Annotated in this window: 48 protein-coding genes and 3 pseudogenes (1 of these 51 only partly in view); 21 read left to right on the top strand and 30 right to left on the bottom strand. The window is 70.4% G+C overall.

Annotation, left to right across the window (positions count from 1 at the left end; genetic code table 11):
• Window positions 1-525: tetrahydrofolate dehydrogenase/cyclohydrolase catalytic domain-containing protein (locus SSOG_RS55350; RefSeq protein ID WP_009712227.1), on the bottom strand; the 525-nt coding region annotated here is incomplete at its 3' end.
• Between the two features lie 18 nt (window positions 526-543).
• The gene (locus SSOG_RS00560) at window positions 544-2,985 is read right to left on the bottom strand and encodes a GcvT family protein (protein ID WP_039936199.1); all 2,442 of its coding nucleotides are present in this window, start codon (window positions 2,983-2,985) and stop codon (window positions 544-546) included.
• Window positions 2,986-3,183: 198 nt separating this feature from the next.
• Here SSOG_RS00560 and purU point away from each other — a divergent pair, with 198 nt between their 5' ends.
• Window positions 3,184-4,056: a formyltetrahydrofolate deformylase gene (purU, locus tag SSOG_RS00565; RefSeq protein ID WP_009712229.1), complete on the top strand. Its 873-nt coding sequence runs from the start codon at window positions 3,184-3,186 to the stop codon at window positions 4,054-4,056.
• A gap of 63 nt (window positions 4,057-4,119) precedes the next feature.
• Complete coding sequence (locus tag SSOG_RS00570; protein ID WP_009712230.1) at window positions 4,120-4,917, top strand: IclR family transcriptional regulator; 798 nt, start codon at window positions 4,120-4,122, stop codon at window positions 4,915-4,917.
• Between the two features lie 68 nt (window positions 4,918-4,985).
• Here the strand turns inward: SSOG_RS00570 and SSOG_RS00575 are convergent.
• The 4 genes and pseudogenes from SSOG_RS00575 to SSOG_RS00590 all read right to left on the bottom strand — a co-directional run.
• Window positions 4,986-5,734, bottom strand: a pseudogene (locus tag SSOG_RS00575) (SRPBCC family protein); the annotation flags it as partial.
• A 66-nt stretch (window positions 5,735-5,800) separates the two neighbouring features.
• A complete protein-coding gene (locus SSOG_RS00580) occupies window positions 5,801-6,622 on the bottom strand; it encodes a carbohydrate ABC transporter permease (RefSeq protein ID WP_009712232.1) in 822 nt (273 codons plus the stop codon).
• A gap of 3 nt (window positions 6,623-6,625) precedes the next feature.
• Entirely contained in the window at window positions 6,626-7,570 is a 945-nt protein-coding gene (locus tag SSOG_RS00585) for a carbohydrate ABC transporter permease (RefSeq protein ID WP_009712233.1), read from the bottom strand.
• 23 nt (window positions 7,571-7,593) lie between these two features.
• A complete protein-coding gene (locus SSOG_RS00590) occupies window positions 7,594-8,967 on the bottom strand; it encodes an extracellular solute-binding protein (protein WP_009712234.1) in 1,374 nt (457 codons plus the stop codon).
• 257 nt (window positions 8,968-9,224) lie between these two features.
• On the opposite strand from SSOG_RS00590, the gene SSOG_RS00600 reads away from it, so the two are divergent.
• Complete coding sequence (locus SSOG_RS00600) at window positions 9,225-10,013, top strand: DeoR/GlpR family DNA-binding transcription regulator (RefSeq protein ID WP_009712235.1); 789 nt, start codon at window positions 9,225-9,227, stop codon at window positions 10,011-10,013.
• Window positions 10,014-10,140: 127 nt separating this feature from the next.
• Window positions 10,141-11,265, top strand: coding sequence for a glycoside hydrolase family 76 protein (locus SSOG_RS00605; RefSeq protein WP_009712236.1), 1,125 nt, complete (start codon window positions 10,141-10,143; stop codon window positions 11,263-11,265).
• Window positions 11,266-11,339: 74 nt separating this feature from the next.
• Here the strand turns inward: SSOG_RS00605 and SSOG_RS00610 are convergent, their stop codons facing one another.
• A complete protein-coding gene (locus SSOG_RS00610; protein WP_009712237.1) occupies window positions 11,340-12,317 on the bottom strand; it encodes a GntR family transcriptional regulator in 978 nt (325 codons plus the stop codon).
• Between the two features lie 156 nt (window positions 12,318-12,473).
• Between SSOG_RS00610 and SSOG_RS00615 the strand changes: the two genes are divergently transcribed.
• Window positions 12,474-13,583, top strand: a complete 1,110-nt coding sequence (locus tag SSOG_RS00615; RefSeq protein ID WP_039936204.1) for an FAD-dependent monooxygenase — start codon at window positions 12,474-12,476, stop codon at window positions 13,581-13,583.
• Between the two features lie 189 nt (window positions 13,584-13,772).
• On the opposite strand, the gene SSOG_RS00620 is transcribed toward SSOG_RS00615, so the two are convergent.
• Entirely contained in the window at window positions 13,773-14,228 is a 456-nt protein-coding gene (locus tag SSOG_RS00620; RefSeq protein ID WP_154685875.1) for a hypothetical protein, read from the bottom strand.
• A 96-nt stretch (window positions 14,229-14,324) separates the two neighbouring features.
• Window positions 14,325-14,993: a hypothetical protein gene (locus tag SSOG_RS00625; protein WP_009712240.1), complete on the bottom strand. Its 669-nt coding sequence runs from the start codon at window positions 14,991-14,993 to the stop codon at window positions 14,325-14,327.
• A 263-nt stretch (window positions 14,994-15,256) separates the two neighbouring features.
• Here SSOG_RS00625 and SSOG_RS00630 point away from each other — a divergent pair, with 263 nt between their 5' ends.
• Window positions 15,257-16,102 carry a putative RNA methyltransferase gene (locus tag SSOG_RS00630; protein ID WP_009712241.1) on the top strand — a complete coding sequence of 282 codons (846 nt, stop codon included), beginning with the start codon at window positions 15,257-15,259 and terminating at the stop codon, window positions 16,100-16,102.
• Window positions 16,103-16,140: 38 nt separating this feature from the next.
• The gene (locus tag SSOG_RS00635; protein WP_009712242.1) at window positions 16,141-17,067 is read left to right on the top strand and encodes an ADP-ribosylglycohydrolase family protein; all 927 of its coding nucleotides are present in this window, start codon (window positions 16,141-16,143) and stop codon (window positions 17,065-17,067) included.
• 80 nt (window positions 17,068-17,147) lie between these two features.
• Here the strand turns inward: SSOG_RS00635 and SSOG_RS00640 are convergent, their stop codons facing one another.
• Complete coding sequence (locus SSOG_RS00640) at window positions 17,148-17,975, bottom strand: helix-turn-helix domain-containing protein (RefSeq protein ID WP_039936206.1); 828 nt, start codon at window positions 17,973-17,975, stop codon at window positions 17,148-17,150.
• A 111-nt stretch (window positions 17,976-18,086) separates the two neighbouring features.
• Here SSOG_RS00640 and SSOG_RS00645 point away from each other — a divergent pair, with 111 nt between their 5' ends.
• From SSOG_RS00645 to SSOG_RS00650, 3 genes and pseudogenes are all read left to right on the top strand, one after another.
• Window positions 18,087-18,863: an alpha/beta fold hydrolase gene (locus SSOG_RS00645; RefSeq protein WP_009712243.1), complete on the top strand. Its 777-nt coding sequence runs from the start codon at window positions 18,087-18,089 to the stop codon at window positions 18,861-18,863.
• Between the two features lie 730 nt (window positions 18,864-19,593).
• Window positions 19,594-19,770: pseudogene (locus SSOG_RS50190) on the top strand (IS5/IS1182 family transposase); the annotation flags it as partial.
• 24 nt (window positions 19,771-19,794) lie between these two features.
• Window positions 19,795-20,256 carry a GNAT family N-acetyltransferase gene (locus SSOG_RS00650; RefSeq protein WP_039940402.1) on the top strand — a complete coding sequence of 154 codons (462 nt, stop codon included), beginning with the start codon at window positions 19,795-19,797 and terminating at the stop codon, window positions 20,254-20,256.
• A gap of 61 nt (window positions 20,257-20,317) precedes the next feature.
• Here SSOG_RS00650 and SSOG_RS00655 read toward each other — a convergent pair whose 3' ends face one another.
• Window positions 20,318-21,199: a peptidoglycan-binding protein gene (locus tag SSOG_RS00655; protein WP_039936208.1), complete on the bottom strand. Its 882-nt coding sequence runs from the start codon at window positions 21,197-21,199 to the stop codon at window positions 20,318-20,320.
• Window positions 21,200-21,436: 237 nt separating this feature from the next.
• Here SSOG_RS00655 and SSOG_RS00660 point away from each other — a divergent pair, with 237 nt between their 5' ends.
• On the top strand, window positions 21,437-22,606 hold the full coding sequence (locus SSOG_RS00660; protein WP_009712248.1) for an aminotransferase: 1,170 nt from the start codon (window positions 21,437-21,439) through the stop codon (window positions 22,604-22,606).
• A gap of 14 nt (window positions 22,607-22,620) precedes the next feature.
• Here the strand turns inward: SSOG_RS00660 and SSOG_RS00665 are convergent, their stop codons facing one another.
• Window positions 22,621-23,922: an MFS transporter gene (locus SSOG_RS00665; protein WP_039936210.1), complete on the bottom strand. Its 1,302-nt coding sequence runs from the start codon at window positions 23,920-23,922 to the stop codon at window positions 22,621-22,623.
• Between the two features lie 153 nt (window positions 23,923-24,075).
• A complete protein-coding gene (locus SSOG_RS00670; protein ID WP_009712251.1) occupies window positions 24,076-25,284 on the bottom strand; it encodes a PucR family transcriptional regulator in 1,209 nt (402 codons plus the stop codon).
• Between the two features lie 167 nt (window positions 25,285-25,451).
• On the opposite strand from SSOG_RS00670, the gene SSOG_RS00675 reads away from it, so the two are divergent.
• From SSOG_RS00675 to SSOG_RS00685, 3 genes are all read left to right on the top strand, one after another.
• A complete protein-coding gene (locus SSOG_RS00675) occupies window positions 25,452-26,249 on the top strand; it encodes an SDR family NAD(P)-dependent oxidoreductase (RefSeq protein WP_039936212.1) in 798 nt (265 codons plus the stop codon).
• Between the two features lie 112 nt (window positions 26,250-26,361).
• Complete coding sequence (locus SSOG_RS00680; protein WP_167542446.1) at window positions 26,362-27,588, top strand: MFS transporter; 1,227 nt, start codon at window positions 26,362-26,364, stop codon at window positions 27,586-27,588.
• 102 nt (window positions 27,589-27,690) lie between these two features.
• Window positions 27,691-28,317, top strand: a complete 627-nt coding sequence (locus SSOG_RS00685) for a hypothetical protein (protein ID WP_009712253.1) — start codon at window positions 27,691-27,693, stop codon at window positions 28,315-28,317.
• Window positions 28,318-28,333: 16 nt separating this feature from the next.
• Here the strand turns inward: SSOG_RS00685 and SSOG_RS00690 are convergent, their stop codons facing one another.
• From SSOG_RS00690 to glyA, 8 genes are all read right to left on the bottom strand, one after another.
• Window positions 28,334-29,530, bottom strand: coding sequence for an FAD-dependent monooxygenase (locus SSOG_RS00690; protein WP_039936216.1), 1,197 nt, complete (start codon window positions 29,528-29,530; stop codon window positions 28,334-28,336).
• 127 nt (window positions 29,531-29,657) lie between these two features.
• A complete protein-coding gene (locus tag SSOG_RS00695) occupies window positions 29,658-30,350 on the bottom strand; it encodes an HAD family hydrolase (protein ID WP_009712255.1) in 693 nt (230 codons plus the stop codon).
• Between the two features lie 24 nt (window positions 30,351-30,374).
• Window positions 30,375-31,472, bottom strand: coding sequence for a winged helix DNA-binding domain-containing protein (locus SSOG_RS00700; protein ID WP_039936219.1), 1,098 nt, complete (start codon window positions 31,470-31,472; stop codon window positions 30,375-30,377).
• A gap of 146 nt (window positions 31,473-31,618) precedes the next feature.
• Entirely contained in the window at window positions 31,619-32,248 is a 630-nt protein-coding gene (locus tag SSOG_RS00705; protein ID WP_009712257.1) for a sarcosine oxidase subunit gamma, read from the bottom strand.
• Window positions 32,241-35,135, bottom strand: a complete 2,895-nt coding sequence (locus SSOG_RS00710; RefSeq protein ID WP_009712258.1) for a sarcosine oxidase subunit alpha family protein — start codon at window positions 35,133-35,135, stop codon at window positions 32,241-32,243. Before SSOG_RS00710 ends, SSOG_RS00705 begins: the two co-directional genes overlap by 8 nt.
• Window positions 35,132-35,428: a sarcosine oxidase subunit delta gene (locus tag SSOG_RS00715; RefSeq protein ID WP_009712259.1), complete on the bottom strand. Its 297-nt coding sequence runs from the start codon at window positions 35,426-35,428 to the stop codon at window positions 35,132-35,134. Before SSOG_RS00715 ends, SSOG_RS00710 begins: the two co-directional genes overlap by 4 nt.
• 10 nt (window positions 35,429-35,438) lie before the next feature.
• Window positions 35,439-36,659: a sarcosine oxidase subunit beta family protein gene (locus SSOG_RS00720; protein WP_009712260.1), complete on the bottom strand. Its 1,221-nt coding sequence runs from the start codon at window positions 36,657-36,659 to the stop codon at window positions 35,439-35,441.
• Between the two features lie 13 nt (window positions 36,660-36,672).
• Window positions 36,673-37,986, bottom strand: coding sequence for a serine hydroxymethyltransferase (gene glyA / locus SSOG_RS00725; protein WP_039936222.1), 1,314 nt, complete (start codon window positions 37,984-37,986; stop codon window positions 36,673-36,675).
• A 95-nt stretch (window positions 37,987-38,081) separates the two neighbouring features.
• Here glyA and SSOG_RS00730 point away from each other — a divergent pair, with 95 nt between their 5' ends.
• Window positions 38,082-38,747: a GntR family transcriptional regulator gene (locus tag SSOG_RS00730; protein ID WP_009712262.1), complete on the top strand. Its 666-nt coding sequence runs from the start codon at window positions 38,082-38,084 to the stop codon at window positions 38,745-38,747.
• A gap of 82 nt (window positions 38,748-38,829) precedes the next feature.
• Here the strand turns inward: SSOG_RS00730 and SSOG_RS00735 are convergent, their stop codons facing one another.
• Window positions 38,830-40,659: a helix-turn-helix domain-containing protein gene (locus SSOG_RS00735; RefSeq protein ID WP_039936224.1), complete on the bottom strand. Its 1,830-nt coding sequence runs from the start codon at window positions 40,657-40,659 to the stop codon at window positions 38,830-38,832.
• Between the two features lie 330 nt (window positions 40,660-40,989).
• On the opposite strand from SSOG_RS00735, the gene SSOG_RS00740 reads away from it, so the two are divergent.
• The 4 genes from SSOG_RS00740 to SSOG_RS00755 all read left to right on the top strand — a co-directional run bounded on the left by SSOG_RS00740 (window position 40,990) and on the right by SSOG_RS00755 (window position 46,281).
• A complete protein-coding gene (locus SSOG_RS00740) occupies window positions 40,990-42,339 on the top strand; it encodes an MFS transporter (RefSeq protein WP_009712264.1) in 1,350 nt (449 codons plus the stop codon).
• Between the two features lie 36 nt (window positions 42,340-42,375).
• Window positions 42,376-43,767, top strand: a complete 1,392-nt coding sequence (locus SSOG_RS00745; protein ID WP_009712265.1) for a protoporphyrinogen/coproporphyrinogen oxidase — start codon at window positions 42,376-42,378, stop codon at window positions 43,765-43,767.
• Window positions 43,768-43,811: 44 nt separating this feature from the next.
• Window positions 43,812-44,705: a dihydrodipicolinate synthase family protein gene (locus tag SSOG_RS00750; RefSeq protein WP_009712266.1), complete on the top strand. Its 894-nt coding sequence runs from the start codon at window positions 43,812-43,814 to the stop codon at window positions 44,703-44,705.
• 64 nt (window positions 44,706-44,769) lie between these two features.
• The gene (locus tag SSOG_RS00755; RefSeq protein ID WP_009712267.1) at window positions 44,770-46,281 is read left to right on the top strand and encodes an aldehyde dehydrogenase family protein; all 1,512 of its coding nucleotides are present in this window, start codon (window positions 44,770-44,772) and stop codon (window positions 46,279-46,281) included.
• A 7-nt stretch (window positions 46,282-46,288) separates the two neighbouring features.
• Here the strand turns inward: SSOG_RS00755 and SSOG_RS00760 are convergent, their stop codons facing one another.
• Window positions 46,289-46,681, bottom strand: coding sequence for a cupin domain-containing protein (locus tag SSOG_RS00760; RefSeq protein ID WP_009712268.1), 393 nt, complete (start codon window positions 46,679-46,681; stop codon window positions 46,289-46,291).
• Between the two features lie 61 nt (window positions 46,682-46,742).
• A complete protein-coding gene (locus SSOG_RS00765; RefSeq protein ID WP_050800228.1) occupies window positions 46,743-47,639 on the bottom strand; it encodes an alpha/beta hydrolase in 897 nt (298 codons plus the stop codon).
• A gap of 112 nt (window positions 47,640-47,751) precedes the next feature.
• On the opposite strand from SSOG_RS00765, the gene SSOG_RS00770 reads away from it, so the two are divergent.
• Window positions 47,752-48,786, top strand: a complete 1,035-nt coding sequence (locus tag SSOG_RS00770) for a PucR family transcriptional regulator (RefSeq protein ID WP_009712270.1) — start codon at window positions 47,752-47,754, stop codon at window positions 48,784-48,786.
• Between the two features lie 71 nt (window positions 48,787-48,857).
• Here SSOG_RS00770 and SSOG_RS50665 read toward each other — a convergent pair.
• Window positions 48,858-49,072, bottom strand: a pseudogene (locus SSOG_RS50665) (MBL fold metallo-hydrolase); the annotation flags it as partial.
• Window positions 49,073-49,175: 103 nt separating this feature from the next.
• Between SSOG_RS50665 and SSOG_RS50670 the strand changes: the two are divergent.
• Complete coding sequence (locus SSOG_RS50670; protein WP_009712271.1) at window positions 49,176-49,487, top strand: hypothetical protein; 312 nt, start codon at window positions 49,176-49,178, stop codon at window positions 49,485-49,487.
• Between the two features lie 57 nt (window positions 49,488-49,544).
• Here the strand turns inward: SSOG_RS50670 and SSOG_RS00780 are convergent, their stop codons facing one another.
• The 5 genes from SSOG_RS00780 to SSOG_RS47965 form a co-directional block, all read right to left on the bottom strand.
• Complete coding sequence (locus tag SSOG_RS00780) at window positions 49,545-50,051, bottom strand: inclusion body family protein (RefSeq protein WP_009712272.1); 507 nt, start codon at window positions 50,049-50,051, stop codon at window positions 49,545-49,547.
• Window positions 50,052-50,055: 4 nt separating this feature from the next.
• The gene (locus SSOG_RS00785) at window positions 50,056-51,909 is read right to left on the bottom strand and encodes an alpha-keto acid decarboxylase family protein (RefSeq protein ID WP_009712273.1); all 1,854 of its coding nucleotides are present in this window, start codon (window positions 51,907-51,909) and stop codon (window positions 50,056-50,058) included.
• Window positions 51,906-53,951, bottom strand: coding sequence for a flavin monoamine oxidase family protein (locus SSOG_RS00790; protein WP_009712274.1), 2,046 nt, complete (start codon window positions 53,949-53,951; stop codon window positions 51,906-51,908). The genes SSOG_RS00785 and SSOG_RS00790 overlap by 4 nt, the downstream gene beginning before the upstream one ends.
• Window positions 53,952-54,321: 370 nt before the next feature.
• The gene (locus tag SSOG_RS00795; protein WP_039936227.1) at window positions 54,322-57,000 is read right to left on the bottom strand and encodes an endo-beta-N-acetylglucosaminidase; all 2,679 of its coding nucleotides are present in this window, start codon (window positions 56,998-57,000) and stop codon (window positions 54,322-54,324) included.
• A gap of 49 nt (window positions 57,001-57,049) precedes the next feature.
• Window positions 57,050-57,128: the 3' portion of a glycoside hydrolase family 3 protein gene (locus tag SSOG_RS47965; RefSeq protein WP_009712276.1), read on the bottom strand. 2,084 nt of this gene lie beyond the right edge of the window; 79 of the gene's 2,163 nt are visible here — the last part of the coding sequence; the start codon falls outside the window, past its right edge — the gene reads right to left on this strand; its stop codon occupies window positions 57,050-57,052.

Here is a 57,128-nt window from a genome sequence, read left to right on the forward strand (position 1 = left end):
TCCGAGGGGGCGGCCGACGGTGACGCCGCGGCCGATGACGCAGACCCGGGCCCCGGCCAGGGGCACGTCGTGGCGGCGCAGCAGTTCGACGATGCCGCGCGGGGTGCAGGGCAGGGGGCCGTCGACGCCGAGCACGAGCCGGCCGAGGTTGGCCGGGTGCAGGCCGTCGGCGTCCTTGGCGGGGTCCATGCGGGCGAGGACGGCGCCGGTGTCGAGGCCGCGGGGCAGCGGGAGTTGCACGATGTAGCCGGTGCAGGCGGGGTCGGCGTTGAGTTCGTCGACGACGGTCTCGATCTGCGCTTGTGTGGCGTCGGCGGGGAGTTCGCGGCGGATCGAGGCGATTCCGACCTGGGCGCAGTCGCGGTGTTTTCCGGCGACGTAGGCGTGGCTGCCGGGGTCGTCGCCGACGAGCAGGGTGCCGAGGCCGGGCGCCGCGCCCCGTGCGGTGAGGGCGGCGACGCGGGCGGTGAGTTCGGTGCGGATCTCCGCGGCGGTGCGGCGTCCGTCGAGGATGTGTGCGCTCATGTTCGTGGTACCTCTTCCTCAGCCGCGCAGGCGCTGCATGGACGGGTCGAACAGGGGCTCCTGGGCGACGGCCGCGGGGATCCGCCGGCCGAAGTATCCGATGTGCAGGGTCCGGCCGGGGGTGGCGAGTTCGGCGGGGAGCCAGGCGTAGGCGATGCCCTTGCCGACGGTGTAGCCGAAGGCGGCGCTGGTGACGTAGCCGACCGGGCGGTCGCCGTCGTACACGGGCTCCTTGCCCATGACGACGGAGGCCGGGTCGTCGATGGTCAGGCAGGTGAGCCGCCGGGTCACGGATTCGGCGCGCCGCTCCAGCGCGGCCTTTCCGATGAAGTCGTCCTTGTCGCGCTTCACGGCGAAGCCGACCCCGGCTTCGTACGGGTCGTGCTCGTAGGTCATGTCATGGCCGAAGGAGCGGTAGCCCTTCTCCAGGCGGAGGCTGTTGAACGCGCCGCGCCCGGCGGCGATGATCCCGTGTTCGCGGCCCGCATCCCAGAGGGTGTCCCAGAGCTTGGCGCCCATGTCGGCGGTGGTGTACAGCTCCCAGCCCAGTTCGCCGACGTAGCTCAGCCGCATGGCGGTGACGGGGACGGCGCCGATGTGGGCCCGCTTGGCGCGGAAGAACTTCAGGCACTGGTGGGAGAAGTCCTGGTCGGCCAGGGGTTGCAGGACCTCGCGGGCCTTGGGGCCCCACAGGCCGACGCAGCAGGTGCCGGCGGTGATGTCGCGGACCTGCACCGACCCGTCCTCGGGCAGGTGGCGGGCGAACCAGTCGAGGTCGAGGTTGCCGTTGGCGCCGACCTGGAAGTGGTCGCGGCCCAGGCGGGCGACGGTCACATCGCTGCGGATGCCGCCGTCGTGGTCGAGCGTGAGGGTGTAGGTGACGGAGCCGACGGACTTGTCGACGTTGCCCGTGGTGAGGTGCTGGAGGAAGCGGGCGGCCCCGCGGCCGGTGACCTCCAGGCGTTTGAGGGCCGTCATGTCGTACATCGCGACGCCCTCCCGCGTGGCCTGGGCCTCGGCGCCGACGATCGGCGACCAGTAGCGGGCCGCCCAGTCGCCCGGCACGGGGATGTTCCGCCCCGCCACCAGGGCGTCGTTGGCCTCGTACCACTGGGGCCGCTCCCAGCCGTTCGCCTCCAGGAAGACGGCGCCCAGGTCCCGCTGGCGGGGGTGGAAGGGGCTGGTGCGCAGGGGCCTGGGCGCGCCGGGCGGCTGGAGGGGGTGGAGGATGTCGTACACCTCGGCGAAGTTCTGGCAGTCGCGGGCCAGGACGTACTCCGGGGCGAGCTGGTGGGGCTCGAAGCGGTTGACGTCGCACTCGTGCAGGTCGAACGACGAGCAGTGGCCGTCGACGAGCCATTCGGCCATGGCGCGGCCGACGCCCGCGGAGTGGGTGACCCATACGGCCTCGGCGACCCAGAAGCCCTTCACGTCCGGGGACTGGCCCAGCAGGGGCAGTCCGTCGGTGGTGAAGGAGAACAGGCCGTTGATGCCCTCCTCGACCTCGGTCTCCTTCGTCGCGGGCAGCAGGGCCTGGGTCTCGGTCCATGCCTCGGCGAAGTCGTCCTCGGTGAAGCGCAGGACGGAGGGCATGTCCTCGGCGGCGTCCACGGAGAGGATGTCGTCCGCGTCGATGGGCATGGGCCGGTGGCCGTAGGAGCCGATGCCGAGCCGGTCGAAGCGGTCGCGGTAGTACAGGTCCGCGTCCTGGTGGCGCAGGATCGGGCGGATGGCCTCCCGGTCCTGCCCGGCGAGGGCGGGCACCGGGCCGGTCCAGGCGAGTTGGTGGGCCAGCGGGGTCAGCGGGAGGTTCATGCCGGCCATGCGGGCCACCTTGGGACCCCAGATCCCGGCGCAGCACACGACGATGTCGGCGGGGATCTCGCCGTGGTCGGTGCGGACGGCCGTCACCCGGTTGTCGTCGTCGGTGCGGATGTCGAGGACCTCGTGGCGGCCGAGGGTGCGTACGCCGCGGGCGCGGGCGGCGCGCAGCTGCGCCTCGACCGCGAGGACGGCCTTGGCCAGGCCGTCGGTGGGGATGTGCAGTCCGCCGAGCACGCGCTCGCGCGCCACCAGCGGGTGCAGCTCGACGCACTCCTCGGGGCCGATCACCCGGGCCTCGATGCCCCACGAGGCGAGCCAGCCGTGCCGTCGGTGGAGTTCGTCCAGGCGCTCGGGAGTGGTGGCGACCTCCAGGCCGCCGACCTCCAGGAAGCAGGGCTGTCCTTCGAGGTCGAGGGAGCGGAACTTCTCGACCGTGTAGCGGGCCAGCTCGGTCATGGTCTTCGAAGCGTTGGTCTGGAACACCAGGCCGGGGGCGTGGGACGTCGACCCGCCGGTGGCGGGCAGCGGGCCCTGGTCCACGACCGTCACGTCGGTCCAGTCCCGGGAGGACAGTTCGTCAGCCAGCGCCGCCCCCACGACGCCCGCGCCGATGATGACCACTCGCGGTCCCGCCATCACAAACCTCCAGTTGCGATCAGCGCAACGTGCCTCGCATTGCGCAACACACAGTGCAGGGGGCCCAGGGGGCTGTCAAGGGTCGGATCAGGGAATCGACCGGCCCGCAAAAGCCCCCTTGACCGCCCGGCCACCGCACTGGAGCATGTTGCGCATCACTCACCACGTTGCGCCATACGCACCACGATGGAGGATGTCATGTCTCCTCGACCGCAGCCCGGCCGCGAGTTCGTCCTCACCCTGTCGTGCCCGGACCGGGCCGGCCTCGTCCACGCCGTGGCCACGTATCTCGTCAGCCACTCCGGCAACATCCTGGAGAGCCAACAGTTCGACGACCGGCGGCAGGACCGCTTCTTCATGCGGGTGCACTTCGACGTCCTGGACCCGGACGTCTCCCTGGCGGAGCTGCGGACGGGTTTCGGGCCGGTGGCAGAGTCCCACCGGATCACCTGGCAGCTGCACGACGCGTCGACCCCGACCCGCACGCTGATCATGGTGTCGAAGTTCGGCCACTGCCTGAACGACCTGCTCTTCCGCAGGTCCACGGGCGCCCTCAAGGTCGACATCCCGGCGATCGTCTCCAACCACCGCACCTTCGAGCCGCTGGCCCGGAACTACGGCATCCCCTTCCACCACATACCGGTGACCCCGGAGACGAAGCACGAGGCTGAGGCGCGGCTGCTGCGCCTCGTGGACGAGCTGGACGTCGACCTCGTGGTCCTCGCCCGCTACATGCAGATCCTCTCCGACGACCTGTGCAAGCAGCTCGACGGCCGGGCGATCAACATCCACCACTCGTTCCTGCCGAGCTTCAAGGGCGCGCGGCCGTACGTCCAGGCCCATGAGCGCGGCGTCAAGCTCGTCGGGGCCACCGCCCACTACGTCACGTCCGACCTCGACGAAGGCCCGATCATCGAGCAGGACGTCGTCCGCGTGGACCACTCGCGCGCCCCGGACGAGCTGGTCACCATGGGCCGCGACGTCGAGGCCCAGGTGCTCGCCCGCGCCGTGGAATGGCACAGTGAGAGCCGGGTACTGGTCAACGGCAACCGTACGGTCGTCTTCCGCTGACGGCCGCCCTCCGACAGGTCCTGGCCCACGAGCCCCCCGCTCACCTGCACGTATAGTTGCGTTATGGGCAACTACACGGCAGATGGTGGAACAACAGGTCCCCCGGGGACCGGGGTGCAGTCCGTCGACCGTGCCGTCAGCGTCATGGAGATCCTCGCCCAGCGCGGCGAGGCGGGCGTGAGCGAGGTCGCCGCCGAGATCGAGGTTCATAAGTCGACCGCGTTCCGCCTGCTCGGAGCGCTGGAGGCACGCGGTCTGGTCGAGCAGGCGGCCGAGCGGGGCAAGTACCGGCTCGGCTTCGGGATCGTGCGCCTGGCGGGCTCGGTCATGGGCCGCCTCGACATCACCCAGCAGGGCCGGCCGGTGTGCGAGCGGCTGGCCGAGGAGATCGGCGAGACCGTCAACATCGCCGTCCTGCGCGAGCACTACGCGGTCAACCTCTACCAGGTGCGCGGCCCGGGCGCCGTCGGCACCCACCGGTGGGTCGGGCAGCTCACCCCGCTGCACGCCACGTCCAGCGGCAAGATCCTGCTGGCCCACCTGTCCGCGAAGGAGCGCGCCGCGGCGCTCAAGGCGTCCGGGATGGAGAAGCTGACGCCGCGCACCCTGACCGCCAAGACCAAGCTGGAGAAGAACCTCACCGAGACGCGGAAGCGCGGGTACGCGGTGACGCTGGAGGAACTCGAGATCGGACTGCACGCCATGGCGGCCCCGATCCGGTCCGGCGACGGCGAGGTCATCGCCGCCCTCAGCGCCTCCGGCCCCGCCTACCGCTTCACCGAGGAGCGCATCCCCGAACTCGCTCCCGTGCTGGTCAACGGCGCCGAGGAGATCAGCCACCGGATGGGTTACGCGGGCTGAGCCCCGCCCGGCCCGCGTGGCCGCGGGCCGGTGGCGCCCGAGCGCCGGGGTGCCGGTGCCGCGCTCCGCTACGCGCCGAGTCGGGCCTGGAGCCAGGTGTGAAAGGCGCCGATGTGGTGCTCGATGGGCACCAGGACACCGCCTTTGGTGTACGCCCGGGACTCCATCCCCGGCTGCGTACGCTCACACGCGTCGAAGTCCTTCTGATTCACCTGGTGGAACAGTTCCACCGAACGCTCCACATCCGCGCCGCTGTCGACCACATGCGGGAGGTAGAGCCAGTCGCACTCCACGACCGTGCGGTCGGCCGCCATCGGATACATCCGGTGGATCCGGTCCAGCCCCTCCGAGCCGTCGACGTGTATCCCCGGGCCTCTTCCCCGAACTCCGCGCCATGGCCCACGTAGTACTGCGCCGCGAAGCCATCCGCGAACTCCGGTAGCACCTCCGTCAGTTCCGGATGGATCGTCGCGCAGTGATAGCACTCCATGCAGTTCTCGACGATCAGCTTCCAGTTGGCCTGTACGTCGTAGGTGATCCGCCGCCCCGGCCGCAGCCCGTCGATCCCGTAGTTCGCGATCGCCTCGGCATCTCCCAGCCGCTCGGCCACCACGCCGATCACGTCCTCCTCGAACGACGGAGGATCGTCGGCCAGGCACACCCACACATACCCCAGCCACTCCCGGACGTGGACCTTGACCAGCCCGAATTCGACCCGGTCGACATCCGGCATCGACGTCAGATTCGGTGCCGCCACCGCTTCCGGTGTGAAGTCGCACCTATCCCCTGTGAAGGATTCACCTGAGTGGCCCGCACAGGCCGCCAACGGGCCCGGGCAGGGCAGCCGCACCCCGGGCCGGCCTGAGTTTTCGCCGTCGGTCGGCTATCCCTTCACGGCCCCGGACAGCATCCCCGAGATGAAGTGACGCTGGAGGAACACATAGAGGATCACCACCGGTAGGGCCACGATCACGGACGCCGCGGCAAGCAGGGAGAACTGGGTGGTGTGCTCGCCCTGGAAGAAGGCGAGGCCGAGGGGCGCGGTGCGCTTGCTCTCGTTCGTGATCATGACGAGCGGGAGCAGGAACTCGTTCCAGGTCCACATGAAGACGAGCATGGCCATCGTGACCAGTGCCGGGCGCCCGGACGGCACCAGGATCTGCCACAGCACCCGCCAGTCCGAGGCCCCGTCGAGTCTGGCCGCCTCGATCACGCTGGACGGCACCGAACGGAAGAAGTTGCGCATCCAGAAGATGCCGAAGGCCAGGGACTGGGCGGTCTGCGGAAGGATCAGCGACCAGTACGAGTCGGTGAGACCGAGGGAGCGCAGGTTGAAGTAGAGCGGGATGACGAATGCCTCCGGCGGCACCATCAGGCCGATCAGGGTGGTGTAGAAGAGCAGCGAGCGGCAGGGATAGGTGAAGTGCGCGAAGGAGTAACCGGCCAGGATCGCCAGGACCGCGGTGAGCAGCACCACGCTCACGGTGACCAGCACGCTGGACGCGAGGTAGGTGGCGAAGTGCCCCTCGGCCCAGGCCTCGGAGAAGTTGCCCCAGTCGAGCCGGTCCGGCCAGCTGAAGGACGCGGAGGACTGGCTGCGCGGGGCGAGCGCGGAGGTCAGCACGCCGATGAGGGGCAGCGTGGCGAGGGCCGCGAAGACGATGAGGATCGCGTAGCTGAGAGCGCGTTCGCGCCGGGAGATCACCGGTCAGTCCTCCTTGGGCTGGAGCTTGGTGATCGCGTAGGTGACCAGCAGGATGATCAGCGTCAGGACCACGGCGATGGCGCAGGCCGAGCCGACCTGGCCGGTACTGAAGGCACGGTTGTACACCTCGAAGGCGGGCAGACTGGTGGAGTCGCCGGGGCCGCCGTGCGTGGTGATGTACACCAGGTCGAACGTGCGCAGCGCGGCGATGACGGTGAGGGTGAGCGCCACGGTGATCTGGCCGCGCAGTCCGGGCAGCGTGACGGCGAAGAACTCCCGGACCGCTCCGGCGCCGTCCACCTTGGCGGCCTCGTAGAGTTCGCGCGGAATCTGGCTGATCCCGGAGATGAACAGCACGAGGCACAGGCCGATTTCCAGCCAGGTGCCGATGAGGCCGACGGCCGGCAGGGCGGTGCCGAAGTCGCCGAGCCAGGCGCGGGTGACCGACTTCAGGCCGATGGCCCGCAGCAGGGTGTTGAGCACTCCGTCGGGCGCGTAGATGGCCGTCCACGCGGTGGCGGTGACGACCATGGCGACGATCTGGGGCAGGAAGATCACGGCGCGGAAGAAGGACGCGCCGCGCAGCCGTGCCGCACGGGTGGTCACCCCTGCCAGCATCAGGGCCAGCACGGTCGGGACAACCGCGTAGAAGACGATGAGCACCAGGGAGTGGACGAAGCTCGCGCGCAGCTGCGGGCTTCGTGCGATCTCGGCGTAGTTGGCGAGACCGGCCCAGGTCGAGCCGGACAGCCCGTCCCAGTGGTAGAGGGAAATCTGGACCAGTTGCCCGAGCGGGACCAGCAGGAAGGCGGCGAGGACGGTGAAGGCGGGCAGGAGGTAGAGGTATCCCTTCGCCTGGATGCGGCCGCGGCGCCCGGCCGGCCGCCGCCGTCGGGGCGCTTCGGCCGGGCGCTTGTGCGCGGGTGTGCGGGGCGTGGTGACTGCCATGGCTTCCGTTTCCGCTCGCGGGCCTACCTGCTCTGCTGGAAGGAGGAGTAGTCGGCCTGGAGCTTCTCGCCGAACTTCTCCGGGCTCAGCTGGCCTGCCGTCACCTCCTGTACCGCGGCGGTGAGGGTGTCGTAGAAGGTCGGGGTCGTGTAGTCGAGGTACGGCAGCAGTCCGTCCTTCTGGCTGACGGCCTTCCACTCCTTCAGGATGTCGGCGTGGACCGTGCCCTTGGCGGGCTTCCATGACGGGGGCGGCAGCGCGGGGAGGTTGCCCTTGTCCGCGGAGGCCTTCATGCCGCCCGCGTCGACCAGGAAGTTGATGTACGCCGCGGCCACGTCGGGGTGCCGGGACTTGGACGTGACCGCCCACGCCAACCCCTCGCCGCCCTGGGTGAGCGGGGTGGCGCCGGAGGACGGGGCCAGTGCGCTGAAGCCGACCTTTCCGGCTCCCATCTTCTGCGCGAGCGTGGCCTGCTGCCAGGTGCCGTCCACCAGGAAGGCGGACTTGCCCGCGGCGAAGGCGGACGCGGCCTGGTCGGCGCTCTGGCCGTTGAAGCCGGGCGTCAGGTAGCCCTTCTTGGCCCACTGCTGGAGGACCTGGGCGGCCTTCACCGTGCCGGAGCCGGTCCACTTCGCCTTGCCCTGGTCGAAGACCAGGTTGCGGACCTCGGCCTTGCCCGCGGTCAGGGCCTGGACCACACCGAAGAGGTGGATGCCCGGGCTCTTGTCGGAGTCGCCGTAGGAGACAGGCAGCAGGCCGGAGGCCTTCGCCTTGGCGAGCGCGCTCTGGAACTCGGCGAGGGTGGCCGGGGGTGCTATGCCGAGGGACTTCAGCTTGGCCTTGTTGTAGTAGACACCGATGATCTCGCCGGTCTGGGAGACGCCGTACAGGTTGCCGGTCTTCCAGGTCTTGCCGTCGGCGGAGAACTTGTTGAGGTCGAGCAGCTGCTGGGGGTAGGCGGTGGACCAGCCGTAAACCTTGGCGTAGCGGTCGACGGGCTGGAGCAGCTTGGCCTTCACGAAGGCGCCCATGTCGGGGTAGCCCTGGTTGGCCTGGATGGCGTCCGGGGGGTTGGCGGAGGACAGGGCGAGCTTGAGCGTCGTTTTGAGGTCGGAGAAGGACCGGGAGACGCGCTTGATGGTGACGTTCGGGTACTTCTTCATGAACGCCGCGTTGAGCGCCTTGGTCGAGGCGTCGGTGCCGGCATCGGTGTTCTGGTCCCACACGGTGAGCGTGACCTTGCCGGCCTTGGCCGGGTCGGTGGAGACCGGGCTCGCGCTGCCCGAGCCCTTCGGCGAACCGCTGTCGCCGCCCGGTGCGCAGGCCGCCGCGGCTGTCAGACACGCGGCGGTGAGGGTGGCCGCGGCGAGGCGACGATAACGTGTTTTGTCGCTCATGGGTGGTTCTCCTGTGATCTCGTCCGCGGTGGTGGGGAGCGGGGTGCGGGAAGGCGGGGTGTGGGAGGCGGGAGGCGGGGCGCCGGGAGGCGCCGCCCGCGCCGGTCGGGACATCTCCACCTCGGACACGCCGTGCGTGGCCATGAAGGTGCTCAACTATGAGCAAGTGATTCCGCTTATGACAAGAGTCGGTCAGTAAAGCACTTGTTTACTTTTTCCCGTGACCGAAGTCAGTCAGCTGGTGCTACTTTCAGCGCGTGACTTCGAGCAAACGGCACGCCAAGATCGTGAAATCCCTCCGAATGACGGGAGGTGTGGCTTCCGTGCGCGAGCTGGCCGAGCGGCTCCAGGTCAGCGAGTCGACGATCCGCCGCGACCTGGCCCTGCTCGACCGCGACGGCGAGCTCATACGCACCTACGGCGGTGCCGCCCTGTCGCTGAGCGCCAGCGCGGAGGCCGCGGCGGAGAAGGCCGATGACGAGGAGCCGTTCGACGTCTCGGCATCACACGACATGGCGATGAAGGAAGCCATGGCCACGCGCGCCGCGGAACTCGTGGTGGACGACAGCGTGGTCGTCCTGGACATCGGCACCAGCACCGCCATGATCGCCCGTCGGCTGCGCGGCCGCCCGGTCACCGTGATCACCAGCAACGTGGCCGTTTTGGACGAGCTGCGAGACGACGACGCGGTACGGCTGGTCATGCTCGGTGGCGTACTGCGCCGCAATTATCAGTCCATGGTCGGCTCGCTCACCGAGACGGCCCTGCGACAGATCAGCGCCGACCTGCTGTTTCTGAGCTGCACGGGCGTACGGCCCAGCGGGCACGTCGTGGACAACATGGCCGTCGAGGCGCCCATCAAGCAGGCCATGATCGAGGTCGCCGACAGCGTGGTGCTGGTGGCCACCGAGACGAAGTTCCCCGGTACGGGCAGCCTGCGCCTGTGCTCGCTCTCCGACGTCGACGTCCTCGTCACCACCACCGGCGCCGACCCCCAGACGCTGGAGTTGTTCCGGCAGGCGGGCGGAAAGGTGATCACCGCATGAGGCCGTCCCAGCCGCCCGGATACCGGCCACCCGGCCACAGCCCCTGACGGTGTACCCGCGCCGTCCTACGCACCCCACGCCCCACCCCCGAGGAGCAGTGCCTCTCACCACCCAAGGAGTTCCCGACATGCACAGACGGGCCCGAAGAATATGGACCACCGCGGTCGTCGCCGCCTGCGGTGTGGTCCTGTCCCTGCTCGCGGCCGCCGTGCCGGCCCAGGGCGCACCTCAGGCCGCCCCCACCGCACGCGCCAAGGCCGCCGCGGCCATCGACGCGATGATGGGCTTCTACGACCAGAAGACCGGCCGCTGGAATCCCGATGCCCCCTGGTGGCAGTCGGGGAACGCCCTCCAGGCGCTGCTGGACTACATGACGACGACCGGCTCACGGAAGTATCTGCCCGAGGTCAAGAACACGATCGCCGAACAGCGGAAGCCCCTGGAGTGGTGGCCGCAGGGCGGCGGCGAGTTCAGGGCCGACTCCACCGACGACACCGGCTGGTGGGCGCTGGCCATGACCCGCATGTACGACCTGACCCGCGACAAGCAGTACCTGAACATCGCCAAGCTGGACGAGACCTACATGCGCGACTACTGGGATGACACCTGTGGCGGCGGTATCTGGTGGGACATCCCGAGCAAGACCTACAAGAACGCGATCAGCATCGAGCTGTACATCAAGCTCGCCGCGTCCCTGCACAACCGGATCCCCGGCGACAAGGTGTACCTGAACCACGCCCTCGAAGCGTGGAACTGGTTCAAGAACAGCGGGATGATCAATAACGATCACCTCGTCAACGACGGCCTGACCACGCAGAGCGGCGGCTGTGCCAACAACGGCGGCACCACCTGGACCTACAACCAGGGCGTGGTCCTCGGCGGGCTCGTCGAGCTGTACAAGGCCACCGGCGACAAGAGCATGCTCACCACCGCGCGGCAGATCGCCGACGCCGTGATCGCCAGCCCGCAGCTGTCGCCGAAGGGCATCCTGACCGAGCCCTGCGAGGCGGTCGGGAACTGCGAATTCGACGGGACGGCCTTCAAAGGCATCTTCGCGCGCAACCTCGGCGAACTCGACAAGGCCCTCCTCGGACATCCCTACCGCAGCTATCTCCAGGCGCAGGCGAACTCCGCTTACGCCAACGACCGGAACGGCGAAAACCAGTACGGACAGAGCTGGGCAGGACCGTTCGACAAGGCGTCCATCGGCCGCCAGGAGTCGGCTGCATCGCTCCTGATCTCCGTCCTCTGACCCGCAAACCGCCCCGATACGCCCCGCGCCCCGCCCCTCCCGGGCAGGCGCGGGGCGCCCGGCTGCCGTTGCCGCTACGAACCCTCGACAAGGGGGGCCAGTCCGTCGAGGAGGGCCGAGAGGCCGGAGGCGAAGAGATCGTCGAGGCGCAGGTCATAGCCATCGGTGCCATCGGGGCCCTCGCTGAAGGATCCGACCACCTTGGCGAAGGTCGGGAAACGGCCGGACTCCACCAACTCCCGGAGGGCGGGCGCCCGGCTGTCCATCCACTGGTCTTCCGATTGCCCCGTGGAGGCTTCGGCGTGCGCCTCCCACTCCAGGTGCACCGCCAGGCCCTGGACATGGCCGTAGATCAGTAGGTGGATGTCGAACAGCGTGGTCGGATCGAGGCCATGGCCGTCGAGGGCACTGAGCATCCATTCGCCGTGGGCGATCAGGTTGGGCACCATCAACGGGCGGGTGAGGGACCCGAGCTGGGCCAGCCACGGGTGCCTGCGGTACAGAGTCCAGAGGGTACGAGCGCCCAGCTCGATGCGTGGCCGCCACCCTTCGGGCGCATCGGCGGGGTAGGTCTCCTCCCCGAATGCGGCGTCGGCCATGAGGAGGACGAGGTCGTCCTTGCTGGGTACGTATCGGTAGGGCGACATGGTGGCGACGCCGAGCCGGGCCGCGACACCGCGCATGGAGAGGGCCGGGAGTCCTTCGGCATCGGCGATGGCGATGGCCGTACGGACGATCCGGTCGAGGGTCAGCTCCTGCTCCGGGGCCGGAACGGGGGCGGGCGTCGTGGGCTTACGGGGCGGCGTGGCGGGAGCGAAGGTTCCGGCGACGACGGTGCCGGTCCGGGGACGGGTCTCGACAAGTCCCTCGAGGCGCAGGGTGGTCAGGGCCTTGGTGGCGGTGGCGAGCGCGACACCGCGCTCCCTGGCGATCTGGCGGGTCGAGGGGACCCGGTCCCCGGGGGCGAGTTCGCCGTCGATGATGCGTTGGCGGATCTCGGCGACGATGCGCAGATAGGGCGGCTGCCCGGATGCGTCCGTGGGATTCGTCACGTCGTGCCGCCTTTCGGTTCTGTACTAGTGCAGAGGCTATCAGCGAGGACGCCGAGGGAAGGGTAACTGACCTAGTACAGGCCTAAGTTTGACCTGTTGAAGCGCCTGCGCGTACGGCGTACGTTCACTGCGCGTACAGCGTATTGGAGGCTTCCCGTGAAGACTGTTCTCATCTCCGGCGGCGGCATCGCCGGGCCCGCACTCGCCCACTGGCTCCACCGCCACGGCTTCGAGACCACCATCGTCGAACGCGCCCCGAGCCCCCGCCCCGGCGGCCAGGCGGTGGACATCCGCGGCGTCGCGCTCGACGTCGTCGAGCGGATGGGTCTCCTGGAACAGGCGCGGCGCGTACGGACGCGGATGCGCGGCATGTCGATCCTCGACCCCGACGGCCACGAAGTCGATCGCTCCACCGAGGCGACCTTCAGCAGCGGCCGGCTCGACAGCGATGACATCGAGCTGCTGCGCGACGACCTCGTACGGATGGTGCACGAGCACACCCGCGGGGACGTCGAGTACCTCTTCGGCGACAGCATCACCGCGCTCGATCAGGACGCGACCGGCGTGCGCGTCGCCTTCACCCACGGGGCGTCCCGCACGTTCGATCTCGTGATCGGGGCCGACGGTCTGCACTCGACCGTTCGGCGCCTGGCCTTCGGCCCCGAGGACCGCTTCGCCCATCACCTGGGCAGCTATCTCTCCGTGTTCGGTGCGGACAACTTCCTCGCCCTGGACCACTGGCAGATCTGGCTTCGGGACGGCGACGTGGGCTTCGGCATCATGCCCGTCCGCGACAACACCGAACTCAGGATCGCCTTCGGCTTCCAGTCACCCCCTCTCCCCCACGACCGACGCGACAACGGCACCCTTCGCCGACTCATCGTCGACAAGCTCGCCTCTCTGAGATGGGAAGGTCCCCGCCTGGCCGAGGCGGCAGAGCATGCACCCGACTTCTACTGCGACGCCATGGCCCAGATCCGGATGGATCACTGGTCGCGGGGCAGGGTGGCCCTCCTCGGCGACGCCGGTTACTGCCCCTCCCCGCTCTCGGGGCAGGGCACCAGCCTCGCCCTCGTGGGCGCCTACGTGCTGGCCGACTGCCTCGCCCGGGCGAGCGGCGACCACCACGTGGCGTACTCCCGCTACGAGCAGCGGATGCGCACCTTCGTCAACGTCAACCAGGCCCTGGCCACGGAGAATCCCGGCGGGCCCGCCTCCGAGGCTTCCGTCGCGCACGCCAAGAACGCGCTCTCACTGGACGGCTGATCGCCACCGGTGTCTCGTTGCGAGCGTCCGGCCACCTCAAGGTCGAATCCGACGCGGGCCATGGCGTCGACGAGTGCGTCAGGGGTTGCTGCCTTGGCGGTCCTGGGGCCGTTCGAAATACGTCCGCAGCTCGCCGTCCTCCCGGGGCGCCGCATGTCGGGGAGTTGGACGGTCCAGGGCTCGGTCCCGTCAGAAGATCAGGTTGAAATGGATGAGGTTCGGCCGCAGCTCATTGATGACGCACTCGACGAAGTCTCCGGTGGTCGTGCAGCTGGGGTTGCCGTCTTCGTCCAGCGCGATGGTGACCTGTACAGGGCCCACTTGATAGACGGCGCTGGCAGGCAGAGCGAAGATCCGCGCACCGCTCGCCGACATGGGGTCGACCCGGGACGGGAAGAACGCCGCGTCGCCCGTCTGGGACAGCAGGATGGCCGGAGAGTTCAGCGTGTTGACGATGACCAGAGTCGTATCGACGTCTTGCGGGCCCCCGGGCGAGCCCGGCCCGCCTGGGATGGTGTCAGGGCCGGTGTGGTTGATGTAGTGGCCGGACGCCGGGGTGTAGTCATCGGCGATGGCGGTGCTCGGAGCACAGGAGATTCCGATCACCGCGGCGATCGTGGCGATGCATCTGAGGGTGCGGAGCACGTCGATCACTCTCCTCTGTTGGGGTTCCGGAGGAGAATATGGTCGGGTTATTCAGCCTATGGGGACATTACTCCCATTCGGGCATGTCACCCCGGGTCAGCCACTGACGGTACGGAGGAAGTGGTCGGCGTCATCCGATTCGCCCAGCCGTCCCACCTCCAGCCAGGAGCCATCGGTGAAGCGGAGCCGGAACGTGGCGAATCCGCGCGGCTGGCCCGCCTCGCCTTCGACGCGGGCCTGATCGTGGGGAAACTCCGCGACGGTCTGGAAGTCGTCGGCCTTGGTGGGCGAAAGCCGACGGCGAGGGGATGTGGCAATGCAGACGCGGTCGCGGGCCAGCATGATCAGACGTTTCGGGTTGGGTGAGTGCCCGTACCAGCGCAGCAGCAGCTGGCCCGCGGTCAGGTTCCAGTCGCCGTCGAAGACGCCGTTGGTCGGGTCCTGTCGGCGATCGCGGACCGGACCGCGTCCGCCATTTCGCGGCTCCCCTGCCTGCGGTCGGCGGTCGCGTCGTGGCTGGAGGAGCCGATCGAATCGGGCACCGAGCTTGTCGATCAGCATCATCGGGATGACGACGAAGAAGAACACGACGCCCCCGACATACAGCAGCCAGTGGTGGCCGGGCTTCAGCCGCCCCTTGCCCGCGGCGCGGTGAACGTCATCGGGTGGCGTGGGGATGGGCCTGCGGATCTCGCACCAGACAAGGGCCACGGGCTCCTCGCCCAGGATCTTTCGGGCCCGCCGGTGGACCGCGCGCTTCGCCATGCCGAAGATCCTAGAACAGGCCGAGGCCCACGGCCCGGGGCAGCCTCGTAGACTTGTCGCGTGGCATTCATGAGCATCCCGCACTGCTGCTTCCTGTGATCGGAAGGTCTTGAGGGCGACGCCGAACGGCGCCGCCCTCCTCGGTGTGCCCGCTGCGTGAACCACGTTTCCCCGCGCTGCCCGTAAAGGGGTGGCCGGGCATCGGGTGTTCGACGCGCGTGCGGGCACGGTCCCTTCCCTTCACCGTGTGCCAGGAGTGCCTCATGCCCGCGTTGCTTCGCCCCGCCCTCGAACCGTTCCTCGCCCTGTTGCGCTGCCCGACCTGCCATACCCGCCTCCACCCCGACCGCGGCGCACTGCGCTGCCCGGCGGGTCACACCTACGACATCGCCCGCCACGGCTACGTCAGCCTGCTGACGGGCAACCGCGCCACCAGCGGTGACGACGCACCCATGGCCCGGGCCAGGACACGGTTCCTGGCCACCGGTGGCTATGCGCCCATCCGCCGGGCCGTGGCCCGTCTGGCGTCCGGGGACATGCCCGAGGAGGCCACGATCGTGGACGTGGGATGCGGCACGGGCTACTACCTGGCGGGCGCACTTGACCAGTTGCCGGGCGCCCGTGGTCTGGGGCTGGACACCTCGGTGCGCGCGCTGCGCTCGGCAGCCCGGGCCCATGAACGAGCGGCGGCCGCGACCTGGGACGTCTTCCGGCCCTTCCCGCTGGCCGACGGGGCGGCGGACGTCGTGCTGGACGTGTTCGCCCCGCGCAACCCCGCCGAGTTCCACCGAGTGCTGCGCCCGGGCGGCCGGTTGGTCGTCGTACGCCCCACCGGCCGCCACCTGGCCGAGCTGCGCGGGCTGCCCGCGATGGTCTCGATCGACCCGGCCAAGGAACAGCGCCTCCACCAGGCGCTGAACCCCCGCTTCGAGGCCACCGTCACGGAACACGTCGAGTACGCCCTGCCCCTGACCGAGCAGAAGGCCCTCGATCTGGTGGGGATGACTCCGAGCGCACGCCACGGGGCCCCGGCGGACCTGGCCGCCAGCGGTTGCCTGCCCGGCCAGGTCACCGTCTCCGTGCTGGCCACCGCCTTCCGGGCCCGCTGACCCGCGGGCGGCGGGGGCCTGCTCGGTAGCCTGTCCGGATGGACTGGGAGGAACGGGCGGTCGGCACGGTCGTAGGCTCGGCGGTGGGTGATGCGCTGGGCGGCCCGTTCGAGTTCGGTCCCGCGGGGGCGTTCTCCGCCCGGTTTCCGGTGCCGGGGATCGGTGGCGAGATGTGCGGAGGAGGCGGCTGGGATCCGGGTGAGGCGACGGACGACACGCAGATGGCGGTCCTCGTCGCGGAGTCGTTGGTCGAGCGGGGCGGGCTGGATCTGCCGGACATCTTCGACCGCTTTCAGCGGTGGGCCGCGTCCGAGCCGAAAGACATCGGTTTGCAGACCGAGGACGTGCTCACCAACGGCATGCCGTGGGACCTGGCCGCCGCCCTCCACTTCCAGGTCAACCTGCGGGCGGCGGGCAACGGATCGCTGATGCGGGCATCCACATCAGCGGTCCACTTCGCCCGCCGCGGGCGGCAGGCCACCATGGATGCGGCACGGCGCATCGCCGCCCTCACCCATGGCGACCGCGCAGCCTGGGAAGGCACCGCCGTCTTCCACGAACTCGTACGGCTCGCGCTCCACGGCGCCGATCCTCTCGCCGCGCTCCCGGAGATCCTGGACCTGGTGCACCCCGAACACCGGGACCGGTACGCGGTCATGCTCGCCCCCGGCTGGCGCCCCGACCAGGCCACCGAGTTCAACGGCGCCGTCTGGCCCTGTCTGGGCTCCGCCGTATGGGCGCTTCGCACCACCGGCACGTTCGAGGAGGCGGTACGGGCGGCGATCGACCTCGGCGGCGACACCGATACCGTCGCCGCGGTCACCGGTGGCCTCGCCGGTGCCTGCTACGGGCGCGACGCCATACCGCCCGGCTGGACCGGGCCACTCCACGTTCCGCTGCCGGGCTTCGGCCGGGTGCTGCGGCTCCCGGACCTGCTCGACCTCGTCCATCGTCTCGTGAGGTGACCCACGGCCCCTGATCCGCCCTGACCCGTCAGGCGATGTCGCAGCGGCTTATGCCCGGTACAGGTAGAGGTACCAGATTCTCACTCGGCGGCCACCGTCGCCTGCCACGCGCCCGGGCGTTTGCCTGTGGCCTTGTGGAAGAACACCGAGAAGTTGGATGCGTCGGAGAAGCCGAGTATGTCGGCACAGCGGGCGGCGGTGAGGCGGTCGTGTGCGAGGAGCCGTTTGGCTTCCAGTGTGATCCGTTCGACGATGTACGCCTTCGCGGTGCGGCCGGTGGCCTGCTGCACCGCTCGTGAGAGGGTGCGGGGCGCGTATCCCAGCGCACGGGCGTAGTAGCCGGCGTCGTGGTGTTGCCGGAAGTGCGCTTCGACGCTGGAGCGGAACAACCGGAACACCGGATGTGTGAGCCGTGCTTCGGCGTGCGGTGGGTGCAGCCGGGTGATGAGCGCGGAGAGCAGGATTTCGGGCAGCTCCGTCGAGGAGTCACTGGGTGGGGCGGATGCTTCGAGGAGGAGATGACTGCGCGCCGTGTCGACGAAGGGCCAGTCGGCGTCGGGGATGCTCCAGTGCGCGGCCAGGTCCGGGGAGGCGACGAGTTCTCGGGTGGTGTGGGTGACCGGCGCGGTCGGCACGAACAGCACGAGGTGCCCTGCCACTTCGGCGATGTCGTCCCACCGGTGCACCGCGCCGGGTGGAATCCACACCGCGGACCGATCTTGGAGGGGGTGGAGGTGGAAATCGACCGTGACTGAGCCGGGTCCGGCGTCGATGACGGCAAGGACGTGGAAGTCGGCGCGCTGCGTGCCGCCGTCGTTCAGCTCGCGAAGGCGGCCGAACGTCATCGTCTCGACCGAGGCGGCACGGCGTCCTGCGGGCTGGTAGGTCATCTGCCGGATCACGCTCACGTGTCCAGTTTTCACCATCGGGCGACCAGTCACGCCGATGCCCCGTCCGGGTGCAGAAATTTCAATGGATACACAGGGCAATCGCCTAGAGCATCGACCGGAAGAGCCATCATGAACACGACGCAGCAGACGCTTCTGCCCGCTTACGACCATCGGCCGGGGACCGGGCCGACTCTGGTGTTCCTGCACTACTGGGGTGGTTCTGCCCGCACCTGGGACCTCGTCGTCGACCGCCTGGCGGGCCGTGACGTGCTCACGGTCGACTTCCGCGGGTGGAGCCGGTCGAGCGCTCTGCCCGGTCCCTATACGCTCGGTCAGCTCGCCGACGACACGCTCGCCGTGCTCGCGGATGCGGGGGTCACCGACTACGTCCTGGTGGGGCATTCGATGGGGGGTAAGGTCGCACAGCTGGTCGCGGCCACCCGGCCCGCCGGCCTGCGCGGCATCGTTCTCGTCGGCTCCGGCCCGGCGAAGCCCGCCGCACACGTCACTCCCGAGTACCAGGAAGCCCTGTCGCACGCCTACGACTCCGCCGAGTCCGTCGCCGGGGCACGGGATCACGTCCTCACCGCGACCGAGCTGCCCGCTTCGGTCAAGGCGCAGATCGTGACCGATTCGCGGACCGTCACCGACGCCGCCCGCACCGAGTGGCCGCAGCGCGGCATCGCGCAGGACATCACCGAGCACACGCGCATGGTCAGCGTGCCCGCTCTCGTCGTCGCCGGAGAACACGACCAGGTGGAGCCCGTCGGCGTGCTCCGCGACAACCTGGTGCCCTACCTCTCCCAAGCCGACTTCGTGGTGGTCCCCCACACCGGTCACCTGATCCCGCTGGAAGCCCCGGCCGACCTCGTCGACGCCATCACCGCATTCGCGCCGGCAACCTGACCGTCCCCGCAGCCCGACGACGGGCTGTTGCCCCGGATCACCCGCCCGCGGGGCCGGGACACCTGCCGCGTTGCACCGCACCCGACAGATCTGCTTGTACGCCGGCCGCACAGCGGCCGGCACCGCATCGTGGACGACCTGTTCCCCGAGCCGGCCGCCCGGAGCCCGGAGCAACGCGGTGAGCGGCGCCCGTCACGCACCAGCCGCCTCCCCGGACCCCCTTCTTGTGACTTCTCGCGCACCCTCGCGGAGCGGACGAAGAGGCGTCCGAACAGCCCGATCGGCAGGTACGGATCACTGACCCCGCCCGCTCGCTAGATGCTGAGATCGGCGATGTGGCCGGCGATCGGTGAGCAGGCTGAGTTCCGCGGAGGAGCCGAAGTGGTCGAGGTGAGACACGCCTGTCAGCTCTCGGTGTCGAGGCCCGCATCATGCCGACCCCGAGTCACACCGCCCCCGTGCTCGGCAAGCATTCCGTCAACGCCTACCTGCTGCTGTCCGTCTCTGCCCTCACCGACCACGGCGATCTGGTCGCCGGAGACCTCGTGGCCGCCCCGTTTCCCGGGCTTCGGCAGCGCACCCCTCAACCCCGAGCAGGTAGGTCGCTGGGCTGCCGCAGAGCAACGACGGCTCGATCGCCTCGCGGTCCGGGGGCGTCTGCGGACCAAGAGCGAACCCGCGGCATGATCACCGCCTGAGCCGCGACCAGCAATTTCACGATTCTCACCGCCGGATCGTCTTCGACAAGCTGCCGCAGCTCCTGCGCTTCGGCTGCTCCTACCAGGCGATCGCCGATACGACCTGCTCGGCCACCACGATCCGCAACCACCGCAACGAGTGGATCCGTCTCGGAGTCTTCGCTCGATTGAAGCAGATCGCGCTGGAGTCCTACGACCGAATCGTTGGTCATCGGGGTGAACAATGGCCCTTCATGGACATAGTGATCACGCGGGCCGAGACAGCCGACATCCATCTGGTTCTGGAGCAGCACTCCCGGTACTGGGGTGAGCGGGATCTCCGCAAGCTCCACCTCGTGACCCTCGTGCACGAGTTCCCGTCAACCTGCCTGGTGGCCCGGGCCGATGACGGCGTCCGCGGGTATCTCCTCGGCTTCGTCACGCCCACCGGGACGGGATATGTGCACCTGATCGCCACGCGGGACGATGCCAGGGGCACTGGACTCGGACGGCGTCTTTGGGGGGCATTCACGGATGCCGCGCGTCGACAGAGCGCACAGCGGCTGAAGGCCATCACGTCCGTTCAGAACACCGGATCGATCGCCTTCCACCGCAGCCTCGGATTCACCGCACGGATCGTCGAGGACTACGACGGTCCCGGCCGCCCCATGGTGGTCTTCGACCGGCTCCTGCCGGCGGAGGGTGCGGTCTGGTGAGGCCGGGTTCGCCGATGACGGGGGCGGGACGGCGCGCGCCGTCCCGCCGGGTGGTGCCGCTCTAGACGTTCGGGACGCGCAGCTTGTCCCAGCTCTTCTTGCCCGGGATGCCGTCGGCGTCATCGCCCGAGTAGCCGAGCTTCCGCTGCCACGCCGCGTACGACTTCTTGTCGGCGTCCGTCCACTCCGGGCCCGGGCCCTCCTCGTAGCGGTCGCAGCCCTCGGCGACGAGCCGCTTGCCCATCGCGGTGATGATCTTGCTCTCCCGGCCGCTGCGGAAGAAGTCGGCGCCCGGGAAGGGCTCGTACGACGCCGGGGGCTTCGGCTTGGTCTCGGTCGCGCCGTCGGGCTTCTTGTCGAGCCGCTTGCCGATGCGCGTACGCATGGAGCTCATCGTGAAGCCATGGGGGTCCACCTTGCCCGGCTGCCACTCCAGGTGGCCGATCACGGACTTCTCGCTCCACCCGTGAGCGCGGCAGATGGCGGCGGACACCTTCTCGATGGCGAGCTTCTGCGCCTCCGGCCACGGGTCCTTGCCGTCGCCGAGGTTGACGCATTCGAAGCCGTAGAAGCGGGCGTTACCGTCCTTGTCGGCCTCGTTGTCGGACGGCAGCTTGGTCTCGTTGATCACCGCGTTCAGGACGTCGTTGTCGCCCATCCCCGCATGGTTGGCGCGGCCGTTGCCGACGAGGTGGACCTCGCCCTTCTTGTCGATGACGCCGTGACACAGCGGTCCCGGCAGCGAGGCGTGGCCGTCGTAGCAGAGGTCGACGGAGCCGGCGGTGCCCGAGGTGACGGTGTGGTGGATCATGACGCCGTTGACCGGACCCCACGCACCCTTGGAATTGCGGTTGTGTGAGCGCCAGTTGCGGACTTCGTGGACGGTCAGACCCTCGGCGCGCAGGGCCTTCAGAAGTCTGTCGGCGCTCAGGGGTGTTGCCATATGGAGTGCTCCTTCGGTGCTGCTCGGTATTTGTCTATACGGATGCCGGGATGGCATGACTCAGTTCCGGTCGGTGTGCGGCACATCAACTGCCGTACAGGCGTGCGTTTCCGGCCTCGGAGTTCGACATCGCGTGCGTAGCGCGGCCTGTTCGGTCCGGCCGGTGCGCGGAGGATGTCGGTAGCATCGCGGTGAACCGACAGTGGCCGGCCAGCCAGCCCGTGAAGGAGTGCCGACGTGCGACTCAGCCCGCGAACCGTGCGTGAGATCGATTCGCCGATGGGTGCGACGTACGCCCTGCTGGCGGGCCGCAGCGGTGAGCGTGCGCTGCTCGATCTGGCCCAGGCGGCGCCGAGCTACCCGCCCGCGGCCGAGATGATCGAGCACGTCGCCGCGGTCGCGCACGAGCCGAACGGCGCCGCCTACGTACCGGCCCCCGGGCTGCCCCGGCTGCGGGAGGCCTTCGCCGCGGACCTCAGCCATGGGTACGGGAGCCCGGTGGGGGCCGACCAGATGGTCGTCACCGCGGGGTGCAACCAGGCGTTCTGCCTCGTCGCCCAGGCGCTCACCGAGCCGGGTGACGAGGTCATCGAGGTCCTGCCGTACTACTTCAACTACGACATGTGGCTACGCATGAACGGCGTCGTGCCGCGCTATCTGGACCCCGGACCGGATCTCGTGCCCACCCCGGAAGCGGCCGAAGCGCTCATCACGCCGCGCACCCGGGCGATCGTGCTGGTCACCCCGGGCAACCCGAGTGGGGTCACCCTTCCGCCGGAGGTGCTCGCGGGTTTCTACGACGTGGCGAAGCGGCATGACATCGCGCTGATCCTGGACGAGACCTACCGCTCGTTCCGCGACACCGCGGAGCCCGCGCACCGGCTGTTCGCCGAGCCGGACTGGGCGGGGACCCTGGTGAGCCTGCACAGCTTCTCCAAGGACCTCGCCATTCCCGGCTACCGGGTGGGCGCGGTCGTCGCTTCGCCGGAACTGGGCCGCGAGGTGATGAAGTTGCTCGACTGCGTGGCGATCTGCCCTCCGCGCGTCGGACAGGAGGCCGCCTGGGCCGGGCTGACCTCGGCCCGGGAGTGGCGGCGTGAGCGGGCGAACGAGGTCACGGAGAAGCGGCGTTGGCTGGAGACCGTGATGGCCGACCGGCCGGGCGGCTTCGAGCTGCTGAGCCGCGGAGGGTTCTTCGGCTGGGTCCGCCACCCGCTCGCCGGGCGGAGCACCGACGAGGTCGTGCGCGACCTCGTCACCCGCTACGACACGCTCGTCATCCCGGGCACCGCCTTCCTGCCCGACGACCGGCAGGTGTTCCGGGTCAGCTTCGGCAACGTCGACCGGGCCGGGCTCACCGAGTTCGCCGCGCGGCTCCGGCTGATGGCCAAGGACGTCCTCGGCTGACCCTGCTCACCCGGTCAGGTCGTCTCCAGGTCGCTGGTGTGGGTCTCCTTCAGGAACCACACGCACAGCGCGGAGACCAGGGCGACCACCACGATGTAGCCGGACACCGGCACTGAGGAGCCGGTGGAGGCGACGAGCTGGGTGGCGAGGAGGGGCGTGACGCCGCCGCCGACGATGCCGCTCGCGTTGTACGCCACGGACGCACCGGTGTAGCGGTAGCGGGTGGCGAACATCTCGGGGAGGAACGCGCCCATCGGTCCGTACAGCGCGGCGAAGGCGAGCATCCCGACGGCCATCGCGAGCCCGATGAGCAACGGCTCACCGGTGTTGATCAGGGCGAACATGGGGTACGCCCACACCGCGGCCAGTACCCCCGCGCTCAGGCAGACGTTGCGGCGGCCGACCCGGTCGGAGAGGACGGCCAGCAGCGGAGTTGCGACGCCCAGGACGAGCGCCGCGGCCATCGCGCACAGCAGCAGCATGTCCTTGTCGAGGTCCAGCACCGTGGTGCCGTAGGAGAGCGCGAAGGTCGTGATGGTGTAGAAGAGCGTGTGCGCGAGGATGAACGCGCAGGTCGCCAGGGCCAGGGTGGTGCCCTGACGGCGGACCACCTCGACAATGGGCGCCTTGGCCCGCTCATGCTGCTCCAGCGCCTTCCGGAACACCGGTGTTTCGGCGATCCGCATCCGGATGTAGAAGCCGACCACCACCAGCGCCGCACTGGCGAGGAACGGGATCCGCCACCCCCAGGACTCGAACGCCGCGTCGTCCATCACCCGGCCCAGCAGCAGGAACGAACCGCCCGCGGCGATGAAGCCGATGGCGGGGCCCATCTGCGGAAAGCTCGACCACAGCCCCCGCTTGTCCCGGGGCGCGTACTCGGTGGCCAGCAGCACCGCGCCGCCCCACTCACCGCCCAGCCCCACGCCTTGCAGGAACCGGCACAGGACCAGCAGGAGCGGTGCCGCGATGCCGACGTCCCGGTACGTGGGCAGCAGCCCGATGGCCACCGTTCCCGTGCCCATGACGAGGAGGGAGGTGACCAGCATCGTCTTGCGGCCGGTGCGGTCGCCGAAGTGCCCGAAGATGACCGCGCCGATCGGGCGGGCGACGAAACCGACACCGAAGGTGGCGAACGCGGCCAGGGTGCCCGCGAGCGCGGAGAAGGTGGGGAAGAACAGCTTGCCGAGGACGAGCGCGGCGGCGGTCCCGTAGATGTAGAAGTCGTAGAACTCGATGGCCGTTCCGACGAAACTGGCCACCGCGATCCGTGTGGTGGACACCGTACGGACGGCGGGTGGGGCGGTGGTGGACATGGCGGCGGCTCCTGGGTGACCTTGGACTGCGGTCGGAGTATGGGGCGCGGCGGCGGGGCGCGCCACCGCCCCCTGTCGGGATTCGGCCGGGTGGTTTCCTCGCTTTGTCGAAATCCGCCGAGGTGCGGGACATCGGGTGGCGGGACATGTGGCTCAGCCCATCAGCGCGTGGAGGCGGAGCCCCAGGTGGAGTGTGAGCCGGTTGTCGCCGTCGGCCAGGTCGAGCCCGGTGAGTTCGGTGATCCGCTGGAGGCGGTAGTAGAGCGAGGTGCGGTGGAGGTGGAGGGCGTGTGCGGTGCGCGGGGCCGAACCTGCGTGGTCGAGGTAGGCGGTGAGGGTTTCGGTGAGGCGGCCCGACGGGTCCTGCGCGAGGAGGGTGCGCAGCGGACCGGGCAGCAGCGCGGGGGTCAGGCGGTCCGGCGGGAGCAGCGACAGGGGCGCCAGCGCGCCGAGTTGCTCCCAGTGGACGATGTCGTCGCCGCCGGGCCGTACACCGGCTGTACGGGCGGCGCCGGTGGCCTGCTCGTACGACATCCACGCCGCTTCGGCGCCGCCGTCCGCGGTCTCGCCGATTCCCGCGACGCACTGCGCCGTTCCGGCCAGCACCGACCGGGCCTGTTCGAGGAGGGCCGAGGCGCGGGCGCCCAGGGACTCGTCCGGCAGGGGGCGGTCGGAGAAGGTCAGCAGCACGCCGTGTGGTCCGATGAGGCAGAACTCGGTCCGCCACGATCTGTCGGCCGCCACCCGCTCCAGCCCCGTACGCAGCGCCACTTCCGCCGCTCCCCCGTGGTCGGCGGGTGAGTCCGCGGCTACGGTTGCGACCGTGACGGTGGCGTAGCGGGACGACGGCAGCCATCCACCGCGGGCGAGCGCGTCCCGCCCAGTTTCGCGCACGGTGTCCGAGGAGTCCAGCAGCTGGCGCAGCGCTCCCTCGCGGGCCGTGCGTTCGGTGTCCCCGGCGGCGAAGTCCTGGTACATCAGGGGCGCGAGGGTGTGCGTGGCGGCGGTGACGGCGTCGATGCTGGAGGTGGGCAGGTCGCCGTCGGGGTCGATGACGACGAGCAGGCCCAGCAGGTGGTGCCGCCACCGGATCGGCGCGCACAGCCGGGCCCGCATGCCGAGGTCGGCGCGCGGCGGGATGACGCCGGGCGCGGTCCAGCGGTCGACGCCCTGGGCGAGGATGTGTCCGGCGGCGGCGCTCCCCGCGTCGCGCTGGAGCACGGCGCGCACCCGTACCCGGTCCTCGTCGCCGAAGTGGCGGCTGGCGCAGAGGATGTGCACGCGTGGATCATTGACCGCGACGGAGCGGCCTATGCGCTCGGCCAAGTCGTCCACGACGTCCTGGAGTCGGCCTCCGGGCATCGCGCATCACCTCCCACCACTGTCACTGCCAAGGGAAGATCATTACGCATGTGGGCTGCCAGGTGAAGGGTTTTGACCTGGTGTTTTCTACAGATCGAGGATCCGGTACGGCAGGATTGCGACGGACGTCGGTGGTCCGGGCACGTCGCGGCGCGCAGGATCGGGCCATGCGCAGGGGACGACGACTGGACGGCCGCACCGCGCTCGTCTTCGGGGCCGGTTCGAGCGGTGGCGGGGTGAGCAACGGCAAGGCGGCCGCGCTCGCGTTCGCCCGGGAGGGCGCGCGCGTCGCGGCGGTCGACATCGACGGGGACCAGGCGCGGCGTACGGCCGAGGCGATCACGGCCGAGGGCGGTGAGGCGCTGCCTCTGACGGCCGATGTGACGGTCGAGGAGCAGGTGAGCGCCGCCGTCGTGGCAGCCGAGCGCGCCTTCGGCACGCCGACGGTGCTGCACAACAACGTAGGCGTGGCCCGCCTGGGCGACGTCACCGGACTGGGCCTCGCCGAGTGGCGGTCCACCCTCGCGGTCAACGTGGACGGTGTCTTTCTGACCTGCAAGCACGTGCTGCCGCGGATGGTGGCGGCGGGCGGTGGCGCGGTCGTCAACGTGTCCTCGATCGCCGCGATACGCGACACCGGTTACCCGTACCCCGCGTACAGCGCGGCGAAGGCGGCGGTCAACCAGCTCACGGTCACCCTGGCGCTGCGCCACGCCGCCGAGGGCATCCGCGTCAACGCCGTCCTTCCCGGGCTGATCGACACCCCGCTGGTGGCCCGGCAGATCGTGGCCGGTGCCGACGACCCCGAGGCCGCAGTCGCGGCCCGCCACGCGGCGAGCCCGACCGGACGCATGGGCAGCCCCTGGGATGTCGCGGCGGCCGCCGTCTTCCTCGCCTCCGATGAGGCGGGTTACGTCAACGGCGTATGCCTGCCGGTGGACGGCGGTCTCACGGCGCGCTGCTGAACTCCGCTCCGCGATGCCCCGGTGTGCGGGTAACCGCACCGGCAGCTGTGAAGCGGTCGTGCCCTGTGCGAATATGGCCCGCCGAGTACGCCAGCTCCCCGGGAGACGGGACATGCGCGCATACTTAACCCTGCTGAGCCGACCGCAAGTGGCCCGCCTGGCCATCTCGGCGGTAGCGAGCCGTATCGCCGCGCCGATGCTCAGCCTGAGTCTGCTCCTGGCGGTGAACTCCTCGCTCGGCTCGTACGGTTCGGCCGCCGGGGTGCTCTCGGGGTACGCGGCGGCGCTGGCCGTGGCCGTTCCGGTGGCCGGGCGGCTCGTGGACCGGTTGCGGCCCCGCCGGGTCCTGGCCTGCTACCTGGTGGCGAACATGGCCGCGTACACGGTGCTGCTGTGGGCCCTCACCCAGCACGCCTCCGTGGGAGTGCTGATCGCGAGCGCGGCCGTGCTCGGCGCCACCACCCCGCCCGCGGGCCCCGTGGTGCGCTCCAGCTGGCCGGTTCTGGTGTCCGGAGAGCAGCTGAAGACGGCCTTCGCCCTCGACGCGGTGCTGAACGAGGTCATGTTCGTCACCGGCCCCCTGATCGTCTCGGGCTTGATGGCCTTCGCGTCGCCAAACGCCGCGGTGGTGTGCGCGGCGTGCGGCACGACCGCCGGAGTCCTGCTGCTGCTGACGGTCTCCCTGCCGCCGCCGACGGGGGAACGTGCCGAGCGGCATTTCCTCGGCCCGCTGTCCCACGGGCAGGTCCGGGTGCTGCTCGGCATCGTCGTCTGCGACACCGTCGCGTACGGCGGAATGGTCGTGGCGATCGCGGCGCTGGCCGGTGGGGACGGCTCCGGCGGTTCGTCCGGTGTGCTCCTGAGCGTTCTGTCGCTGGGCGGGGTGATCAGCGCGCTGATCTACGGGGCGCGAGAGCGCAAGGGGCGTCCGGGGCCGCAGCTCGCGATGTACCACGCCGCGTCCGCGGCGCTGCTCCTGATCAGCGCCCAGGTGTCCCATCTGGTGTGGGCCGGGCTGGTCCTGCTGGTGGTGGGCATGGTCGGCGGCCCCCGGGACACCCTGCACCAGGTCGTGCTGGGCGAGGCCGCGCCGGAGGGGTACCGCACCGAGGCGTTCGCCTGGATGAGCACCTTCATGTGGGGCGGTTACGCGCTCGGCTCGTCGCTCTCCGGTCAGCTGGTCAGCGCGGACGACGGCTCTCACACCTGGGCGTTCGCGGCCGCCGCGGCGGCCGCGGCACTGGCCGCGGTGGTGTCCCTGCTCGTACGCCCGGCCCCGGCCACGACCGGCGCGGCGGACCAGGCGCCCGCGGGCGAGGACCAGCGGGAAATCCTTTAGCCGCGCGGTATCTTGACACTCCGTCACCCATGCCTTCTCTTAATACCGCACAAAGTCGAACGCCCCCACACAGCACCGAACGGATGACGAGGAGTACGGGACATGACGTCACCCCACCCCAGACGCCGGGCCATGGCCGCCGCTCTGGCGGCCGTCACGTTCACGATGGCCGCCCCGGTCGTGGCGCAGGCAGCCGCCCCCGCGAAGGCACCGAGCATCAGCCAACAGCGGTCGCCACAGGCCGCGTTGGCGACCATCACCTGGACGCTGCAAAGAGCCAGTAACCCCACGCCGGACCAGCAGGACGCGTACAACCGCATCACCGCGGCCATGAACGCCGCGGTGGCCCGCTACAACAACCTCAGCGACCTCGGCAAGAACATCACCGTGCAGTACGACCCGCGTGTTCCCACCGCGGACGGCAACATCAACGGGACCATCCGCTTCGGCAACCGCGCCTATATGACCGAGCGCACCGCACTGCACGAGATCGCGCACACGATAGGCGTCGGCACGAGCGGCCGTTGGGCCTCGCTCACCAGCGGCGGCACATGGCGTGGCGCGGAGGCCCTCCGGCTCGTCCGGCAGTACGACGGCGCCAGTGCCACGCTGTCCGCCGGAGGCGGCCACTTCTGGCCGTACGGCCTGAACTACGACAACGAGTTCTCCCAGACCGCCGCCGACCGGCACGTCAACATCGTCGCCGCGATGGTACGAGACGGCCTGTAGCGAACCCGGCGGCCCGTCATCCGGCGTGGTTGTAGTCGGGCAGGACCAGGCCGGTGTAGGCCGCGCTGAACTCGGCTCCCATCAGCTCGGCGGGGTTGAGCAGGGCCGCGTTACGGGCGTCGAGCGCTTCCCGGGTGCCGGGGATCGTGACGGCGGCACCCGAGGTGGCCAGGGCCTGGTTCTGCTCGGCGAAGGGACGTGCCGTCCGCTCGTAGGCGGCGAAGGCCGCCGCGTGATCGGCGTGGGTGGCCAGCTCCCCGGCCAGGATGTACGCGCCGACGAGGGCGACGCTGGAGCCCTGCCCGGAGACGAACGAGGTGGCGTGCGCCGCGTCACCGACGAGCCCGACGCGGCCGTGTGCCCAGGTGGGCATGTGGATCTGGCTGACGATGTCGAAGTACAGGTCGTCGGCCGCGCGCATGGCGGCCACCATGCGCGGGATGTGCCAGGTGGGCTCGGGGAACATGGTGGCGACGAGTTCGCGCTGGGCCCCGGGGTTGCGAAAGGCGTCGAAGGGCGGTTCGTCCTGCCGGAAGACGAGGAATCCGTGCACACGGTCGTCGGGTTCATGGGCGTAGAGGACGGCCACCCTGCCGGGGGTGTTCCAGGCGACCCCCTCGTGTGCGAGGCCGAACTCGTTGGGGAGGGTGAAACCGGCGAAGGTGTGGCCGAGGTAGCGGTGGAACCGCTCTTCGGGGCCGAAGACCAGGCGGCGGGTGTTCGAGTGCAGCCCGTCCGCGCCGATGACCAGGTCGAAGGTGCGGTGGGCGCCGCTGTCGAACGTGACCTCGACGCGGTCGCCGCGGTCGTCCAGGGTGGCGATGGAGTCGTTGAACACGAACTCGACCCGGTCGCGTACCGGGGCGTAGAGGGCGTCGGCCAGGTCCCCGCGTCGCACTTCGAGGTCCAGGCCCTCCGCGCCACCGGTGATGGCTTCGGGGCGGACGGCGCCGATGAGGTGTCCGTCGGCGTCCACGTACGAGAGCTTGCGGGTGTCGACGTGTGCTTTCCGCAGCTGCGGGAGCAGTCCCATGCGGTCCGCGACCTCGCGGGCCGTACCGCGGATGTCGATGGGATAGCCGCCGGTGCGGATCGTGGGTGCCTTCTCGACGACGGTGACCTCGAAGCCGTAGCGATCGAGCCAGTAGGCCAGGGACGGACCGGCGATGCTCGCGCCGGAGATGAGGATCGTGCGGTGCGTGGAGTGGGCCATGACCGCGATAATATACATACCTAAGTTAGGTAATCAAATAGAGGTGTGGCGAGGCCCCTGGCCTGGCGTCGGCCAGGTCAGATCAGGTCAGATCAGGTCAGATCAGGTCAGGTCAGGTCAGGAGCGCTCAGCCGAGCAGGTCCAGGACGGGCGCGAGCCCCGCCGGGCGCTGGTCGACCGGCAGATGGTCGACGAAGTGCACCGGACAGCCCAGCGCCTCCGCGCCGCCGTCCGCGACGCGGTTGTCCCCGACCATCAGCACATCGGAGGGTGACAGCCCGAGCGCGTCACAGGCGGCCCGGAAGATGGCGGGGTCGGGCTTATGCGTGCCCTGCTCGTACGAGAGCACATAGGCGTCCACCAGCCCATCGAGGTCATGCGCCCGGAACACCGGCCGCAGGTCCCAGCCGATGTTGCTGACCACGGCCACCGGGATCCCGCGCCGGCGCAGTGCCCGCAGCGTTGTTCCGGTGTCCGGGTAGGGCCGCCAGGCGGCGGGCGCCTTGTGGCGGTCGTACAGCGCCCGCGTCAGCTCCGGCCGCGGCAGCCCCGCCTCCTCGATCAACGCGCTGTAGACCGCACGATGCTGATCGGGGCTCAGATCCCTTTCGTGCCAGGGCCCTTCGAGCCGCGGGGGAATGCGCTGGGGCGACGGTCCGCCCGGCAGTCCCCCGCACTCCGTCAGCCGCCGCACCCAGTCGGCGAACTCCTCGCCGTCCACCGGGACCTCGGCCTCCGCCAGGACCGCGCCGAGCCACTCCTCGACCGACTCGCAGCGCAGCAACGTCCCCGAGAAGTCAAACATCACTCCCTTGACCATGCCGTCATCGTAGGCCGCCGCCGCTCAAGGGGACGGGGCAATCCGTACACGATCGCTGTCCTTTTCCGACAGGAACGAGGCCAGGCCCTGGCCCTCCTCGGTGACGGCCGCGCGCTCGGCCCGGGAGAAGCCCCGCAGCGGGGTGACCTGGACGGTGCCCGCGTCGACGGTCCAGGTCGCGGCGACCCGGCCGTCCACCAGCACCATGCGGGCGCCCGCGACGGACAGGCCGCGGTGGGCGTCGTCGATGATCCGGCCGCGGTCGTGGTAGCCGAGGACCGCGTTGTCGAACGCGGGCAGGAAACGCACCGGGGCGGGTGTGCCGGGGTCGGGGCGCGGCGCGTCGGGCAGGTCGAGCAGTTCGCGGCCGCGCTCGTCGCGGAAGGTGACCAGCTCCCCGCGGATGGCGGCCACCGCGGCGGGCAGTCCGGCGAGGCCGCACCAGGCGCGCAGGTCGGCCGAGGCCGCGGGGCCGAACGCGGCCAGGTAGCGGCGCACCAGCGCTTCGCCGACCGGGTCGGTCCCCTCCGGGGCGGACGGGGCGGCCTCGCGGCCCAGCCAGCGGGACAGCGGGGTGTAGCGCGCCCCCGACCGCGCGCGCCACACTCCGCGCGGCGGCAGCTGCACGACCGGGACGAGGGCGCCGATCACCATCTCGCCCAGTGCCCTCGGGTTCGGCGCGGGCCAGCGGTCGGCGAGTGCCCGCGCGATCTCGGGCATCGAGCGGGGCTCGCCGTCGGCCAGCACCGCGCGGGCCGCGGCGGCGAGTTCGGCGAGGTCCACCCCCTCCAGCTCGCGGCGGTAGGTGCCCATCACCTTCTGGCGCAGCATGGTGTCATGGCGCGCCCGCCAGGCCAGGGTGTCGTCGGCGGTGAGGAGGTGCATGGTGCGGCGCATGAGGTGGATTCGTACCACGTGCCGTCCGGTCAGCAGGTCGTCCAGGGCCGCCGGCGCGAACGCGCGCAGCCGCGACCACAGGCCGGTGAACGGTTCCTGTGGCTCCTGCGCCTGAAGACCGCCGAGGTGTGCGACGGCGTCGAGCACCGGTACGTCGGCGCGGTCGAGCAGCAGTTGCCGGGCCAGCGTGGCGCGGTTCAGTGCCCGGTTGTCGAGGACGGTCATCCTCATCGTCACACGTGTTCCCTTCGGTCCTGCCGATCGCTGTCGGGTGCGGGATGACGATCGCAGGGGATGCGGTCAGGTTGTGACCGCATCCCGGCCCGCGTCGCCGGTCCCCCACCCGATGCGGGAACCGTGTGTCTCTGGCGTTACGGCAGCGCCGGGGCGCGGTACTCGCTCATCGCGTCGATGAGCCAGCGCGCCAGGTAGTCGGCGAACGAGGACCGCGGGAACAGCCGGTACGTCGGGGCCTCGTCCACCTGCCAGAGCAGCACCGCGACGGGCCCCACCGTGGTCGACACCGCCCGGCCGGGGCCGAAGGCCCGGGGGTGCAGGTCCAGGGGGCAGCCCTTCTCCAGCACCTGCCGGGCGGCCGCGCCGCTCAGCTCCAGCGTGGTGCGGTTCGCCGAGACGTCCACCGCCGACCCCGGGTCTCCGGCGAGTGCCTCCCGCAACTCGGCGGCCACGGACGTCCCGCCGGCCGGGGACACCACGAGCCACTCGTCGGGGCCGAGCCACAGGAGCGTGTGGGAGCCGGATACGGCGGTCTGACCGCACTGCCGCGGGAGCGGCGCGCCGAGGGTCTTCTCGATGCGGTCGGCCGCTTCGGAGTCCGGGGCGACGCGCAGGTTCACCATGGTGATGAACGGCCACTCGGCAAGCCGGACACCACGCGCTCCGGTGACGGCGGCGGCGCGCATCCGCGCCTCCAGATGGGCCAGGGGGCTGGTACGCAGGGCCACCGGGCCCGCGCCCGCGTCGATCGTCGGCTCAGCCATCGCGCTTGGTCCCTTCGGGGTCGTACAGGACGGAGTCGGCCACCAGGACGGGCACCAGCTCCTCGCCCACCGGGGCGAGCAGGGTCTCGCCGATCCTCGCCCGCCCGCCGGAGACGAGGGCGAGCGCGAAGGGGCGGCCGAGGGCCGGGCTGTGGTAGCTGGAGGTGACGTGGCCGAGCATCGGCACCGGCCCGGTCTCGGGGGTGAGGGGCACGTCCGGCGCGACGAGCTGGGCGCCCTCGGGCAGCCGGGTCGTGCCGTCGCTCGGCAGCAGGCCGACGAGTTGCTTGCGGTCGGTGCGGGAGGTGTCGGGGCGGGAGTAGGAGCGCTTTCCGACGAAGCCCTTCACCTTGGAGACCGCCCAGGACATGCCCGCGTCCTGCGGGGTCACGGTGCCGTCGGTGTCCTGGCCGACGATGATGTAGCCCTTCTCGGCGCGCAGGACGTGCATGGTCTCGGTGCCGTACGGGGTGATGTCGTACGGTCGGCCGATCGCGTACACCTCCTCCCAGACCGCCAGGCCGTACCACGCGGGGACGTTGACTTCGTAGGCGAGTTCCCCGGAGAAGGAGATCCGGCAGATGCGGGCCGGGACACCGGAGGCCAGGGTGGTCTCGCGGAAGGCCATGAAGGGGAACGCCTCGGCGGACAGGTCGACGTCGGGCGCGAGACCGGCGACGACCTCGCGGGACTGGGGGCCGACGACGGCGATCGTGGTCCACTGCTCGGTCACCGAGGTGCAGTGGACGTCGAGTTCGGGCCACTCGGTCTGAAGCCACTCCTCCAGCCAGTCCAGGACCCCGGCGGCGCCACCGGTCGTGGTGGTCATGAAGTAGCGGTTCTCCTCCAGCCGCAGCGTCACGCCGTCGTCGAAGATCATCCCGTCGGGCTTGCACATCACGCCGTAGCGGGCCATGCCGGGCTTCAGCTTCTTGAAGCCGTTGGTGTAGATCCGGCCCAGGAACTCACCCGCGTCCGTGCCCCAGACCTCGATCTTGCCCAGGGTGGTGGCGTCCATGAACGCCACGCCCTCACGTGCCGCGCGGCACTCGCGGGCCACGGCGGTGTCCATGTCCTCACCGGGCCGGGGGTAGTACCAGGGGCGCTTCCACTGCCCGACGTCCTCGAATTCCGCGCCGTGCGCCACGTGCCAGCCGTGGATGGACGTGGTCCGCTCCGGGTCGAACAGCTGGCCGCGCTCGCGCCCGGCCAGGGCGGCGAAGGCCACCGGTGTGTACGGCGCCCGGTAGGAGGTGGTGCCGATGTCTCCGGGTGAGGCGCCCGAGCCGAGGGCCTGGGCGATCACACCGATCGCGTTGACGCCGGATGTCTTGCCCTGGTCGTTCGCCGTGCCGAGCGAGGTGTACCGCTTGACGTGCTCGACACCGCGCATACCGGCGCCGACCGACCGCCAGACGTCGGCGGCCGACACATCGCGCTGGAGGTCGACGAAGTGGGTGTCCCAGCTGCCGGGTTCGCCCTCGGCCGCGGGGACCAGCCATAGTGCGCGCACCGGGCCACCTGCGGACCGCGCCTCGTCGGACGGGGGCACGGGCACCGGGAACCCGGCGTCCGTCGCGGCCCGCGCACCGGCCCGCGCTCCCTCGGCCAGACAGCCGTCGAGGCCGTACGTCCCGCGGGCGGCACCCACGACCTGCTGGTCCCGTACGGCGCCGTCGGGTACGAAGGCGGCCAGGTCCTCGTCCCAGCGCAACCGGCCCTGGCGCTGGCTGTGCAGGTGCACCACCGGGCTCCAGCCGCCGGAGACGGCCAGCAGGTCGCAGTCGAACGACTCGGGCGCGCCGGTGAGTTGCCCCTCGGCGTCGAGTGCCTGGACGGTGACACCGGTGATACGGCTCTCCCCCGCGGTGGCGGCCACCGCGCTGCCCGTCAGCACCCGTGCCCCGGTCGCCACGGCCACTTCGGCGGCCCGGTGGGACAGTTCGGGGCGCGCGTCCACCACGGCGGCGATGCCGACTCCTGCGGCGTGCAGATCGGCGACCGTGTCATAGGCGCTGTCGTTGGTGGTGCTCACCACGGCCCGCGAGCCCGGGGCCACGGCGTACCGGTTGAGGTACGAGCGCACGGCGGCGGCGAGCATCACCCCGGGGCGGTCGTTGCCCGCGAAGACCAGCGGACGCTCGTGGGCGCCGGTCGCCAGGACCACCCGGCGGGCCCGGATGTGCCACACCCGCTGCCGCGAGACGCCCTCGGACGGCTGGGGAGCGTCGGCGCCGAGGTGGTCGGTGCGGCGCTGGACGGCCAGCACGTAGTTGTCGTCGTAGGAGCCGAACGCCGTGGTGCGCCGCAGGACGACGACCTCGGGCGCGGCGTCGAGGGCCGCGCGGACTTCGGCGGCCCACGCGAGGGCGCTCTGCTCGCCGACCGTCTCGGTGCTCCCGGAGAGCAGCGAGCCGCCAGGCTCGGACTGCTCGTCGAGGAGGATCACCCGGGCGCCGGAGCCCGCGGCGGCGGTGGCGGCGGCGAGCCCGGCCGGTCCTGCGCCGATGACCAGGACATCGGTGTGGAGGTACTTCTTGTCGTAGACGTCGGGGTCGGGGGCCGGGTCGAGGCGGCCCATCCCGGACAGCGTGGTGGCGGACAGGCCGTCGTACAGCTCCACCGTCGTCGCGGGCAGCATGCCCTCCGAGCACGGGCCGTCGATCCGCACCAGGGCGTTGGGCTCCTCGGGGCCCGCGGCGACGATGCCGCGCGGGCGGCCGCGGTAGAGCGACGGGGCGACCTCCACGAGCCCGTTCGCCAGCATCGCGGAGGCGACGGTGTCCCCGGGGTGCCCGGTCAGCTCACGGCCGTCGACGGTGAAGCGCAGCACGGAGCTGCGGTCGACGCGGCCCCCGCGCGGAAGCCGGAATGGCTGGTCGGTCATCGGTTCCCTCCGGCCTGGGGCAGTGCGGGGCGGGGCTCGTCGAGCCGGTAGGCGGCCAGCACCTCGTACGTCGTGGTGTCGCGCAGGACGTTGAACCAGCGGCGGCATCCGGTGCCGTGCATCCACCGCTCGGCGAAGGGCCCCTTGGGGTTGTCGCGGTAGAAGACGTACGCGGCCCATTCCTCGTCGGTGAGGTCCGCGGTGTTTCCGGGGTAGGGGACGTGGGCCTGTCCCCCGTAGTGGTACTCGGCCTCGTCGCGAGGACCGCACCATGGGCAGGTGATCAGCAGCACGGTGTTCTCCTCAGTGGGCCACGGCTGCGGCGCCGTGTTCGTCGATCAGTGCGCCCGTCGTGAAGCGTTCGAGGGCGAAGGGGGCGTTCAGCGGGTGGGGCTCGCCGGTGGCGATGGTGTGCGCGAAGGTCCATCCGGCGGCCGGGGTGGCCTTGAAGCCACCGGTGCCCCAGCCGCAGTTGACGTAGAGGTTCTCGACGGGGGTGGCGCCGATGATCGGGGAGGCGTCAGGGGTGACGTCGACGATGCCGCCCCAGGTGCGCAGCACGTGCGCGCGGGCGAAGACGGGGAACAGCTCGACGGCGGCGGCCATCTGGTGTTCGATCACATGGAACGAGCCGCGCTGCCCGTAGCCGTTGTACGCGTCGACCCCCGCGCCCATCACCAGCTCGCCCTTGTGCGCCTGGGACACGTAGACGTGCACATGGTTGGACATCACCACGGTGGGGTGCACCGGCTCGTGCAGCTCGGACACCAGCGCCTGGAGCGGGTGCGACTGCACCGGCAGCCGGAAACCCGCCATCTCGGCCAGGACGCTGCTGTGCCCGGCGGCCGCGAGGCCGACCCGGCCCGCGAGGATGCGCCCGCGGTTGGTCTCCACGCCCACGACCCGGTCGCCGTCCTTGACGAAGCCGGTGACCTCGCACCCCTGGATCAGGTCCACGCCCAGCTCGTCCGCCCGCCGGGCCAGCGCCCAGGCGACGTGGTCGTGCTTGGCGATACCGGCCCGCGGCTGGAAGGTGGCGCCGAGGACCGGATACCGGGTGTCGGGCGAGACGTTGAGGATGGGACAGACCTCGGCGACCTCGTCCGGGGTGAGCCACTGGGCGTCGACGCCGTTGAGGCGGTTGGCGCCCACGCGGCGCACCCCTTCGCGGACGTCCTGGAGGGTGTGCGCGAGGTTGAGGACACCGCGCTGGCTGAACAGGAAGTCGTACTCCAGCTCCTCCGGGAGCCGCTCCCACAGCCCCAGCGCGTGCTCGTACATCGCCGCGCTCTCGTCCAGCAGGTAGTTGGAGCGGATGATCGTGGTGTTGCGGGCCATGTTGCCGCCGGCCAGCCAGCCCTTCTCCAGGACGGCCACGTTGGTGATGCCGTGGTTCTTGGCGAGGTAGTAGGCGGTGGCCAGGCCGTGGCCTCCGGCGCCGACGATGATGACGTCGTAGGAGGAGCGCGGCTCCGGGTTGCGCCAGAGGAAGTCCGGGTGCTCCGGCAGCGGCTGGGTGGTCATGCCGCGTCTCCGTTCAGGTGGGGATGTTCAGGTGGGGGTAGAGGGGGAAGGCGGCGGCGAGCTTCTCGACCCGGTCGCGCAGCAGGCCCGCCTGCTCGTCGCCGAACTTCTCGTCCTTCAGGGCCTGGGCGATGATGTCGGCCACCTCGCGGAACTCCGTCTCGCCGAAGCCCCGCGCGGCCAGGGCCGGGGTGCCGATGCGCAGCCCCGAGGAGACCATCGGGGGACGCGGGTCGAACGGCACCGCGTTGCGGTTGACGGTGATGCCGATGCGGTGCAGCCGGTCCTCGGCCTGCTGCCCGTCGAGCGCGGAGGCGCGCAGGTCGACGAGGATCAGATGGACTTCGGTGCCGCCGGTCAGCACCGTGATCCCGGCCTCGGCCACATCGTCGGACAGCAGCCGCCCGGCGAGGATGCGGGCGCCGGCCAGGGTGCGCTGCTGGCGCTCGGCGAACTCCTCGCTCGCCGCCACCTTGAAGGCCACCGCCTTCGCGGCGATGACGTGCTCCAGCGGGCCGCCCTGCTGGCCGGGGAAGACCGCGGAGTTGATCTTCTTGGCCAGGTCGGCGCGGCTGAGGATCACCCCGCCGCGCGGGCCGCCGAGGGTCTTGTGGGTGGTGGTCGTCACCACGTCGGCATACGGCACGGGGCTCGGGTGGAGGCCCGCGGCCACCAGCCCGGCGAAGTGCGCCATGTCCACCATCAGATACGCGCCCACCGCGTCGGCGATGCGCCGGAACGCGGCGAAGTCGAGCCGGCGGGGATAGGCCGACCAGCCGGCGACGATCATCTTGGGCCGGTGCGCGAGAGCGAGCTGCTCGACCTCGTCCATGTCGATGCGCATGTCGGCCTCGCGCACGTGGTACGGCACGACGTTGTACAGCTTGCCGGAGTAGTTGATGCGCATGCCGTGGGTGAGATGGCCGCCGTGCGCCAGGTCCAGGCCGAGGATCGTGTCGCCGGGGTCCAGCAGCGCGAACATCGCGGCCGCGTTGGCCTGGGCGCCGGAGTGCGGCTGTACGTTCGCGGCCTCCGCGCCGAAGAGCTGCTTCACCCGGGCGATGGCCAGCTGCTCGACGACGTCGACATGCTCGCAGCCGCCGTAGTAGCGGCGGCCCGGGTAGCCCTCCGCGTACTTGTTGGTCAGGACCGAGCCCTGTGCCTCCATGACCGCGGCCGGAGCGAAGTTCTCCGAGGCGATCATCTCGAGGGTGGACTGCTGACGGTGCAGCTCGGCGTCCACCGCGGTGGCGATATCCGGGTCGAGTGTGCTGAGCGGGAGGGTGAGGTGGGAGGTGACCGTGGTGATCGACGGGTTGGTTGCCATCTGTGCACCATCCTGAGAGCCAACTAATGGGCAATTGATATATCAGCCTCTGCGGTAAGGTATGGGAGCTCGCTGGGAGAGGTCAAGGGGGTTTCATGCAGCACGTGGCGACCGAGCCGAGGGGCGAGGAGCTGTCCCTCGCCGAGCGCGCCTACCGCGCCATCCGCGACCGGCTCGTCATGCTCGAGATCCGCCCGGGGGCGCCGATCAACGAGGACCAGCTGGCCCAGTCCCTCGGCGTCGGCCGGACGCCGGTGCGCGAGGCACTCAAGCGGCTCCAGTACGAGCGCCTGATCACGACCTACCCCCGGCGCGGCACCTTCGCCACCGACGTCAACATCACCGACCTGGCCCATATCTCCGAGGTGCGCCAGGAGCTGGAGCCGCTGGCCGCCGCCCAGGCCGCGCGGCGCGCCACGGCCGCGGACCGCGCGGTCCTGGCGGGTGCGCTACGGGAGCTGGGGAGCGTGGATTCCCATCGGCACGGTGCCGATGAGCTGATGCGCCTGGACCTCCAGGTCCACCGCGCCATCTACGCCGCCACCCACAACCCGTACCTGGAGGACACCCTCGTCCGCCACGACAACCTGGCGACGCGCATCTGGTGTCTGTTCATCGACCGGCTGTCCGACATGGCGGGCCACGTCGAAGAGCACGGGCCGCTGCTCGAGGCGATCGTCGCCGGTGACCCCGAGAAGGCGGCCCAGCTCGCCCGCGACCATGTCGAGGGCTTCGAGCGGGCCATTCGCGCCGCGATCTGAGGCGCCGTAAGGCATGCGCTGAAGCGCCGTAACGCATCGGCCCGAGGCCCCCGTAACGCATCGGCTGAAGCGCCGTTCCGCGTCAGTGCGCGGTGTCCCGCGGATCGTCCCGGCGCAGCCGGGGCCTGCCCGCCAGGGTGGTCCACAGATGCGGGGCGGCGTCGTCCTCGGGGAGCTGGGCGATCATGAAGCGGACGCAGCGTTCGATCTTGACCCGCCACAGGCGGGCCGCCTCGTTCCCGTCGGCCTTGCGCAACGCCTCGTGGACGGCGGTGTCTTCGTCGCTGATGGCGTCGCACGCCTGGCTGTAATCCATGTCCAGCACCGTGACGAACATGCGCAGACGGGCCGTGAGCCGTTCGAAGGTGTGCGCCGCCTGCGGGAGGTCCGCGGTGCGGGCGAGGGCGTCCTGATACCGCAAGTCCTCTTCGCGTATGCGGGCGTGGTCGTTGTCCCGGGCGGCGTCGCGGACCTCCGCCAGCGCCGCTGAGGCCGGGGCGAGCTGGTCGGGCCCGAGCATGGCGACGCGCCGGATGAGCAGCGCGCCCAGGCTGGCCCGCAGGGCGTAGAGATCGAGGACGTCCTTCGGCGTGACGGTGGGGACGGCGGTCGCACCGCCCGGGAGCAGATCGAGCATGCCCTCCTCGGCCAGCGCCCGGAGCCCCGCGCGGACGACCCGGCGCGAGAGGCCGAGGCGGGCCGCGAGCGGTGTCTCCCGGACACGGTCGCCGGGCCGGTGGCGATCGGCGAGTACGGCTTCGCGCAACAGGCCCACGACGGGATCGGTCGTGAGGGGAGCACCGGGCGGCTCGTCGGGGGATGTGAACGTGGTCGCCGTGGGGACGTCGGCGTGGCCGGGCGCGCACACGTCCCGGGCGTTCGAGTCGTTGCCGGACCCACAGATGGCCGGGGTGTCGTACACCGGGCGCGGGGCGGCGACGCGGGTGAAGGGGTCCGCGGACGGGGTCCAGGTGGTGGACCAGGTCAGCAGCGCGTCACGGAGGCGGTGCGGATCGGGGGCGCTCCCGGGAGCGGGCCGGGCCTCGGTGGCGAGGAGGCGCCGGGTCTCGTCGGTCCACTCCGCCGGGCCGGGTACGTGGTGCCAGCGCAGCCTCGGGGACACGTCCTGGCACCCGGCGCGGCCTTCCGCGGGTACGCCGTGTGCCAGGACGTGCACCACTTCCCCGGTGTCGGCCGCCGCCTCCGCCCGCTCCAGGAACGTGCGCAGCGCGGGGTGGCCCGTCCAGGGTGTGTCCCGCGTGTGCCGGCCGCCCCGGAGCGCGGCGAAGGCGGAGGCCACGGCCAGGACGTGGGGCGCCTCCCGCTCCTGGCCGAACAACCGGTCCGCGCAGGTGCGCACGGCCCGGCCCCGGCCCGTCCGGGCCGTCACGGCGAGCACGCACACCGGTGGCGCGATGAACAGGCCGACCACCTCCTCGGTGCGGTTCGGCAGGGACCACGCCCGGCGCTGCCCGGTCGTGGCGCCCGCCCCCGGCCGGACGCGGTAGGCCCGCCAGACCCGGCTCACGGTGCTCTGGCTCAGGCCGGTTTCGGCCGCCATGGAACGCGTCGACCAGACGTGTCCGGCACCGGGCGGCGGTGGCGTGAGGGTGCGGACGAGGACATGGGCCACGGTGTCGTCGTCCGCCGCTGGCGGCCGCCCGGGACGGGGCTGCTCGTCCAGGCCCGCCAGCCGTTCGGCGAGGAAGCGGGCGCGCCACTTGCCGACCATGTCGCGGGAGATGCCGAGGCGCGTGGCCACGCCGCTGTTGGTGGGCTCGTCCTCGCAGGCCAGCACGATCCGCGCGCGCAGCGCGCGGGCCTGCGAGCAGCTGCGGCTGCGGGTCCATGTCCGCAGTGCGGCCCGTTCGGCCTCGGTGAGGATCATGGCATTGCGGGGGCGGCCGACCATGGCGGCAACCGTAGCCGAACTTCTGATTCAGGTGTACCCCGGTGCCGGGTCGGACGCCGGGGGCATTGTTGGCCGCCCTTGGCCTTCACATACTTCGATGCCATCCGGCGGCCACGCTGCCGGACTCCCCAGGAAACCGTGAGTTCGCGACCTCGGAACCGCGGTGTGTCCGGCCCGGGCCGCCCTCACCAGGGCGGCGACCGGGCGTCCGGCACCGACGACATGACATCAACCCCGACCTGGACCGGACGGCCCCGCCTCGGGCACGTCCGGGAACCGCTCCCGGAGGCTGTGATGACCGCAAACGCAGGCGCAAACGCAGGAAACAGAGTGGATGACGCCCCCCTGTCGGGCTTCCACAAGAAACTCGCGCTGTACTCCTCCGGGGGCCCGTTCCTCGACGGCTACGTCCTGAGCATCATCGGCGTCGCCATGGTGCAGATCACGCCGCAGCTGGACCTGTCCGACTCCGCCCAGGGCCTCATCGGCGCCTCGGCGCTCATCGGCATCTTCCTCGGTGCCTTCGTGGGCGGCTGGCTGACCGACAAGTTCGGCCGGCAACTCCTGTACACCATCGACCTGATCGCCATCATCGTCTGCTCGGTCGCCCAGTTCTGGGCCGCCGATCCGGTGTGGCTGTTCATCCTGCGCCTGCTGATCGGCATGGCGGTCGGCGCGGACTACCCCATCGCCACCTCCCTGCTGGCCGAGTTCACGCCGCGCCGCTACCGGGGACCGCTGCTGGGCGGCCTGGTCGTCATGTGGTTCGTGGGCGCCGCCACCGCGTACGTCGTCGGCGAGATCCTGTTGTCGGCCGGCGACGACGGGTGGCGGTGGATGCTCGCCAGCGCCACGCTGCCCGCCACGATCATCGTGCTGCTGCGCCACGGCACACCCGAGTCGCCGCGCTGGCTGGCCAACAAGGGCCGCACCGAAGAGGCCGAGGCCATCCTGAAGAAGGTCTACGGTCCCGAGGCGACGATCGCCGACCTGTCGGCGGAGGAGCACGAGGACATCGACGTCACGGCGATCATGCGGTCCGGCTACGGCGGGCGGATGCTGTACATCTGTGTGTTCTGGACCTGTTCCGTCGTCCCGCTGTTCGCCATCTACGCCTTCGGCCCGAAGATCCTGGACGCGCTTCAGCTCGAAGGCGGCCTCGCCAACATCGGGGAGGCGCTGATCACCGTCATGTTCCTCCTCGGCTGCGTGATCGCCCTGCTCGGGGTGAACCGGATGGGCCGCCGCACCCTGGTCATCCACAGTTTCGTCTGGTCGGGGCTGGCCCTGCTGCTGCTCGGCATCTTCCCCCACGCCCCCTCGGGCGTGATCATGACCCTGTTCGCCCTGTACGCGATCATCATCGGCGGCACCCAGATCCTCCAGTGGATCTACCCGAACGAACTGTTCCCCACCGAGGTGCGCGGCTCCGCCGTCGGGCTGGCCTCCTCCGTCAGCCGTATCGGCGCCGCCGTCGGCACCTATCTCGTCCCACTGGCCCTGACCAGTTGGGGCATCGGCGGCACCATGATCGCCGCCGCCGCGATCAGCCTCGTCGGCGCCCTCGTGTCCGTCCTGTGGGCGCCCGAGACCCGGGACATGGCCCTGCACGAAGCCGCCGCGTTGCCTACCCGCACCGGCGAGAGTGCCGAGACCGCCGGACGCCCGGCGAGTGTCTGACCGCTGTCATCTCCCCCGCAATGGCCAGGGAAGGACATGATGAAGGACGTAGTGATCGTCGGAGGCGGCATCGCGGGGCTGTCCGCGGGCTGGCGACTGCGGCACTGGGACACGCTGGTGCTGGAGTCCGAGGGCCGGGTCGGCGGACGCATCCGCTCCGAGCGCCGCGGACCGTACTGGCTCAACTGGGGCGGGCACGTCTACGCGGGCGGAAACTCCTCCACGGCGTGGCTGCTGCGCGACACCGGCATCGACTCGACCCCGGTGACCGGATCGCTGGCCGGGCTGGCCATGAACGGCAAGCTGCTCCTCAGCGGCCGGGTGGAGAGCTATCCGTTCCGGATTCCCATGCCGTGGTCCGCCCGCGCCGGGATGATGAAGGCCGGTGCCAAGGTCGCGCTCGCCGTCGCCAAGTACGCGAGGATCGTGCGGTTGCGGCCCGGTGAGGACGAGGCCGCCCGCCAGCGGCGGGTCTACGACTTCATGAACGACCGCAGCTTCTCCGACTTCGTGGGCGACCTGCCCGAGGACGCCGAAGCGCTGTTCAAGCCCACGGTGACCCGCTCCGCCGCCGACATCGACCAGATCTCCGCCGGTGCCGGTGTCGGCTACTTCAGCCTGGTGTGGAACATCGGCGGGGGCCTCACGCAGAGCATCCTCGGCGGCCCCTCCACCCTCACCGAGGGCATCGCCGCGGCCCTGTCGGACCGGGTGCGGCTGAACGCCACCGTCGACGAGATCGTCCACAAGAAGGACTCGGTCGTCGTCCGCTACCGGCAGGACGGGGTGGAGCGGGAGGTCGAGGCGCGCTGCGTGGTGCTGGCCACTCCCGCGACCGTCAGCCACCGGATCGCGGTCGACCTCGACCGCGAGGTCCGGGAAGCCCTGTCGAAGGTCGTCTACGGCCCGTATGTGAGCGCGGCGTTCCTCACCAACGAGACGGGGCGTCAGGTCTGGGACGGCGCCTATGCCATCGCGACGCCGAAGCGGTCCTTCAACGTCCTGCTGAACATGTCGAACATCGCGCGCGGTCTGGAGCCGGAACGCCGTCCCGGCAGCAGCATCATGACGTTCTCGCCGGGCAGTCTGGCGCGGTCGCTCCTCGAACGCGACGACGACGAGATCCGCCGGACCTACCTCGACGACCTGGACCAGGTCCTGCCGGGGTTCCCCGAGAAGGTCGTCGAAGCCGAGGTGCAGCGCTGGCCCACCGGCGCGCCTTACTGCTTCCCCGGCCGCGGGGCGTTGCAGCAGACCCTGACCCGCCGCAGCGGCCGGGTCCTGCTGGCCGGTGACTACCTCGGCACCCTCTACACCGAGACCGCGATCCAGACCGGCCTGTCCGCGGCGCAGGAGGCGCAGAGCCTGCTGGCCACCGACCGTCAGACCATCCCGCACGACCTGGCGCCCCTGCGCGCCGTCACCTGAGTCCACCGCCCCTGTCCCCCAGTTTCTTCCGAGGAGACTCAAGCATGTCGTCACAGCTGAGCGGTGTCCTGACCGCCCTTGCCTCACCGTTCGCGCCGGACGGACAGATCGACGAGAAGACGCTGCGCCGCCTGGTCGACCGCAGCGTCGACGGCGGGGTCGACGGTGTCGTCGCCTGCGGATCCACCGGGGAGTTCGCGGCGATGAACGGCGCGGAGCGGCGCCAGGTGGTCGAGACCGTCGTCGACCAGGTGGCCGGACGTGTGCCGGTGATCGCGCAGACCGGTGCGGTGAGCACGAAGGAAGCCGTCGCGCTGTCCCGCCACGCGCAGGCCGCCGGAGCCTCGGTCCTGATGGTCGTCGCCCCGTACTACGAGCCGCTGACGATGGACGAGACGCTGTGCTATCTGCGCACCGTGGCCGACGCCGTGGACATTCCGATCATGCTCTACAACCTGCCCGATGCCACCGGTGTCCCGCTCCCGCCGGAAACCGTCGGACAGCTCGCCCACGAGGTCGAGAACATCCAGTACATCAAGGACACCAGCGGCGACATGGCCCAGGCCGGGCAGCTGATCCACCGGTACGGCGACGTCATCGCCACCTTCATCGGCTGGGACAGCCTCCTTTTGCAGGCCATCTCCGAGGGCGCCGCCGGTGTCATGGCCGGGACCGCGAACGTGATCCCCGCCGAACTCGTCTCCATCCACCGGGCGTTGCGCGACGGCGAACTCGAGCGCGCGCGAGCCGAATGGGCGCGGATCTACCCGCTGATGGACACCATGATGTCCGCGCCGTTCATTCCGGCGGTCAAGGCCGCCCTGGAGGCGGCCGGGTTCCCCATCGGGCCTCCCCGCGAGCCGCTGCTCGGCCTCGACGCCGCCACGACCGCCCGGATCTCCGCCCTGTACGAGGAGCTTCGCCAGCGGTCGGCGTGACGCGCCCCGGGCACCCCCACCGCATCCCGGCTGTTTCCCACCACCACCCAGGGAGCCACTGATCATGAGCACTGCCGCCGCTTCCACGACGGTCACCGTTCGCCGCGCGACGGACGCACCGCCGCTGATCTCCGCTGCCGACCTTCCTCCGGCCGGCCACTTCGTGGACGGGACATTCCCCGACGGATCTCCTGGTCGCGTCATCGATGTGGTCGATCCGTGTACGGAGGGCGTCATCGCCCGGATTCCCGAGGGAACCGCCGAGGACATCGACCGGGCGGTCGCCGCAGCGGCGCGGGCCAAGGGCCCGTGGGGGCGGCTGGTCCCCAAGGACCGCTCGGAGGTGCTGCACGCCATCGCCGACCGGCTGGCCGAGAACACCGACCTGCTCGTCAGGCTGGAGTCGGCGAACACCGGCAAGCCGCTCGCGGTGTCGAAGGACGACGTCGCCATGACCGTCGACACCTTCCGCTTCATGGCCGGTGCGGTGCGCGCGGCCACCTCGATGGCCGCCGGTGACTACGTCGAGGACCATCTGTCGGTCATCCTGCGGGAACCCCTCGGGGTCATCGGCGTGATCACCCCGTGGAACTATCCCCTGCTCATGGCGGCCTGGAAGCTCGCCCCCATCCTCGCCGCGGGCAACTCCCTGGTCATCAAGCCGTCCGAGCAGACCCCGCTGACCACGCTGAAGTTCGCCGAACTCGTCGCCGATCTCCTGCCGCCCGGAGTGGTGAACGTGGTGACCGGCTACGGCGCGGAGGCCGGGGCCCGGCTCGCCGAGCACCCGGACGTCGACATGATCGCCCTGACCGGTTCGGTCCCCAGCGGCCGCGCCGTGGCCCGGGCCGCCGCCGACTCCCTCAAGCGCGTGCACCTCGAACTCGGCGGCAAGGCCCCGGTTCTGATCTTCCCGGATGCCGATCTGGCGGCCGCCGCCTCGGCCCTGCGGGAAGCCGGGTTCTGGAACTCGGGCCAGGAGTGCGGGGCCGCCTGCCGCGTCCTCGTCCACGAATCGGTCGCCGAGGAGTTCGTCGGCCACCTCGTCGGCGAGGTACGGGCGCTGGTCGTCGGCGACCCACGCTCCGGCGAGGAGGTCGAGGTCGGCCCCATGGTTTCCAAGGCACACTTCGACCGGGTCACCGGATACGTGGAGCGCGCGAAGAGCGAAGGCGCCCGCGCGGCGACGGGCGGCGAGGCCCTCGACGGCCCCGGCTACTTCATCGCCCCGACCGTGCTGGTCGACCTCCCCGAAGGCGCCGAAGCCACCCACCAGGAGATCTTCGGCCCGGTGGTCACCGTCGAGACCTTCGCCGAAGAGGACGAGGCGGTACGCCGGGCCAACGAGGTCCCCCTGGGCCTGTCCGCCTCGGTGTGGACCGAGAACGCCCGCCGCAGTCACGACGTCGCCGCGCGCCTCGACAGCGGAACGGTCTGGGTCAACTCGCATCTCGTACTGGCCGCCGAGGTCCCCTGGGGTGGCTTCAAGGGATCCGGCTACGGCCGGGACCTGTCGCTCTACGCCCTGGACGACTACTCACGCACCAAGCACGTCATGCACCACCACGGGCGCTGATCCCGCCTCAGGCTCCGGTCCGCTTCTCCAGGCGGCTGCCGCGGGGCAGGGTGACGGACATGATGTCGCTGGGGCCGGGACCGTCCAGCGCGAGGCGGTGCCACCGCCCGCGCGGGACGATGGCCGCGGTTCCGGCCCCCAGCCTGATCTCCTCCTCGTCTCCCGGCTGCTCCGGGCGGAAGAAGAGGCGGATCCCGCCGGTGAGGCAGGACACGACCTCGTCCGCCTCGGAGTGGACTTCCCAGTGGTCGGCGTGCAGGTCGGCGTCGGACTCCACGTGGAAGGTCATCAACTGCCAGCCGTCCCGGCCGGGGTCGAACACGGGTTGCGAGGCACGCACCCGGCCGCCCTCGTCAAGGTGGAGGAAGGAGGCGAAGAGATCGATCGGGGTGACGGTCATGGTGAGACGTCCTCTCGGCGGTGAGCTTCATGGGTGATCGGTCTGCACGGTCGCGGCCGCCTCATGCGGCCAGGGCGCGGCGTACGGCGGCGCTGAGTTCGGCGATCTGGCGCTGCGACACCTCGGCGGACAGGATCGCCTGCGAGCCGTGGAACGTGCCCGGCCACTGGTGCAGTTCGACCGAGACGCCCGCCCGCAGCAGCCGCACCGCGTAGTCGATGTCCTCGTCGCGGTTCGGGCACAGCTCCGCGGTGGCGACGTAGGCCGGTGGCAGGCCGGACAGGTCGTCGGCCCGCGCGGGGGCGGCATACGGCGTGGCGGGGCGGGAGCCCAGATAGTGCCGCCACGACGTGGCGATCTTGTCGCGGGTGAACCAGGGCGTATCGGTGAAGTTCCGCGCCGACCACGTCTCCTGCCGGTCGTCCAGGCCTGCCTGGTTGAGGAGTTGGAAGCGGATCGCCGGTCCTTGTTCGTCACGCGCCCGCAAGGCCACCGCGGCCGCGAGCCCACCGCCCGCGCTGTGGCCTCCGACCGCGATCCGCGCCGGGTCGATGCCGAGGTCGGCCGCGTTCTCGGCCGTCCAGGTCAGTACGGCGTAGGCGTCGTCCAGGGCGGCCGGGAACCGGTTCTCCGGGGCCGGGCGGTAGTCCACCGAGACCACCACCGCGCCGGAGCCCTCCGCGAGCCGGGCGGCCCACGGGTGTTCGGTGTCCAGGTTCCCCATGACGAATCCGCCGCCGCGCAGCCAGACGATGGCACCCTGCGCCCGCTGCGGGCGGTAGATCCGCACCGCCACGTCCGGGTCGGCGGGCACGGTGCGGTCCTCGACCTCCATACCGGCGACGTCCGGTGCCGGGACCGCGGCGGCCAGCCCGGCGAGGTTCTTGCGCGCGGTGACCGGGTCGGTCAGGTCCGCGGGAGGGAACAGCGGGACGAATGCTTCGAGTTCGGGATCCATGACGACCATCCTCACGGCCGCCGTCCCCGGGGTCATCCGCCGTTCGTCGCGCATCCCGCCCCGGTAGCGCGCCGATCGGCTCGGCGCGCCCCGGTCCTTCTATCCTTCTGCCATGGAGGCACTGGCGGTACGGCTGTCGGGACTGGATCCGTACGTCGACGGAGCGATCCGCGTCGTCGTCTTCTACGACACGTTGATGCGCCGACGGGTGGATCTCCCGGCGCTCGTGCGGGCCTCGGCGGGCCTGGCCGAGTGCGTCGCCGGGATCCGGCTCCACGGCACGGGCCGGACGATCCGTGTCTCGCCCCACGGTACGGAGGCGTCCACCCCACCCGCGCCCCGGTCCAGCACGGCACCGATCATCCTGGACGACGAGGAGATCGGCGTGGTGTGGCTGGAACGGCCCGGCCCGGCCAACCCGCTCGACGACATGCTTCTCGACCGGCTCGCCATCGCCGCCGCGTCGGCCGTCGAACGGTACGGTCCGGCCCGCACCACGATGGCCGACCCCGCCCTCGTCGAACTGGCCATCAGCGACGGCAGCGACGAGGCCGCCCGCGCGCGGGCGCTACGGCTCCTGGGGTTCGCCGCCGAGGTGCCGGTTCACGTGGTCGCCGTACGCGCGCGGCTGCCGCTCGACCGGATCGGCGCCCTGATCTGCCCGTCCCGCCCGGTGAAGGCGGCGCCGCTCGCCGACCTGGGCGTCATCCTGGCCACCACCGTGGACCGGGCCCGGTTCCCCGCGGACGTACGGGCGGGCATCGGCGCCGCCGAAGGCCCCGACCGCTCCTGGCACGACGCCCGCACCGCCCTCCGCTTCACCACCACCCGCCGACCGGTCGTCCACCACGACGAACTGGGGGCACTGGCTCTCCTCGCACAGGTGCCGCAGGACACCGCGCGGGACAACCCCGACGTGGCCGCGATCGCCCGCATCGCGGGCACCCCGGACGACCTGGAGACACTGGACGCCTACTGCACCACCGGCTCCCTGCGCCGGGCCGCCGACGTCCTCCACCTCCACCACAGCAGCGTCGCCCGCCGGCTGGACCAGATCGCGAAGACCCTGGGCATCGAACTCACCGAACCCACCGGGCTGTTACGGGCCACCGTCGCCCTCACCGCATGGCGGCTGCTCAACGGCTGAGGACCCGAGCGGCGGGCGGCTCCCACACGGCGTGGTCGTGGGCGAAGAGCACCAGGTGGTCGGCGGCGAACTCGGCGGGCGGTGGCCAGTTCCGTGGCCTGGACGAGGCCGGAGACGCCCGTCAGCAGGGGGTTGCCGCCGCAGTGGTCGAAGTGGAGGTGGCAGTTCACCACGAGGGTGATGTCGGCGAGGGCGGCACCGGCCGCCGCCAGCGCGGCCGGGAGGCGCGGCGGTGGGGGCGGTAGTGGGCATCGGTCTCGGGGCTGCCGGTGCCGATGCCCGTGTCGAGGCGGGCTCCAGCGAAAATCCTGTGCGTGCAGGTATCCAGAGAGGTGGTCAGTCGGTCTGGAACGCCATACCGACCGCAGCACTCCGGGAAGGAGTCCGGCATGATGCGCCGCCTCACCACCACGGCAGGGATTCTGGCCGCCGCAGGAGCCCTCGTCCTCGGCATGGCTCCATCGGCCTCCGCCGCTCACGGCGACCTCTTCAACAGCACCTGGCGCGTCGTCAACCCCAGTGGCTGTATTTCCGTACCCCTGGAAGACAACAGGTTCCACGTGTACAACCAAACCAATGAATACGCCATCGCCTACATGAACAACGACTGCACCGGACCTGTCATCGATGTGATCCCGCCCGACGGCGAGTCCGACGGAGGTGAGATCGCCGTTCTGGGACGGGCCGTCTGGATCCGCTGACGCCCATGCACGACGGGGTGGACGGCGCGGGCAAGCGCGCCGTCCACGTGGTGACCGTCAGGAGCGTTTGTCGATGGTGATGAACGGGTCCCATTGGAAGTACCCCACCGGCTTCAGGTCAGCGTCCAGGACCTGGAAGTAGAAGCGGTACGTGACCCGGCCGATCTTGCGGACGTCCGCCTCCCAGTAGTGGTCCTCGTAGTCCTGCGTGACGAAGTCCGGCCTGCCGTCGGACCCCTCCTTCGGCATCGGATAGGTGCCGTCGCCCACCACGACCCGCGGCGTGCTGATCAGCGGATCGCCGCTCACGTACCGGTAGAGCAGGGCGCTGTACTCGCTGTTGAGCGACAGGGTCGTCTCGCGCCAGCGGATGATGTCCCGGGGGTTGGCCCGGAAGTTCAGCTCGGCTCCCGACGTGCCGACGACGCGGTCGTGGCGGGTCGTCATGTAGATCAGCTCGTGGTCGACCTGGGTCGGCGCGTCGGGATTCCTCGACGCGCTGGTATAGAGCTTGGCGATCGAGAAGGCGTCGAACGCGATCATCACGTTGATGATTTCGGACATGTTCCTAACCCCTTTTCTCTTGCACCTTGTAGGCCATCGCCCGCGGGTAGTCGTGCCGGTGCAGGCGGACGCGGACCAGCAATGGCCCGGCGTTGAGCGGATCGGTGGGGTCGGCGAGACGGGCCAGCAGCTCGTCCAGCTCGGAGGTGTGCGCGATGCTGATCCCGTTCGCCGGGGTGTTCTTGCCGGAGAACACCTCCGCGAGGCGGTCGTAGTGCCACGGGTGGAGGACGTTGTAGAAGTCCGCCTCCTCCGGCTCGCCCGTGCCGTCAGGGCTGTCCCGGTCGGCGTAGTAGGACGGGTGCACCAGCATCTGCTCGATGCCGTAGAAGTGCCCGTTGTCCATGACGAACACCACCGACCGCAGCCCGAGCCGGGTGTGGGTGGAGATCTCCTGGCAGGTCTCCTGGAAGGCTCCGTCGCCGACGAACACCATCGGGCGGGCGTGATGGCGCTCGGGGGCCAGCGCGGCGCCGGTGGCCGCGCCGACGGACCAGCCGATGGACAGCCAGCTGATCTGCGACAGGAACCCGCCCGCGGGCAGGCTCAGGTTCATCGAGCCGATGAGGGAGAACGCGGCGTCGGAGACGACCGTCCAGTCGCCCTGCGTCTCCTGGCCCAGGAAGTGGTTGATCCGGTCGAACACGCCGTCGTAAGTGAGGCGTTCGGCGTGCCGGGAGCGCGAGCCGCCGCTGCGGAGCGTGGCGCGGTGGCTCCGCAGGCTGGCGGGGCGGTCACCGGGCGCGCCGTGGTGGGCGTGGGCCTCGGCGTAGTAGTCGGCGGTCAGTCCTCCGGAGCCGAAGCGCTTCACCAGCGCGTCCTGGAGGGCGGGCAGGAGCCGCTCCAGCTGGACGTCGGGGAAGTACCGGGTGCCGACGCTGACACCGCCCCGGGCGGCCATCACCCAGTCGGTGCCGACGTACTGGTCCCCGCCGAGGTTCTTCGACGTGGACCAGGCGCCGAGGCCGATCCGGCAGGTGGCCCACTCCTTGAAGATCCAGTGCACATCGGGGTGGCTGGCCGCGCCGTTGTAGACGCCGTGGAACTGCTGGAGTTCCTCGTCGACGACGGCCTTGGCGCCGACGGTGGTGCAGAACGGCACCCCGGTGGCCTCCGTCAGCTCGGTGAGCGGCCCGCCGAGGCGGAACCGGTCGATCTCCTCACCGGCCCAGATGATCGGGCGGGGCCTGCCGTCCGGGCCGGGGTGTTCGTCGATCAGGGTGAGGACGGCGTCCACCGCGTTGTCCAGCATGGTCTGGTTGCGGGTGCTGAACGGCCGCTCGCGGCGGAGGAGGGGCTGCTCGGCGACGGCGCAGGGCTCGTCCCACAGGTCCTCCATGACCTCCAGGTAGACGGGCCTGCGCTCGGACAGGCAGGCGGTGAGCGCGGCATCGATCTGGCCGGGGGCGAGACCCGGGTTGGAGATGACCTGCGCCTCCACGGTGACCTGCCGGTAGACGTCCAGGTTGCTCTCCCGGCGGGGGCTCATATGGGAGGTGAGCATGCCGATGGCGCGGTAGTTCTGCCACTGCTCGTACGGCGGGCAGGCGTTGATGGCGATGAGCGGGACGTGTTCGACGTAGGCGCCGCCGCAGGCGTTGAGCAGGTTGAACGCGCCGACGCTGTAGGTGACCGCGGCCGCGCCGATGCCGTGGACGCGGGCGTAGGCGTCGGCGGCCTGGCCCGCGCCGCCCTCGGTGGGGGTGCCGACCCACTCGACGTCGCCCTCGGCCCGCAGGGTGGTGAGGAAGGGCCCCAGGTGATTGCCGGGGACCCCGAACAGATGGGTGATGCCCAACTCGGCCAGGCGGCGGGCCAGATAGCGGGCGACCGTGCACTCGGGGAAGATCGCGGTCATGAACGGCCCTCCCGGTGCGCGCCCGGGGTGGTGACCGACGGGGCCCGGTGGACGGCGGTCGCGGCGCGGAGGGCGCTCTCCAGTGCGCCCTCGATCCAGGCGTGCTTGAGGGAGGTGTGCTCCCCGGCGAAGTGGACGGGGCCTTCGGGGCGGGACACGTCCAGGTGGAAGCTGGTCATCTGATTCGCGGTGTAGATGGCGGCCTCGCCGAACGCGTACGGGTCGCGGGCCCAGCTCTTGGTGGCGCCCCGGCCGGTGAAGAACACCTCGATGCGGCGGCCGTGCAGGGCCTGGAGGTTGCGCAGGGCGTAGACGTAGCGCTCGTCGTCGCGCATGGAGTCCCAGCGCGCGGCGTCGTCGGACCAGGAGTACGAGGCGAGCACCACGCCCCCGGTGCTGCCCTCGACCCGGTGCGAGGGGTAGTACATGAACCGGTTGGGGTTGTCGGTGGCGGAGCCCCCTCCGAAGCAGTGGGAGGCGGGGCGGACCGCGGGGCCGCGCAGCGGCATGGTGCTGTTGAGCTGCCGCATGTCCGCGGTGACGCTGCTGTCCTTGACCGCGGCACCGAGCAGCCCGGCGCCCGCCTCGGCGCCGAACGCGAGGGCGGGAGCGGTGTCGGCGTCCTGCCCGCCGCTCTGCTGGTAGTGCTCGTAGAGCCCCGGGCCGATGCTCTCCAGTTCGTTGCGCCAGTCCTCCTCGGTGAACTCCCACCACCGGTGGCTGAACTCCAGCAGCACCTTGGTCGCCTGGTCGTAGTGGGTCTCGATGATGGCGCGGCGCTTCTTGTACGACATCGAGGGGACGATCTCCACGAAGCGCAGCGCGGAGAACGGGATGGTGACGATCGCCAGGTCCGCGGTCCACAGGCGCGGCGGGGCCTGCGGGTCGTTCTCGGGGACGGTCTGCACGGCCACGCCCCACCCGTCGGGTCCGACGGCACCGGTGCCCTCGGGGTCGGCGTCGCGGCTGGGGTCGTGGTATTCGAGGCGGATCATGCGGTGGCCGAGCTTCACCTCGTCGCGCAGGCCCTGGTGGAGGGCGTGCGGCAGGCGCCAGCTGCCGCCGGGCACCTCCCAGTAGCGGACGCCCGGGTTGATGTCGCTGCGGCTCAGGAAGCTGTGGAAGAAGGAGAGATGGAGCCGCGAGGACATGTTCTCCAGGGTTCCGACGGCCTCGATCGCCTCATCGCTGAGCCCGCCGCACTCGCGCAGGAAGCCGCCCATGGAGTAGCCGTCGAAGTCGCGGATGACCCGGGCCCAGCCCTCGACCCACGCGTCGAACGGCTTGTTGACGCGCTGCCCGTCGACGATGTCGGAGTAGTAGTCGCGTACGTACTCCAGCGCGTCGTCCACCATCCTCACGACGGGGGCGCGGACCTCGTCGTCGGTGAGGTGGAAGCCCTCGTTGATCCGCTCGGGCGCGGCGGCGTAGTCGGCCCGCCGCACCTGGGTGCGGTTGGCGCGGATCCAGGAGTTGCCGCGCTTGTCGGGTTCCTGGAAGCCGGGGCTGTCCTCGCCGTGGGTCCAGGTGCGGCCGGTGAAGGACGTGTACGTCACGGGCGGGACGGCGACCTCGGGGCCGCTGCCGGTGGAGGGGTCGATGTCCACGTTGTAGAACTGGCGGCGGCCGAGCCCGAGCTTGTCGACGAGGGCGAGGACGAGCGGATGGAAGTCGGGCAACCGCATGGCCCCGGCCTCGGCGTACTGGGCGGAGTCGTCGAAGGGCTGATGGTGCTTGGTGGAGCGGAAGGTCTTGATGCGTCCGCCGACCCGGCTGGCGTTGGCCTCCAGGATGGTGACGTCGTGACCGGCGTCCTTGAGCAGACGGCCGGCGACGAGGCCGGTGATACCGGCGCCGACGATGAGGATCTTCTTGCGCGGATGCGGGGTGGGGCCGAGGTCGCCCGTGTCGATCAGAGTCTGGAGATAACCGAGCTTGAGATCCTTGTCGTCCGGCCCGATGAGGAGGAGCTCGCGAGCGAGCCTGAGACACGTCTGCCAGCGCGCACGGGTGGCGGAGTTGCCGCGTGGAGTGTCCGTCATAGCCCGGGATCCTAGATATGAAGAAACGATTATCCACTTATCCAGGAAGGTAATGCATTAGCAAAGTCCTAAAAGGACCGAACAGGCACATGACGGAATTTCAACTTGCCGACGATTTTCAATAAGAGACGGAAACTCACACCCGGGACGAAAGAGAAAAGAGAGTGACACGGAGGGCGCCGCAGGTCAGTGCACCGGTTGACCTATCGAACTGACCAGCGAATATACACCGTCAGATATCGTTGGCCAAAGCTGAATTCGAACGAGAGAACGCCATCGCGCTGACGAATTCTATGGCCAACGCTTTTAGGGTTGCCCTCGTCCGGATTCATAAACCCGGCCCGGTTCCGCACCGGCGGCGCCCCCATGGTCAGTTGTCGCGCAGCACGGTCGTGGTTTTGTTCCCGGCGTAGTCCTCCAGGACCGCGATGACCTTACTGGTGGCGCTGGACATGGTGACCGTCATCGCCGCACGGGTGGTACGGCCGCGGACGATATACGGCTTGTTGCCCGAGCCGTAGGTCGTGGCGAACGACTTCGGCTGACCGTTCTCCAGGATCGTCAGCGTGTGCCAGTCCGCGAGCGTGGGGCGGGAGAAGGCGAAGGTGTTTCCCGTGATCTTCACGGCGGACTTGGGATACGGGCTGATGTCGGCGTCGGCGAACCTGCCGCGCACACCGGTGGCCGTGCCGTCGGCGGTCTTCGCGGTGAGCAGGTACGCGTCTCCGCTCACGGGTACGCCGGTCAGTGTCACGCCCGACTGGTTGCCCGGCACCGTGACCTCCTTGGTGAAGGGCTTGGAGGTGTCAAGGCCGCGGACGGCCACGGTGACGGGCTGCCCGGTCAGCTGCGGGGACCATGCCGCCTTCAGGGTGCCGTCGGGCGCCGCCTTGGCGGTCACGTCGGCCGGGGCCGTGGACAAGTCGAACGACACGGTCGCGGGCTTGCTCCGGGTGCCGTCGGGGCCGACCGCCACGAGCTTGATCTGCCCCGAGGTGGCGGTGAACCGCTTGACGTAGAAGACGTCGTCGTAGATGCCGCCGAGGTAGGTGTCGTCGAGGTAGACGTCGTAGCGGCGGACCGTGTCGTAGTCACTGCGCTGCCAGGACAGGAACAGCTCGTCGCTTCCGGGCAGCAACTGGTCGATGCGCAGCTTCTTCGGTGCCGCCGGGGTGCGGTCGACGCCGTCGTGCAGTGCCAGGGCCCCCACGTTGACCTGGTAGTCCTTGATCGGCTGGGCGCCCGCGGCGACCACGAGGCCGAGCGAGGCGATGCGCTCCCCGGCGTACTTCGACAGATCGGCGGAGACGGTGGTCCAGCCGTCGGTGTGCTGACCGGAGCCCGAGAGCGGCACCTGGACCACCTTGCCCGGGTCGCAGGCGAGCACCAGCGCCAGCCACAGCTGGGAGTCGTCGTCCGCCGAGGGCTTGTTGTAGGTCAGGTCGAGTGTCGACGCCTTCGTGACGCTCAGGTCGGTCTTGTAGAGACGCATGGTGTTGTCGCTGTCGAGCGTGCCGCTGAGGACCAGGGAGCTGCCCCCGTTGTAGCCGCCGATCTTCCGGTACGAGAAGCGGTCGGCGGGCGTGTACTCGGGACCGTAGTCGAAGTCCGCCTTGAGGGACGACTTCGCGGCGTCGATCCACCACTGCCAGGTCACCGGTATGTCCTGGAGGTTGATGTTGCCCCACTCCGCGTCGTTGGAGAGCTTGCCGCCGCTCCAGGTCGACAGGCCATGCCCGGTGTTGAAGGACGTCGCGAAGGTGCTGCCCTTGATGACGGAGCGCTCGGCTATGTACTTCGACATGCCCTTCCACGTGCCCTCGGGCGTCGTGGCGCCCTGGGACGAGCCGGTCCACCAGCGGCGTTCCCGGTCGAAGACGGCCGACTGGGCCGTGTCGTCGGTCTTCTTGGCATAGTCGGAGGAGACGAAGTCGGCGCCGAGCGTGGCGATGCCGTTCATGGGCGCGCCGTCGGCGTCGAGGTTGTTGTCGAGGTCGTACGGCTGGTCGAACTGGTACATGCCCGCCTCGACACCGGCGAAGACGTTTCTGCGCGGATCGAGCCCCAGGCCCTTGGCGTAGGTCTTCGACTTGGTGAGCTTGGACTTGTTCCACCAGTAGTTGAGGAAGATGGAGTCGGACACATCGCCCGCGGCCGCGTCCCGGACGAACGGGGCGTTCACCGCGTTGAACTCGTTCTGGTACGAGATCCGGCCGGAGGAGTTGTCGATGGAGTCGTACCACTGCACATACAGTCCGCCGTCGCGCAGCTGCTTGAGGAACTTCTTGTACGTGGGGATGTCGGCCTGGGCGACCGCGTCCTCCTGGTTGACGAAATAGCCGTCGAAGCCGTAGTACTCGGCGACCTCGATGAGCTTCGCGGCGGCGGGGAAGCGGCCGTCGGCGTCCCGCTGGAGCAGTTCGCTGTACGCCTGATCGCCACGGTCGTTCGGGGAGAAGAAAACGCAGCCCAGCGACCGTACGCCGTTGGCGTGGGCGGCGTTGGTGTAGCCGGGGTTGGGGAGGTTGACCGCCCCGAACTCGAACCACTTCTCCTTCCAGTCCAGGTCGGGGTCGTAGTAGTCCACGGGCACGCCCTCGGTGGGCATGCCGTGCCAGGACGCGTACACATCGCTGTACTGCCAGTAGTTGAAGAGGTACTGGCTGAACTCGTTGGTGTACGGGTGGCTTTCGAAGAACGCGTTGCCGTAGTCGCCCGCGAGGGTGAGCATCTGGGTGTCGGAGGGCAGCGCCGGTGTGCGCTGGGTTCGCGCGTTGGGGGCGATGCGGGTCTGGAGAGGCACCTTGGCGCGCAGCAGTTCGGCGTCGGTGTCGTCCGCGGGGTTCCACCGCAGCAGGTCGGTGGAGGAGTAGCCGTGCTGGTAGGGCTGGTTGGCTCCGACGGCGCTCTCCCCCGGCCAGGGGAGGGTGTCGCTCGCCAGGGCGCTGCCGGCGCCCAGGGTCAGGGCCAGTACGGCCGCGAGCGCCCCGGTGCGTATGCGGGCCCTGGTCCGTCTTCTGGTGCCGTGGTGTCGCCGTTGTCGTGCCATGCCGTGTCCTCGCTTCCCTGGTGGGGGCGGATCGTCGTACGGAGATCCATCACGTACAGGTCGGTGCGGGCCCGTGCGGTCGCGCCCTCGGAGAAGCAGCGCGCGACGGGCAGGTCCCAGGCGACGGT

Source organism: Streptomyces himastatinicus ATCC 53653, from assembly GCF_000158915.1.
GTDB lineage: Bacteria > Actinomycetota > Actinomycetes > Streptomycetales > Streptomycetaceae > Streptomyces > Streptomyces himastatinicus.

Excerpts from the sequence above, each read along its gene's own strand:
- SSOG_RS00560 (WP_039936199.1), bottom strand. The coding sequence starts at position 2,985 with ATGGCGGGACCGCGAGTGGTCATCATCGGCGCGGGCGTCGTGGGGGCG.
- purU (WP_009712229.1), top strand. The coding sequence starts at position 3,184 with ATGTCTCCTCGACCGCAGCCCGGCCGCGAGTTCGTCCTCACCCTGTCG.
- SSOG_RS00570 (WP_009712230.1), top strand. The coding sequence starts at position 4,120 with ATGGGCAACTACACGGCAGATGGTGGAACAACAGGTCCCCCGGGGACC.
- SSOG_RS00585 (WP_009712233.1), bottom strand. The coding sequence starts at position 7,570 with ATGGCAGTCACCACGCCCCGCACACCCGCGCACAAGCGCCCGGCCGAA.
- SSOG_RS00590 (WP_009712234.1), bottom strand. The coding sequence starts at position 8,967 with ATGAGCGACAAAACACGTTATCGTCGCCTCGCCGCGGCCACCCTCACC.
- SSOG_RS00605 (WP_009712236.1), top strand. The coding sequence starts at position 10,141 with ATGCACAGACGGGCCCGAAGAATATGGACCACCGCGGTCGTCGCCGCC.
- SSOG_RS00625 (WP_009712240.1), bottom strand. The coding sequence starts at position 14,993 with ATGGCGAAGCGCGCGGTCCACCGGCGGGCCCGAAAGATCCTGGGCGAG.
- SSOG_RS00630 (WP_009712241.1), top strand. The coding sequence starts at position 15,257 with ATGCCCGCGTTGCTTCGCCCCGCCCTCGAACCGTTCCTCGCCCTGTTG.
- SSOG_RS00635 (WP_009712242.1), top strand. The coding sequence starts at position 16,141 with ATGGACTGGGAGGAACGGGCGGTCGGCACGGTCGTAGGCTCGGCGGTG.
- SSOG_RS00645 (WP_009712243.1), top strand. The coding sequence starts at position 18,087 with ATGAACACGACGCAGCAGACGCTTCTGCCCGCTTACGACCATCGGCCG.
- SSOG_RS00650 (WP_039940402.1), top strand. The coding sequence starts at position 19,795 with ATGGACATAGTGATCACGCGGGCCGAGACAGCCGACATCCATCTGGTT.
- SSOG_RS00655 (WP_039936208.1), bottom strand. The coding sequence starts at position 21,199 with ATGGCAACACCCCTGAGCGCCGACAGACTTCTGAAGGCCCTGCGCGCC.
- SSOG_RS00665 (WP_039936210.1), bottom strand. The coding sequence starts at position 23,922 with ATGTCCACCACCGCCCCACCCGCCGTCCGTACGGTGTCCACCACACGG.
- SSOG_RS00670 (WP_009712251.1), bottom strand. The coding sequence starts at position 25,284 with ATGCCCGGAGGCCGACTCCAGGACGTCGTGGACGACTTGGCCGAGCGC.
- SSOG_RS00675 (WP_039936212.1), top strand. The coding sequence starts at position 25,452 with ATGCGCAGGGGACGACGACTGGACGGCCGCACCGCGCTCGTCTTCGGG.
- SSOG_RS00680 (WP_167542446.1), top strand. The coding sequence starts at position 26,362 with ATGCGCGCATACTTAACCCTGCTGAGCCGACCGCAAGTGGCCCGCCTG.
- SSOG_RS00685 (WP_009712253.1), top strand. The coding sequence starts at position 27,691 with ATGACGTCACCCCACCCCAGACGCCGGGCCATGGCCGCCGCTCTGGCG.
- SSOG_RS00690 (WP_039936216.1), bottom strand. The coding sequence starts at position 29,530 with ATGGCCCACTCCACGCACCGCACGATCCTCATCTCCGGCGCGAGCATC.
- SSOG_RS00695 (WP_009712255.1), bottom strand. The coding sequence starts at position 30,350 with ATGGTCAAGGGAGTGATGTTTGACTTCTCGGGGACGTTGCTGCGCTGC.
- SSOG_RS00700 (WP_039936219.1), bottom strand. The coding sequence starts at position 31,472 with ATGACCGTCCTCGACAACCGGGCACTGAACCGCGCCACGCTGGCCCGG.
- SSOG_RS00705 (WP_009712257.1), bottom strand. The coding sequence starts at position 32,248 with ATGGCTGAGCCGACGATCGACGCGGGCGCGGGCCCGGTGGCCCTGCGT.
- SSOG_RS00710 (WP_009712258.1), bottom strand. The coding sequence starts at position 35,135 with ATGACCGACCAGCCATTCCGGCTTCCGCGCGGGGGCCGCGTCGACCGC.
- SSOG_RS00720 (WP_009712260.1), bottom strand. The coding sequence starts at position 36,659 with ATGACCACCCAGCCGCTGCCGGAGCACCCGGACTTCCTCTGGCGCAAC.
- glyA (WP_039936222.1), bottom strand. The coding sequence starts at position 37,986 with ATGGCAACCAACCCGTCGATCACCACGGTCACCTCCCACCTCACCCTC.
- SSOG_RS00730 (WP_009712262.1), top strand. The coding sequence starts at position 38,082 with ATGCAGCACGTGGCGACCGAGCCGAGGGGCGAGGAGCTGTCCCTCGCC.
- SSOG_RS00735 (WP_039936224.1), bottom strand. The coding sequence starts at position 40,659 with ATGGTCGGCCGCCCCCGCAATGCCATGATCCTCACCGAGGCCGAACGG.
- SSOG_RS00745 (WP_009712265.1), top strand. The coding sequence starts at position 42,376 with ATGATGAAGGACGTAGTGATCGTCGGAGGCGGCATCGCGGGGCTGTCC.
- SSOG_RS00750 (WP_009712266.1), top strand. The coding sequence starts at position 43,812 with ATGTCGTCACAGCTGAGCGGTGTCCTGACCGCCCTTGCCTCACCGTTC.
- SSOG_RS00755 (WP_009712267.1), top strand. The coding sequence starts at position 44,770 with ATGAGCACTGCCGCCGCTTCCACGACGGTCACCGTTCGCCGCGCGACG.
- SSOG_RS00760 (WP_009712268.1), bottom strand. The coding sequence starts at position 46,681 with ATGACCGTCACCCCGATCGATCTCTTCGCCTCCTTCCTCCACCTTGAC.
- SSOG_RS00765 (WP_050800228.1), bottom strand. The coding sequence starts at position 47,639 with ATGGATCCCGAACTCGAAGCATTCGTCCCGCTGTTCCCTCCCGCGGAC.
- SSOG_RS00770 (WP_009712270.1), top strand. The coding sequence starts at position 47,752 with ATGGAGGCACTGGCGGTACGGCTGTCGGGACTGGATCCGTACGTCGAC.
- SSOG_RS50670 (WP_009712271.1), top strand. The coding sequence starts at position 49,176 with ATGATGCGCCGCCTCACCACCACGGCAGGGATTCTGGCCGCCGCAGGA.
- SSOG_RS00780 (WP_009712272.1), bottom strand. The coding sequence starts at position 50,051 with ATGTCCGAAATCATCAACGTGATGATCGCGTTCGACGCCTTCTCGATC.
- SSOG_RS00785 (WP_009712273.1), bottom strand. The coding sequence starts at position 51,909 with ATGACCGCGATCTTCCCCGAGTGCACGGTCGCCCGCTATCTGGCCCGC.
- SSOG_RS00790 (WP_009712274.1), bottom strand. The coding sequence starts at position 53,951 with ATGACGGACACTCCACGCGGCAACTCCGCCACCCGTGCGCGCTGGCAG.
- SSOG_RS00795 (WP_039936227.1), bottom strand. The coding sequence starts at position 57,000 with ATGGCACGACAACGGCGACACCACGGCACCAGAAGACGGACCAGGGCC.